The organism is Parasphingorhabdus sp. NYA22, from assembly GCF_976973735.1.
The window spans coordinates 627224-684176 of sequence record NZ_OZ333477.1 but is presented as its reverse complement, the minus strand read 5'-3'; the positions used below and the strand labels follow the sequence as shown (position 1 = coordinate 684176).

Annotated in this window: 54 protein-coding genes (2 of these 54 cut by a window edge); 24 read left to right on the top strand and 30 right to left on the bottom strand. The window is 57.8% G+C overall.

Annotation, left to right across the window (positions count from 1 at the left end; genetic code table 11):
- A protein-coding gene (locus ACWFTY_RS03300; RefSeq protein ID WP_447525974.1) for an adenine phosphoribosyltransferase crosses the window boundary here: on the top strand, positions 1–236 show its end. Its footprint begins 304 nt before the window's first position; 236 of the gene's 540 nt are visible here — the last part of the coding sequence; its start codon lies off the left edge, out of view; the stop codon is at positions 234–236.
- Positions 229–915: a 5'-methylthioadenosine/S-adenosylhomocysteine nucleosidase family protein gene (locus ACWFTY_RS03295; protein WP_447525973.1), complete on the top strand. Its 687-nt coding sequence runs from the start codon at positions 229–231 to the stop codon at positions 913–915. Before ACWFTY_RS03300 ends, ACWFTY_RS03295 begins: the two co-directional genes overlap by 8 nt.
- 100 nt (positions 916–1015) lie before the next feature.
- Here the strand turns inward: ACWFTY_RS03295 and ACWFTY_RS03290 are convergent, their stop codons facing one another.
- Positions 1016–2455 carry an 8'-apo-carotenoid 13,14-cleaving dioxygenase gene (locus tag ACWFTY_RS03290; RefSeq protein WP_447525972.1) on the bottom strand — a complete coding sequence of 480 codons (1440 nt, stop codon included), beginning with the start codon at positions 2453–2455 and terminating at the stop codon, positions 1016–1018.
- Between the two features lie 12 nt (positions 2456–2467).
- Positions 2468–2836 (bottom strand): hypothetical protein, encoded by a 369-nt coding sequence (locus ACWFTY_RS03285; RefSeq protein WP_447525971.1) that lies wholly within the window; start codon positions 2834–2836, stop codon positions 2468–2470.
- A gap of 123 nt (positions 2837–2959) precedes the next feature.
- Here ACWFTY_RS03285 and ACWFTY_RS03280 point away from each other — a divergent pair, with 123 nt between their 5' ends.
- The 4 genes from ACWFTY_RS03280 to rpoC all read left to right on the top strand — a co-directional run bounded on the left by ACWFTY_RS03280 (position 2960) and on the right by rpoC (position 14774).
- Entirely contained in the window at positions 2960–3547 is a 588-nt protein-coding gene (locus ACWFTY_RS03280; RefSeq protein ID WP_447525970.1) for a TetR/AcrR family transcriptional regulator, read from the top strand.
- A gap of 106 nt (positions 3548–3653) precedes the next feature.
- Positions 3654–5633, top strand: a complete 1980-nt coding sequence (locus tag ACWFTY_RS03275; protein ID WP_447525969.1) for a sulfatase-like hydrolase/transferase — start codon at positions 3654–3656, stop codon at positions 5631–5633.
- Positions 5634–5912: 279 nt separating this feature from the next.
- Entirely contained in the window at positions 5913–10307 is a 4395-nt protein-coding gene (gene rpoB, locus ACWFTY_RS03270; RefSeq protein WP_447525968.1) for a DNA-directed RNA polymerase subunit beta, read from the top strand.
- A gap of 63 nt (positions 10308–10370) precedes the next feature.
- Complete coding sequence (rpoC, locus tag ACWFTY_RS03265) at positions 10371–14774, top strand: DNA-directed RNA polymerase subunit beta' (RefSeq protein WP_447525967.1); 4404 nt, start codon at positions 10371–10373, stop codon at positions 14772–14774.
- Positions 14775–14869: 95 nt separating this feature from the next.
- Here rpoC and ACWFTY_RS03260 read toward each other — a convergent pair whose 3' ends face one another.
- The 3 genes from ACWFTY_RS03260 to ACWFTY_RS03250 all read right to left on the bottom strand — a co-directional run bounded on the left by ACWFTY_RS03260 (position 14870) and on the right by ACWFTY_RS03250 (position 17278).
- A complete protein-coding gene (locus tag ACWFTY_RS03260; RefSeq protein WP_447525966.1) occupies positions 14870–15748 on the bottom strand; it encodes a mannan-binding lectin in 879 nt (292 codons plus the stop codon).
- A gap of 138 nt (positions 15749–15886) precedes the next feature.
- Positions 15887–16468, bottom strand: coding sequence for an FMN-dependent NADH-azoreductase (locus ACWFTY_RS03255; RefSeq protein WP_447525965.1), 582 nt, complete (start codon positions 16466–16468; stop codon positions 15887–15889).
- Positions 16469–16561: 93 nt separating this feature from the next.
- Positions 16562–17278 carry a pirin family protein gene (locus tag ACWFTY_RS03250; protein ID WP_447525964.1) on the bottom strand — a complete coding sequence of 239 codons (717 nt, stop codon included), beginning with the start codon at positions 17276–17278 and terminating at the stop codon, positions 16562–16564.
- Between the two features lie 125 nt (positions 17279–17403).
- Here ACWFTY_RS03250 and ACWFTY_RS03245 point away from each other — a divergent pair, with 125 nt between their 5' ends.
- From ACWFTY_RS03245 to ACWFTY_RS03235, 3 genes are all read left to right on the top strand, one after another.
- A complete protein-coding gene (locus tag ACWFTY_RS03245; protein WP_447525963.1) occupies positions 17404–18294 on the top strand; it encodes a LysR substrate-binding domain-containing protein in 891 nt (296 codons plus the stop codon).
- Positions 18295–18572: 278 nt separating this feature from the next.
- A complete protein-coding gene (locus tag ACWFTY_RS03240) occupies positions 18573–19211 on the top strand; it encodes a LysE family translocator (protein ID WP_447525962.1) in 639 nt (212 codons plus the stop codon).
- A 6-nt stretch (positions 19212–19217) separates the two neighbouring features.
- Entirely contained in the window at positions 19218–20237 is a 1020-nt protein-coding gene (locus ACWFTY_RS03235; RefSeq protein WP_447525961.1) for a M48 family metalloprotease, read from the top strand.
- A gap of 1 nt (position 20238) precedes the next feature.
- On the opposite strand, the gene ACWFTY_RS03230 is transcribed toward ACWFTY_RS03235, so the two are convergent.
- From ACWFTY_RS03230 to ACWFTY_RS03200, 7 genes are all read right to left on the bottom strand, one after another.
- Positions 20239–20508 carry a DUF6726 family protein gene (locus ACWFTY_RS03230; protein WP_447525960.1) on the bottom strand — a complete coding sequence of 90 codons (270 nt, stop codon included), beginning with the start codon at positions 20506–20508 and terminating at the stop codon, positions 20239–20241.
- Between the two features lie 50 nt (positions 20509–20558).
- Entirely contained in the window at positions 20559–21428 is an 870-nt protein-coding gene (locus tag ACWFTY_RS03225; protein WP_447525959.1) for a UTP--glucose-1-phosphate uridylyltransferase, read from the bottom strand.
- 9 nt (positions 21429–21437) lie between these two features.
- Positions 21438–21971, bottom strand: coding sequence for a peptide-methionine (S)-S-oxide reductase MsrA (gene msrA, locus ACWFTY_RS03220; protein ID WP_447525958.1), 534 nt, complete (start codon positions 21969–21971; stop codon positions 21438–21440).
- Between the two features lie 10 nt (positions 21972–21981).
- Positions 21982–25059, bottom strand: coding sequence for an efflux RND transporter permease subunit (locus ACWFTY_RS03215; RefSeq protein ID WP_447525957.1), 3078 nt, complete (start codon positions 25057–25059; stop codon positions 21982–21984).
- Between the two features lie 36 nt (positions 25060–25095).
- A complete protein-coding gene (locus tag ACWFTY_RS03210) occupies positions 25096–26148 on the bottom strand; it encodes an efflux RND transporter periplasmic adaptor subunit (RefSeq protein WP_447525956.1) in 1053 nt (350 codons plus the stop codon).
- Between the two features lie 135 nt (positions 26149–26283).
- Entirely contained in the window at positions 26284–27006 is a 723-nt protein-coding gene (gene aqpZ / locus ACWFTY_RS03205; protein WP_447525955.1) for an aquaporin Z, read from the bottom strand.
- A 115-nt stretch (positions 27007–27121) separates the two neighbouring features.
- Positions 27122–28081: an L-threonylcarbamoyladenylate synthase gene (locus tag ACWFTY_RS03200; RefSeq protein WP_447525954.1), complete on the bottom strand. Its 960-nt coding sequence runs from the start codon at positions 28079–28081 to the stop codon at positions 27122–27124.
- A gap of 52 nt (positions 28082–28133) precedes the next feature.
- Here ACWFTY_RS03200 and ACWFTY_RS03195 point away from each other — a divergent pair, with 52 nt between their 5' ends.
- On the top strand, positions 28134–29885 hold the full coding sequence (locus ACWFTY_RS03195; protein WP_447525953.1) for an acyl-CoA dehydrogenase: 1752 nt from the start codon (positions 28134–28136) through the stop codon (positions 29883–29885).
- A gap of 2 nt (positions 29886–29887) precedes the next feature.
- On the top strand, positions 29888–30718 hold the full coding sequence (locus ACWFTY_RS03190) for an ATP-binding protein (RefSeq protein WP_447525952.1): 831 nt from the start codon (positions 29888–29890) through the stop codon (positions 30716–30718).
- Between the two features lie 2 nt (positions 30719–30720).
- On the opposite strand, the gene ACWFTY_RS03185 is transcribed toward ACWFTY_RS03190, so the two are convergent.
- Both ACWFTY_RS03185 and ACWFTY_RS03180 read right to left on the bottom strand, forming a co-directional pair.
- Positions 30721–32079, bottom strand: a complete 1359-nt coding sequence (locus ACWFTY_RS03185; protein WP_447525951.1) for a PQQ-dependent sugar dehydrogenase — start codon at positions 32077–32079, stop codon at positions 30721–30723.
- Between the two features lie 51 nt (positions 32080–32130).
- A complete protein-coding gene (locus ACWFTY_RS03180) occupies positions 32131–32334 on the bottom strand; it encodes a hypothetical protein (RefSeq protein WP_447525950.1) in 204 nt (67 codons plus the stop codon).
- Between the two features lie 162 nt (positions 32335–32496).
- On the opposite strand from ACWFTY_RS03180, the gene ACWFTY_RS03175 reads away from it, so the two are divergent.
- A complete protein-coding gene (locus ACWFTY_RS03175; RefSeq protein ID WP_447525949.1) occupies positions 32497–32706 on the top strand; it encodes a hypothetical protein in 210 nt (69 codons plus the stop codon).
- Between the two features lie 3 nt (positions 32707–32709).
- Here the strand turns inward: ACWFTY_RS03175 and ACWFTY_RS03170 are convergent, their stop codons facing one another.
- The 7 genes from ACWFTY_RS03170 to ACWFTY_RS03140 form a co-directional block, all read right to left on the bottom strand.
- On the bottom strand, positions 32710–33417 hold the full coding sequence (locus ACWFTY_RS03170) for a GIN domain-containing protein (protein WP_447525948.1): 708 nt from the start codon (positions 33415–33417) through the stop codon (positions 32710–32712).
- Entirely contained in the window at positions 33414–34055 is a 642-nt protein-coding gene (locus ACWFTY_RS03165) for a class I SAM-dependent methyltransferase (protein WP_447525947.1), read from the bottom strand. The genes ACWFTY_RS03170 and ACWFTY_RS03165 overlap by 4 nt, the downstream gene beginning before the upstream one ends.
- Positions 34056–34100: 45 nt before the next feature.
- Entirely contained in the window at positions 34101–34850 is a 750-nt protein-coding gene (locus tag ACWFTY_RS03160; RefSeq protein ID WP_447525946.1) for a head GIN domain-containing protein, read from the bottom strand.
- A 151-nt stretch (positions 34851–35001) separates the two neighbouring features.
- A complete protein-coding gene (locus ACWFTY_RS03155; protein ID WP_339825391.1) occupies positions 35002–35532 on the bottom strand; it encodes a CarD family transcriptional regulator in 531 nt (176 codons plus the stop codon).
- A gap of 298 nt (positions 35533–35830) precedes the next feature.
- A complete protein-coding gene (gene fdxA / locus ACWFTY_RS03150) occupies positions 35831–36169 on the bottom strand; it encodes a ferredoxin FdxA (RefSeq protein WP_447525945.1) in 339 nt (112 codons plus the stop codon).
- A gap of 102 nt (positions 36170–36271) precedes the next feature.
- Entirely contained in the window at positions 36272–36574 is a 303-nt protein-coding gene (locus tag ACWFTY_RS03145) for an RNA-binding S4 domain-containing protein (protein WP_447525944.1), read from the bottom strand.
- A gap of 9 nt (positions 36575–36583) precedes the next feature.
- A complete protein-coding gene (locus tag ACWFTY_RS03140; RefSeq protein ID WP_447525943.1) occupies positions 36584–39358 on the bottom strand; it encodes a helicase-related protein in 2775 nt (924 codons plus the stop codon).
- Between the two features lie 180 nt (positions 39359–39538).
- Between ACWFTY_RS03140 and ACWFTY_RS03135 the strand changes: the two genes are divergently transcribed.
- The 4 genes from ACWFTY_RS03135 (at position 39539) to ACWFTY_RS03120 (ending at position 43322) form a co-directional block, all read left to right on the top strand.
- Positions 39539–41134, top strand: coding sequence for a M23 family metallopeptidase (locus tag ACWFTY_RS03135; RefSeq protein ID WP_447525942.1), 1596 nt, complete (start codon positions 39539–39541; stop codon positions 41132–41134).
- Positions 41135–41207: 73 nt separating this feature from the next.
- Positions 41208–42209 (top strand): porphobilinogen synthase, encoded by a 1002-nt coding sequence (gene hemB, locus ACWFTY_RS03130; protein WP_447525941.1) that lies wholly within the window; start codon positions 41208–41210, stop codon positions 42207–42209.
- Complete coding sequence (locus ACWFTY_RS03125) at positions 42202–42771, top strand: GNAT family N-acetyltransferase (RefSeq protein ID WP_447525940.1); 570 nt, start codon at positions 42202–42204, stop codon at positions 42769–42771. Before hemB ends, ACWFTY_RS03125 begins: the two co-directional genes overlap by 8 nt.
- Positions 42768–43322, top strand: a complete 555-nt coding sequence (locus ACWFTY_RS03120) for a gamma carbonic anhydrase family protein (RefSeq protein WP_447525939.1) — start codon at positions 42768–42770, stop codon at positions 43320–43322. Before ACWFTY_RS03125 ends, ACWFTY_RS03120 begins: the two co-directional genes overlap by 4 nt.
- Here the strand turns inward: ACWFTY_RS03120 and ACWFTY_RS03115 are convergent.
- Positions 43319–43834 (bottom strand): hypothetical protein, encoded by a 516-nt coding sequence (locus ACWFTY_RS03115; protein WP_447525938.1) that lies wholly within the window; start codon positions 43832–43834, stop codon positions 43319–43321. The two genes, ACWFTY_RS03120 and ACWFTY_RS03115, sit on opposite strands and share 4 nt — an antisense overlap.
- 219 nt (positions 43835–44053) lie before the next feature.
- Here ACWFTY_RS03115 and rplU point away from each other — a divergent pair, with 219 nt between their 5' ends.
- The 3 genes from rplU to ACWFTY_RS03100 all read left to right on the top strand — a co-directional run bounded on the left by rplU (position 44054) and on the right by ACWFTY_RS03100 (position 45594).
- Complete coding sequence (rplU, locus tag ACWFTY_RS03110) at positions 44054–44569, top strand: 50S ribosomal protein L21 (protein ID WP_447525937.1); 516 nt, start codon at positions 44054–44056, stop codon at positions 44567–44569.
- 3 nt (positions 44570–44572) lie between these two features.
- Complete coding sequence (rpmA, locus tag ACWFTY_RS03105; RefSeq protein ID WP_067197476.1) at positions 44573–44842, top strand: 50S ribosomal protein L27; 270 nt, start codon at positions 44573–44575, stop codon at positions 44840–44842.
- A 197-nt stretch (positions 44843–45039) separates the two neighbouring features.
- The gene (locus ACWFTY_RS03100) at positions 45040–45594 is read left to right on the top strand and encodes a GNAT family N-acetyltransferase (RefSeq protein ID WP_447525936.1); all 555 of its coding nucleotides are present in this window, start codon (positions 45040–45042) and stop codon (positions 45592–45594) included.
- Positions 45595–45602: 8 nt separating this feature from the next.
- Here the strand turns inward: ACWFTY_RS03100 and ACWFTY_RS03095 are convergent, their stop codons facing one another.
- The 4 genes from ACWFTY_RS03095 to lnt all read right to left on the bottom strand — a co-directional run bounded on the left by ACWFTY_RS03095 (position 45603) and on the right by lnt (position 50291).
- Entirely contained in the window at positions 45603–46565 is a 963-nt protein-coding gene (locus ACWFTY_RS03095) for a metal-dependent hydrolase (protein WP_447525935.1), read from the bottom strand.
- 192 nt (positions 46566–46757) lie between these two features.
- Positions 46758–47453, bottom strand: coding sequence for a tRNA (guanine(46)-N(7))-methyltransferase TrmB (gene trmB / locus ACWFTY_RS03090; protein WP_447525934.1), 696 nt, complete (start codon positions 47451–47453; stop codon positions 46758–46760).
- Between the two features lie 31 nt (positions 47454–47484).
- Positions 47485–48696, bottom strand: a complete 1212-nt coding sequence (gene metK / locus ACWFTY_RS03085) for a methionine adenosyltransferase (protein ID WP_447525933.1) — start codon at positions 48694–48696, stop codon at positions 47485–47487.
- Positions 48697–48764: 68 nt separating this feature from the next.
- Positions 48765–50291, bottom strand: coding sequence for an apolipoprotein N-acyltransferase (lnt, locus tag ACWFTY_RS03080; protein ID WP_447526935.1), 1527 nt, complete (start codon positions 50289–50291; stop codon positions 48765–48767).
- 96 nt (positions 50292–50387) lie between these two features.
- On the opposite strand from lnt, the gene ACWFTY_RS03075 reads away from it, so the two are divergent.
- The gene (locus ACWFTY_RS03075) at positions 50388–51077 is read left to right on the top strand and encodes a hypothetical protein (RefSeq protein WP_447525932.1); all 690 of its coding nucleotides are present in this window, start codon (positions 50388–50390) and stop codon (positions 51075–51077) included.
- Positions 51067–51507: a VOC family protein gene (locus ACWFTY_RS03070; protein ID WP_447525931.1), complete on the top strand. Its 441-nt coding sequence runs from the start codon at positions 51067–51069 to the stop codon at positions 51505–51507. Before ACWFTY_RS03075 ends, ACWFTY_RS03070 begins: the two co-directional genes overlap by 11 nt.
- Before the next feature lie 13 nt (positions 51508–51520).
- On the opposite strand, the gene ACWFTY_RS03065 is transcribed toward ACWFTY_RS03070, so the two are convergent.
- A complete protein-coding gene (locus tag ACWFTY_RS03065) occupies positions 51521–52117 on the bottom strand; it encodes a TetR/AcrR family transcriptional regulator (RefSeq protein ID WP_447525930.1) in 597 nt (198 codons plus the stop codon).
- Positions 52118–52184: 67 nt separating this feature from the next.
- On the opposite strand from ACWFTY_RS03065, the gene ACWFTY_RS03060 reads away from it, so the two are divergent.
- Complete coding sequence (locus ACWFTY_RS03060) at positions 52185–53084, top strand: metal-dependent hydrolase (RefSeq protein WP_447525929.1); 900 nt, start codon at positions 52185–52187, stop codon at positions 53082–53084.
- Between the two features lie 22 nt (positions 53085–53106).
- On the opposite strand, the gene ACWFTY_RS03055 is transcribed toward ACWFTY_RS03060, so the two are convergent.
- Positions 53107–53658: a hypothetical protein gene (locus ACWFTY_RS03055; protein ID WP_447525928.1), complete on the bottom strand. Its 552-nt coding sequence runs from the start codon at positions 53656–53658 to the stop codon at positions 53107–53109.
- 234 nt (positions 53659–53892) lie between these two features.
- On the opposite strand from ACWFTY_RS03055, the gene ACWFTY_RS03050 reads away from it, so the two are divergent.
- Entirely contained in the window at positions 53893–55026 is a 1134-nt protein-coding gene (locus ACWFTY_RS03050) for a sensor histidine kinase (protein WP_447525927.1), read from the top strand.
- Complete coding sequence (locus ACWFTY_RS03045) at positions 55023–55772, top strand: LytR/AlgR family response regulator transcription factor (protein WP_447525926.1); 750 nt, start codon at positions 55023–55025, stop codon at positions 55770–55772. The genes ACWFTY_RS03050 and ACWFTY_RS03045 overlap by 4 nt, the downstream gene beginning before the upstream one ends.
- 23 nt (positions 55773–55795) lie before the next feature.
- Here ACWFTY_RS03045 and ACWFTY_RS03040 read toward each other — a convergent pair whose 3' ends face one another.
- Both ACWFTY_RS03040 and ACWFTY_RS03035 read right to left on the bottom strand, forming a co-directional pair.
- Positions 55796–56143, bottom strand: coding sequence for a hypothetical protein (locus ACWFTY_RS03040; RefSeq protein WP_447525925.1), 348 nt, complete (start codon positions 56141–56143; stop codon positions 55796–55798).
- Between the two features lie 82 nt (positions 56144–56225).
- Positions 56226–56953: the final stretch of a TonB-dependent receptor plug domain-containing protein gene (locus ACWFTY_RS03035; RefSeq protein WP_447525924.1), read on the bottom strand. 1255 nt of this gene lie beyond the right edge of the window; the window shows 728 of its 1983 coding nt (coding positions 1256–1983); its start codon lies beyond the right edge, outside the window; the stop codon is at positions 56226–56228.

The following is a 56953-nucleotide window of genomic DNA, read 5'->3' as shown; positions in this document are numbered from 1 at the left end:
CCGACCGGATAGAGATGCATGTCGATGCGATCCAGCCCGGCCAGCGCGTGCTGCTGGTCGATGACTTGATCGCTACCGGCGGCACAGCCATGGCCGGTGTGGAGCTATTGCGCGGACAGGGCGCCATTGTCGAACAGGCGCTGTTCATCGTCGACCTGCCCGATCTCGGCGGCGCGCAGAAACTCGCCGCCGCCGGAGTGAAACCAACCGCCCTGATGGCCTTTGCCGGTGATTGACCATATCGCGATCATCACCGGTGTACAGGACGAGGCGGATGCCTTCCAGCGCGACAGCTCGGTAACGCGCATCGACAGCCCGCTGGGCGCCATCCGCCAGCTCGAACATGCTGGAAAGCGGGTTTCGGTCCTCTGCTCCGGTATCGGCAAGGTCCACGCCGGTGCCGCCGCCCTCTATATGCACAGCCAGTTCCGGCCGGACCTGTTGCTGGTGATCGGCACCGCTGGCCATGTCAGCAGCAGCGAGGGCGACTGTTTCTATCTCAGCGAGTCGCTGCAGGCCGACTATGGCACGCTCGAAAAATTCGGCGAGCATGACGGCTTCACCCATTATAACGCCGGTGCCTGGCCGATTGGCCCGCCGGACTGGAAACCCTTCACCTCCCATCCGATGCCCGAAGCCCTCGCCCTGCCCCGGGCGCGGATCGCGACCGCCGACTGTTTTGTGAAATGCCCCGACCGCTCCGGCTATTTGCGCGATGTGCTCAAAGCCGATCTGGTCGACATGGAGACTGCCGCGGTAGCCCAGATTGCAGCTCTGCTCGACATCCCGTGGGCGGGGATCAAGGCAGTAACCGACGGCGCCAACAGCGACAGTTCCGGCGACTTTCACGCCAATCTCGAGCGGGCCGCCAACCGCGCCGCCAGTGAGGCAGCACGGTTTTTAGAATTGCTTTAGCCGGCCCCGCCGGTTCTGAGCTTGTCTATTCAGACCTCAACCCGTTCGTCCTGAGCTTGTCGAAGGACCGCCGCGGACGGATCTCCAGCAGCAGGAAAGTCTAGCTCGCCACCCAATTGCCGTGAAATCCCGGCGGAATGCGATGCGGCAGATGGATTACAGCTTGCGGTGCTCCAAGAAAATCATCCGCGTTGAGGATTTGCAGCTCGGTTGTGTCTTTCGCTGCATCGATCACCAGACCGATCAGCCAGCCTTCGTCTTCTGCCGCATCCGCTGAGCGCGGCACGAACACAAATTCACCTGGATGACGACCAGCACCGAAATCGCGCACCAGCTTGTCGCCGCTCTCCAGATCATGTTTGAACAACTCGGTGCCCGCCATATCGAGCTCGTCGGGGCGTCCCGCCAGCGCGATGTCATAGATATAGCGATAAGGCTGGGTCGCCGTCCGCTCGTCATAGCGCGGGAATTCCTGCGGCCGGTCGTCAAGAATCTTGCGGTCGACTTTCTTCGCCACCGGATCGACGGTCCAGCGTTCCAGCCGCGACCATTCGCCGCCGGGGCCAAAGGTCGTCCGTGCGTAGGTGCTTTCGTGCACCACGACATCGACGATCACCTTGCCGTCTTCGGTCTCGAACGCGCCAGCCGGATGATAGACATAGCAGGGTTCGACATCGCACCAGATGGTGTCAGCACCGGACCCGTTGCGCGGGCAAAGACCGACCCGGGCGCCGTGCTCGGGATTCCAGTCATAGGGAAATTCAAAACCGGCCAGCATCCGCTTCATCGAGAATACCGCAGGCAGATCGAACACCAGCACATATTTTTCCGTGATCTGGCAATCGTGGATCGATGGCCCTTCCTTGACCGCAATCGGTTCCTGCCGGGAGACTCTGCCATCGTTGTCCAAAACTACGTGCCAAACGGTATCAAATGTAGAAGCATTGTAGCAAATTGCATGCATTTCGCCGGTTTTGGGATCAAAATGGGGATGCGCGGAAAAGGCGTGGTCGAGCGTCCCGTCGAACGGATTATGCGCGATTGTGTCGAGTTCGTCGGTCAGTTCCACCGGAAAACCGCCCGCTTCGACAATTGCAAAGGTCCGACCGTTGAGACCGATGATATTGGTATTGGCAGTATCGGTCCGCGGATTGCGGGCACCGGGTTTGCGCTCTTCACCAAGCGCATCACTGACCTTGTTCGAGCGGATCCAGCGGTTGCGATACCACTCGGCCTTGCCCCCTGCGATCCGGACACCGTGAGCCATGCCGTCGCCGACAAACCAGTGGTAGCTGCCTTCATCAGGCGCGCTGGCCGGATTGGGCCCGATCCGCAGATAGCGTCCGTCGAGCTGCGCCGGAATTTCGCCTTCAACCTTCAGATCGGCCAGCGTCAGTTCCTCGGTCATCGGCTTGTGGACACCGGTCAGATAGGGATGCCCGCCCTCGGGCGTGGCCAGCCGCTTGCGGTTGAAATTCGTAACGGCGCCCATCACCGGGGTGACGGCGGCGCGGATGGTTTTTTCGATTACAGAAGCCATGGATAGTTCCTCCTAGTTGAAACGGATATCGGCGATAGTGGTGATTGCCATTGCCAGCAAAATGAGCCCGCCGGGATGCGGCCGGCGGAGCGCGGCGATGTTGGCGACTCCGGACAGCGCAAAAATAACGGCGGCGACGATCGGCAGCAGATCGCTGCCGGACTGCAGACGGTTGAGCAGCACCGCTATGCCGAGCCCCGCCCAGGCCAGCGACGGTATATGAAAGACCGCCCGGATAATGTCGCGCATCGCCTTGGCTGCCAGCAGACCGGTCGTCCGTTCTCTATAAAGCGGCCCGAGTATGACCCGTTCGCCAAGCACCGAATGGGCAATCGCGACGATCAGCCCAAGCAGCGCAACGATGGTTGCATAAATCGGCATTGATGAAGCTTCCTTCCGCCTTGGCAAATCGACTCGCGATGTTTATGCTGTTAACATGACGAGCAATGATAACAGTGTCAACATAAGAGTTCCAGCAAGCAAAACATGCTTCCAAATCTTCCAATGTCAGGCCTTCCGATGAACGCGCCCTATCATCACGGCGACCTGCGCGCAGCGGCGCTGCAAATGGGGATGGAGCGGCTGGAAAGTCAGGAACAGCCCGATCTCGGATTGCGCGCTCTCGCCCGCGATCTAGGGGTTTCGGCAACCGCGCTATACCGCCATTTTCCGAACAAGGATGCCTTGCTCGATGCCCTGGCGCTGGAGGGCCTCAACCGGCTCGGCAGGAACCAGGCGGAAGCTGCCGCGAAAGCCGGTGGTGGCCACGACGGCTTCGCCGAAGTGGGTATCACCTATGTCACATGGGCGGTCGAAAACCCCGCCCTGCTGCGGCTGATCTACAACCGCGTCGGTCAGGTCGATCTCGCCGCCGATGATCCCTCCGCCATGGGCGAAGCCTTCTTCCAGCTCCGCGCCGGCATCGCCGCGACCATGCCGGACGAAATGTCAAAGGACCAACGCGCCGCCGCTGCGCTCCACGCATGGTCGCTGGTCCACGGGCTCGCCATGCTGATCCTCGACGGCCAGGTGGCCTATGATCCGGTGATGGTCCGCAAAGTCGTGTTGATGACGGACTTCAGAGACTGCTGAATTATCTCTCGACCAGCTCCGACTATCCCATTGTACTTAACCTGCTTTTTACCTGCTTCTGCTAGCTCTCGAGTGCGAGCCACAAGCGGGAATCACAACAAAGCGAATGACAATTTTTTTCAACACAAACGATCGGCAGGGAAAGCTCCATTATGTGGTCGTTTTTGGCCTGATATGCGTTTTAGCGGCGCTGGAACTCGCGCTCGCCGACCGTAAATATGGCTTGTTCACCGGCGGTTTTGGCCAGTCTCAGGCGGTTGATACGCTGACCGAGCGCTGTCTCTTCCTTACGGGCTATATTTCTTCCATTGCGCTGCTGATCATCGGCATATGGTGGATCATCGTCCGGTTGTTTCGAAGCAATAAGTCCTGGCCACCATTGTTCTTTCTCGTGACGATCGTGGGTGGCGGCTATGTGCTGCTGCTCGCCCTGACCTTCCAGCTGCATCAATATTTCAGTGATACGATGAGCTTTGCGCTGATGACCAATCTCGGTGGCGGCAGCCTGACCGATGCGCTGCTTTTTGCGTCCAACGAAATATTCCTCGGTGTCGCCGCGCTGGTTCTGGGTCTGATCGCCTATATCTATATATTCCGGCTGTTAACCCGAAAGTCCCCGGTCCGCGCCAGTCATCTCAGATGGCCGGCCCATGGTCGCCTCTTCGTCGGTCTATTTGTCTCCACTTTGCTCCTCGCTATCGCTGTGCCCACGGCTTCTACCGACGTGCAAAATGGCCTGAACCGTACCCTCGCCTGGGGGCTGTTCACAGAAACCGCAAACAAATTGACCGATTTTGACCAGGACGGCTATGGCTGGATTTCCAGCATGCCGGATCGCCACCCGTTCAACAGTTCGCGCTATCCGCTGGCGCTGGATATTCCCGCCAACGGCATCGACGAGGATGGCTATGGCGGCGATCTGCAGCTGGCGCCGATTGCACCGCAACCGCCAATCACCTTGATATCCGGCAAGCGCCCTCACCTCGTCCTGATCATCATGGAGAGCGCGCGCTATGATGTGATCGGCAAGCGGATCAACGGCAAGCCGGTTGCGCCGAATCTGGAAGCCATCGCAAAATCAGGCAGCCTTGTCTCTCCGGCTTTCAGCCATGTCGGCTTTACCACCGCCTCGCTCAAATCGCTTTTTGGTGGAGCCCTGCAACCGGCAGACGGATCGCCCTCGCTGTTCCGCGAGCTCAAAGCCAGCGGCTATGAAATATCTGTTTTCTCCGGCCAGCCGGAAGATTTCGGCGGCATCTCCCAGACGGTCGGCATGCGAGAGAATGCCGATGTCTTTATCGACGGCGACAAATTGAAACATCTGCGCGCCTTCAGCAACGGCGCCCAAGGTTCGATCCTGATCGACGAGAAGCATCTGCTCAAAGCCTTTGCAGAACATTATCAGCAGCCATCAAAATGGGAGCAGCCGCAATTTCTCTATTTCAATTTCCAGTCTCCGCATTTTCCCTATTTTCACAAGGGCATGCCGCTCAACCTGACCGACAGGCCTTTGCCCCGGTCCGAGATCAGCGCCGGCAACCGGGATCAACTGCAGCAGACCTACTGGAACGCGGTCTATTATTCGGATCAGCAGTTGGGCGAGCTGGTTTCCCGGCTCAAGCGGGATGGCATATGGGACGATAGCGTCGTTGTCATAACCGGCGATCATGGCGAAGACCTGTTTGAAGACGGCTTTCTGGGCCATGGCCACAATATCAATATCCGCCAGAACGGCACATTTCTGGTCACCAACCGCCCGGGTGTCACCGTCGACGGCCCTATTGGCATGAGCGACTATCGCGCCATCATATTATCGCTGCTCAAGGACGAGAAACCGGATATCGCGGCAAAACCGGTGCTGATGACCGTCGGCGATCTCCAGCGAGCGACGCAAATCGGCATTGCGGAAGGCGCATCGAAGATTACATCGTTGCGGCTCGACACCGGCGAGGCCTGCATGGTCGAGAAGAAGCAATGCGCAAATGTCCGCAAGCTGAACGGCGCTTTCAACGAACGCGTCAATCGCCTGATCCGTACCTGGGGCTCGGCACGATGGCAAAACAGAGCGAACCAGCAGAGCGATTGATCGCGATTGTCGCAATATAACGTCTCCGGCGCAGACAATCTCCGATACGCCCCCTTGACCAAAAGCCCGCATCTCCCTATATCCCGCGCTCACCACAGATTTCGAGACAGGGCGTGCAGTCGCGCGGCGCGCCAGAAGAAATGAAATTTGCACGGTTTTCAGGACGCTAAAAAGCTGCAGTTTCCCACTTTGGGAGACATGCGGCTTTTGTTGTCTTGAAGCGCCTCCATAAATTGATTTTCCGCCGGTTTTCCGGCGATGGCGAGAAGGCAAAATTATATGGCTACCCAAGCAGCTTCGGTCAAAACGACGGCTCCGACCCCCACCCGCAAGAAACGCATTCGCAAAATCTTCGGCGATATTCACGAAGTCATCGAAATGCCGAATCTCATCGAAGTTCAGCGCGAATCATATGAACAGTTTCTGCGTTCTGATCCCTCGATCGGATATGTGTCTGGCCTCGAGAAGACGCTGCGCAGCGTTTTCCCGATCCGCGATTTTGCCGGTACCGCCGAAATGGACTTCGTCAACTATCAGCTCGAAGATCCCAAATATAATGTCGAAGAATGCCGTCAGCGGGGCATCACCTATGCTGCGCCGATGAAGGTCACCCTTCGCCTGATCGTATTTGAAGTCGATCCCGAAACAGAAGCACGCTCGGTTCTCGATATCAAAGAACAAGACGTTTATATGGGCGACATGCCTTTGATGACCAAGAACGGCACGTTCGTCATCAACGGCACAGAGCGCGTCATTGTCAGCCAGATGCACCGTTCGCCCGGTGTCTTGTTTGACCATGACCGCGGCAAGACCCACTCGTCCGGCAAATTCCTCTTCGCTGCCCGCGTTATTCCTTACCGCGGTTCATGGCTCGACTTTGAATTTGACGCCAAAGACATCGTCAACGTCCGTATTGACCGCAAGCGCAAGCTGCCGGTGACCGCATTGCTGCGTTCGCTTGGTGATGCCATTCTTGAAGTCAAAGAAAAGAAGCCTGATTTCAAAGTCGGTGAAATGGTTCGTGTCGGCGGCATGAAGCAGCCTGCCGAAATTCTTGAAATCGAAGGCAATCTGATCACGATCCGCGAACCCATGGGTGCGATCGAATTCAATGGCGGCAAAATCGAAGACGAAGGCCGCACCAAGAGCGCTGAAATCGTCAAGATCGTCAAGCAGGGCTATTCGGAAGAAGATATCCTCAACCTGTTCTACGAACGCATTGTCTACAAGCGCGCGAAAGACGGCTGGACCATTCCTTTCGTAGCCGAGCAATGGCGCGGACTGAAGCCAACCTTTGACATCGTCGACGCACAGAGCGGCGAAGTCGTTTTTGAAGCAACCACCAAGATCACGCCGCGCGCCGCGAAAAAGGCCGAATCCGATGGCATGAAAAACATCGTCATTCCGACCGAGGAAATTTTCGGCCGTTACAGTGCCTTTGATCTGATCAACGAGAAAACCGGCGAGATTTACATCGAAGCCGGCGACGAAGTAACCGCAGAAAATCTCGAGAAGATTGATAATGCCGGCATCGATGCGCTCGAACTGCTCGACATCGACCATGTCACAACCGGTCCGTGGATCCGCAACACGCTGAAGGTCGACAAGGCTGAAGACCGTGACGGCGCGCTGTCCGACATCTACCGCGTCATGCGCCCTGGTGAACCACCAACGCGCGAAACCGCAGAAGCTTTGTTCGAAGGCCTGTTCTTCGATCCGGAGCGCTATGACCTCTCCGCCGTTGGCCGCGTCAAACTCAACATGCGTCTCGAACTGGATGCGCCGGCTGATTATACCATCCTGCGCAAGGAAGACATTCTCGCAGTCGTCAAAACCCTCGTCGATCTGAAGGACGGCAAGGGCGAAGTCGATGACATCGATAACCTCGGCAACCGTCGTGTCCGTTCTGTTGGCGAATTGCTGGAAAACCAGTATCGCGTCGGCCTTCTCCGCATGGAGCGTGCCGTCAAGGAGCGCATGAGCAGCGTTGACGTATCCACCGTGATGCCGAACGATCTGATCAATGCGAAACCTGCGGTTGCTACCGTTCGCGAATTCTTCGGCTCCTCGCAGCTGTCGCAGTTCATGGATCAGACCAACCCGCTTTCGGAAGTCACCCATAAACGCCGCGTGTCAGCGTTGGGCCCCGGTGGTCTGACCCGCGAACGTGCCGGCTTTGAAGTCCGCGACGTTCACCCGACCCACTATGGCCGTATCTGCCCGATTGAAACGCCTGAAGGACCGAACATCGGTCTGATCAACTCGCTGGCATCGTTCAGTCGCGTCAACCAGTACGGTTTCATCGAAACGCCATATCGGAAAGTCGTCGACAACAAGGTTACCGACGATGTTGTCTATCTCTCCGCCATGGAAGAGCAGAAGCATACCGTGGCTCAGGCAAACGCCGAACTGACCGCAGACGGCAGCTTCGTTGAGGAAATCGTTTCCTCGCGTCAGGCTGGCGAATTCCTGATGGCGCCACGCGATATCATCACCCTGATGGACGTTAGCCCGAAACAGCTGGTGTCTGTTGCCGCCTCGCTCATTCCGTTCCTGGAAAACGATGACGCCAACCGCGCGCTCATGGGATCGAACATGCAACGTCAGGCTGTGCCGCTGGTGAAAGCCGAAGCACCGTTTGTCGGAACCGGCATGGAAGAAACCGTGGCCCGCGACTCTGGCGCTGCGATTGCCGCGAAACGCGCCGGTATCGTCGATCAGGTGGACGCCACCCGTATCGTCATCCGCGCATCGGGCGCTGTCGAAGCTGGACGGTCCGGCGTGGACATCTACACGCTGCAGAAATTCCAGCGTTCCAACCAGAACACCTGCATCAACCAGCGTCCGCTGGTGAAAGTTGGCGAAATCGTCCAGCAGGGCGACACGATTGCTGACGGTCCATCCACCGATATGGGCGAATTGGCACTGGGCAAGAACAGCCTCGTCGCCTTCATGCCTTGGAATGGCTACAATTATGAGGATAGTATCCTCATCTCCGAACGGATCGTGAAAGACGACGTCTTCACCTCGATCCATATCGAAGAATTTGAAGTCATGGCCCGCGACACCAAGCTTGGCCCAGAAGACATCACCCGTGACATTCCCAATGTCGGCGAGGAAGCGCTCCGCAACCTCGACGAAGCGGGCATTGTCTATATTGGTGCGGAAATCGAACCTGGCGATATTCTCGTCGGCAAGATCACGCCCAAGGGTGAATCGCCAATGACGCCGGAAGAAAAACTTCTCCGCGCCATCTTTGGTGAAAAAGCGTCTGATGTTCGCGACACCTCGCTGCGTCTGCCGCCCGGCGTTGCCGGCACGGTCGTCGAAGTCCGTGTGTTCAACCGCCACGGCATCGACAAGGACGAACGCGCTCTGGCGATCGAACGCGAAGAAATCTCGCGCTTCACCAAGGATCGTGACGACGAACGCGCTATCCTCAACCGTGCGACCTTCAACACGCTGAAAGACATGCTGATCGGCCAGACCGCGACTTCCGCGCCGAAGCCAATGAAGAAAGGCGCTGAAGTCACCGAGGAAAGCCTGTCCGAACTGGAACAGGTCGACTGGTGGAAGATTGCGGTCAAGGATGATCAGGTTCAGTCCGATTTCGAAGCCACCCGTCAACAATATGACGAAGCGATCAAGCTGATCAACGAACGGTTCGAAGACCGTCGCGAGAAGCTGGAACGTGGTGACGAACTGGCTCCTGGCGTATTGAAGATGGTCAAAGTCTTCGTCGCGGTGAAGCGCAAGCTGCAACCGGGCGACAAAATGGCCGGTCGTCACGGCAACAAGGGGGTTATCTCCCGCATCCTGCCACAGGAAGACATGCCATTCCTCGAAGACGGTACGCCGGTTGACATCGTGCTCAACCCGCTTGGTGTGCCTTCGCGAATGAACGTCGGACAGATTTTCGAAACCCACTTGGGCTGGGCCGCACGTGGTCTGGGTCAACAGGTTACCGAAGCTCTCGAAGAGTGGAAATTGGCTAACCCCGATCCACAGGCTGCGCCTCCACCAGACGCGGTCAAGGAACGGCTCAAGGTCATCTACGGCGAGCAATATCATGAAGATATCGATAGCCGTGATACAGCCGAGATCGTCGAAATGGTCGGCCATCTGCGTCACGGTGTCCCGATGGGAACGCCGGTATTTGATGGTGCCCATGAAAGCGATATTTCCGACATGCTCGAACTGGCAGGTCTGGATCGCAGCGGTCAGGTCAATCTTTATGATGGCCGTACCGGTGACAAGTTCGATCGCAAGGTGACCGTGGGCTATATCTACATGCTCAAACTGCACCATCTGGTCGACGACAAGATCCATGCTCGCTCGATTGGTCCATACAGCCTTGTCACGCAGCAGCCTCTTGGCGGTAAAGCGCAATTTGGCGGACAGCGTTTCGGGGAAATGGAAGTCTGGGCATTGCAGGCTTACGGCGCGGCTTACACGCTACAGGAAATGCTGACGGTCAAGTCCGATGACGTTATCGGCCGGACCAAGGTTTACGAAGCGATCGTCAAGGGTGACGATACGTTCGAAGCCGGCGTTCCGGAAAGCTTCAACGTTCTGGTCAAGGAAATGCGGTCGCTCGGCCTCAACATCCAACTCTCCAGCTTTGGTGACGATGATGATGAAGACGGCGACGGGATTGCGATAGCGGCGGAGTGAAGCGCTAGTTTCACGCCACGCAGCATTTCAAATTTGGGGCGTAAGCCCAAGAGGAATTAAGACATGAATCAAGTAACAAATTTTGCAAATCCGATCGCAAAACCGGAAACATTTGACCAGATCCAGATTGGTTTGGCCTCGCCAGAGCGTATCCGCAGCTGGTCCTTTGGTGAAATCAAGAAACCGGAAACCATCAACTACCGGACCTTCAAGCCAGAGCGCGACGGCCTGTTCTGTGCGCGTATCTTTGGTCCGGTAAAGGATTACGAATGCCTGTGCGGTAAATATAAGCGCATGAAATATAAGGGCATCGTCTGCGAAAAATGCGGTGTTGAAGTCACGGTGACCAAGGTTCGCCGGGAACGTATGGGTCATATCGACCTAGCCGCTCCGGTCGCGCATATCTGGTTCCTGAAATCGCTGCCATCGCGCATCGGCCTGCTGCTCGACATGCAGCTCAAGCAGTTGGAGCGTGTGCTCTATTTCGAAAGCTATGTCGTTATCGAGCCCGGCCTGACCGCTCTGGAAAAATTCCAGCTACTGACCGAAGACGAAATGCTCGAAGCACAGGATGAATATGGCGAAGACGCTTTCTCCGCCGGCATCGGTGCAGAAGCGGTCAAGATCATGCTGCAGGACCTGGATCTGAAGCAGGAACGCGACGATCTGATGGAAGATCTGCGGACGACCAAGTCGACGCTGAAACCAAAGAAGATCATCAAGCGCCTGAAAGTGGTCGAAAGCTTCATCGACTCCGGCAACAAGCCGGAATGGATGATCCTCGAAATCATTCCCGTGATCCCGCCCGAGTTGCGCCCGCTGGTGCCTCTCGATGGTGGCCGTTTCGCAACCTCCGATCTCAACGATCTCTATCGCCGCGTCATCAACCGGAACAACCGTTTGAAACGCCTGATGGAACTGCGCGCACCGGATATCATCGTCCGTAACGAGAAGCGCATGCTTCAGGAATCGGTCGATGCGTTGTTCGACAATGGCCGTCGTGGCCGTACCATCACCGGTGCCAACAAACGCCCGCTGAAATCCTTGTCCGACATGCTCAAGGGCAAACAGGGCCGTTTCCGTCAGAACCTTCTCGGCAAGCGCGTCGATTATTCCGGCCGTTCGGTTATTGTGACCGGTCCGGAACTGAAATTGCATCAATGTGGTCTGCCGAAGAAAATGGCCCTGGAACTGTTCAAGCCGTTCATCTACGCGCGCCTTGACGCCAAGGGCCTTTCGATGACGCTCAAGCAGGCCAAGAAATGGGTCGAAAAAGAGCGCAAGGAAGTCTGGGACATTCTGGAAGAAGTGATCCGCGAGCATCCGGTGATGCTGAACCGCGCACCAACGCTTCACCGTCTCGGCATCCAGGCGTTCGAACCGGTATTGATCGAGGGTAAAGCCATCCAGCTTCACCCGCTGGTCTGCTCCGCCTTCAACGCCGACTTTGACGGTGACCAAATGGCGGTCCACGTTCCACTGAGCCTCGAAGCGCAGCTGGAAGCACGTGTCCTGATGATGTCGACCAACAACATCCTGTCACCAGCAAACGGCAAGCCAATCATCGTTCCTTCGCAGGATATGGTTCTCGGTATCTATTATCTTACAATGGATCGTAAAGGCGAGCCGGGCGAAGGCATGTTGCTGGCTGATATGGCCGAAGTGCATCAGGCACTGGAAATTGGCGCGGTGACCTTGCACTCCAAGATCACCACCCGGGTTCCGCAAACCGATGAAGACGGCAAGCCGATTCTCAAGCGTTTCGACACCACTCCTGGTCGTCTGCTGATCGCTGAATGTCTGCCGAAATCGCATCTGGTTCCATTCGACATCGTCAACCGCTTGCTGACCAAGAAAGAAGTCGGCGACGTGATTGACCAAGTCTATCGTCACACCGGCCAGAAAGACACGGTCCTGTTCGCTGATGCGATCATGGGTCTGGGCTTCCGCCACGCCTGCCGTGCCGGTATCTCCTTCGGTAAGGATGACATGATCATTCCCGACTCCAAGGATGCTACCGTCGCCGAAACGCGTGAACTGGTGGCTGACTATGAGCAGCAATATCAAGACGGTCTGATCACCCAGCAGGAAAAATACAACAAAGTGATCGACGCCTGGTCCCGCTGTGGTGACACGGTTGCGAACGCGATGATGGACGAGCTGGCTGCGACGCCAGAGGACGAAAATGGCCGCGAGCGCGAGATCAACGCGATCTACATGATGAGCCACTCCGGCGCACGTGGTTCGCCAGCACAGATGAAACAGCTGGGCGGTATGCGCGGTCTGATGGCGAAACCTTCGGGCGAGATTATTGAAACACCGATTATCTCGAACTTTAAGGAAGGCCTGACGGTTCTCGAATATTTCAACTCCACCCACGGTGCCCGTAAGGGTCTTGCGGATACGGCGTTGAAAACGGCTAACTCGGGTTATCTGACTCGTCGTCTGGTTGACGTTTCTCAGGATTGTACGATTGTCGAAGAAGATTGCGGCACCGAAAATGCACTGGAGATGAAAGCCATCGTCCAGGGCGGTTCGGTTATCGCATCGCTCGGCGAACGTATCCTTGGCCGCACCATGGCTGAAGACATTATCGACAGCAAAGACGACAGCGTTGTGATCAAGTCGGGCACGTTGCTCGACGAAGCGGCCATCGTCGTGATCGAAGAGCTCGGTATCCAGTCGGCGCGCATTCGCTCGCCGCTGGTTTGCGAATCCAAAATGGGCGTCTGTGGCACCTGCTACGGTCGTGACCTTGCTCGCGGTACACCGGTGAACATCGGTGAAGCGGTTGGCGTTATCGCGGCACAGTCAATCGGTGAGCCAGGCACGCAGCTAACAATGCGTACCTTCCACATCGGCGGCGCGGCACAGCTCAACGAGCAGTCCAATCTGGAATCGGTTGCAGAAGGCCGTGTCGAATATCGCGACATGCCGGTCATCGAAGACAAGAACGGACGCTTCCTGTCCTTGGCGCGTAGCGGTATCATCGCCGTGATCGACAATGACGGTCGCGAGCGTTCTGCCGACAAGGTGCCTTATGGTACCAGCGTGCTGATCAAGGATGGCGCGGTGGTTCACCTGGGCGATCGTCTCGCCGAATGGGATCCGTTCACGATGCCGATGATCACCGAGAAACCGGGCGTCATCAAGTTCCAGGACGTCATCGAAGGCAAGACGATGACCGAACAGACCGATGAAGCCACCGGTATCGCACAGCGTGTGATCATGGAATATCGCGCCTCTGGCCGCGGTGCCAATAAAGAGGACTTGCGTCCCCGCCTCACCCTGTTGGATGAAAATAGCGGTGAATCGGGTCGTTATATGCTCGCCAATGGCGCAACCCTGTCCGTCGAAGATGGTGCCAAGGTTGCTGCTGGTGACGTACTGGCACGTGTCTCTCGCGAAGCTGCGAAGACCCGCGACATTACGGGTGGTCTGCCACGTGTGGCCGAACTGTTCGAAGCGCGTATTCCGAAAGACAATTCGATCATCGCAAAAATCGACGGGCGGATTGAATTTGTTCGGGATTACAAAGCGAAGCGCAAGATCGCGATTGTTCCGGAAGAGGGCGAACCAGTCGAATATCTGGTGCCGAAGACGAAAGTCATCGACGTTCAGGAAGGCGATTTCGTCAAGAAGGGCGACAACCTCGTTTCCGGTTCTCCGGATCCACATGACATTCTCGAAGTTCTCGGGGTTGAGGCGCTGGCCGAATATCTCGTTTCGGAAATTCAGGAAGTCTATCGTCTGCAGGGCGTGAAAATCAACGATAAGCACATTGAAACGATTGTTCGTCAGATGCTGCAGAAAGTTGAAATCACCAACGGCGGCGATACCACGCTTCTTCCGGGCGAGCAGATCGATCTCGAAGAGATGCTGGAATATAACGCCAAGCTGACCAAGAAGCAGGAACCTGCTGCCGGTAAGCCCGTTCTCCTCGGTATCACCAAGGCGAGCTTGCAGACCCGGAGCTTCATCTCTGCGGCTTCTTTCCAGGAAACCACCCGGGTGCTTACCCAGGCGGCTGTCGAGGGCAAGAAGGATCAGCTGATCGGTCTCAAGGAAAACGTGATCGTTGGTCGTTTGATCCCGGCCGGTACCGGAGCGGGCATGAACCGTGCGCGTATCGCCGCAACCAGCCGCGATGCGGCACTGCGGGCGCAACAGCAGAAAATGCTCGACGCGATGCAGGCTGCGGCTGATCTGAAAGCGGAAGAAGTGGCAAATGCCGCGGCTTCTGCTCCTGCTGCCGAAGCCGAGCCAACCGCTGCGGACGTGTTCGGCGAAACACCGGTCGAGGAAGCCTTGATTGCTGCGGATAGCTCCGAAGAACAGCATGCTGCCGAATTGGCACAAGGTGATGAAGCTGCAACAGGCGATTCACATATGGCAAAAACCATGGGTGAAGGCATCGAAGCAAGCGACACCGAAGCTGCTCAGACTGAAGACGACAAAGACGAATAGTCTTCCCGGTCCGAAACTGAATTGAAAAAGGCCCCGCTGGATACGATCCGGCGGGGCCTTTTTTCATCTTGATGCCACGAGAGCGATCATATCGGCTAGAACCGTATCTCGCAAACCGACATCTTTCCCTGCACCGTGGTCCGCCACTGACCGGTCCATTCACCGCCCTGCGATGCGGCTACCGCCGGACATTTTCTCTGCGCATCCTGCTGGTTCCAGATCGGACCGGCATTGATATCGCGGGTCCGGCTGGCCGGAGGACGGCCCGGGCGCGATCTCGGCCGGGACACTGTCCCCTGCCGCGAACTCGACGTGATCCGGTACAGATCGGACATGGCACCGCCGTTCTGGCCATAGCCGACCCATTTGCGATGCAGGTCCAGTTGCAATTGGATATTGCGTGATCGGTCATCCAGATAAACCGACCACTGGTCACGACCGGTTTCAATGAAACGGAACGTGGCCTGGCCACGGTCATTATATTCGGTCCACCGCCCCGGGCCGGTCTGCTTGAAGCTACCGCCGGAGAAGAACACCTGCTGGACATTGCGTCCATCTGTCACGGCGGGCGGCGCCGGAGACGGCGCACGCACCCGGCCTTCGTTGCGATACGCGCTGGCGATGCGGTAGAAGTCGCGCTTCGGTCCGCCATTGTCGCCAAGCAGAATCCATTTGCGATGGATGTCGATCTGCAACTGCACGTTGCGAGATGGATCGTTGAGATAGACCGACCAGTCATCCCGACCGGTCTCGTTAAATGTGAATTTCACCCGCCCGTCGGCGGCATATTCGGTCCACGTTCCCCTGCCGGTATTCCGAAAATGCCCGCCATTGAAGCGCACTTCCGAGACATTATATCCGTTCACGCCCTGTTGCTGCCTCTGGGCAAGCGCTGCGTCGGGAAAGGTCAGGGATGTCGCTCCCAATGCGGCAACGGTCAGGCCCATTGCCACCGCTCTGTTTAGAAACTGCATGGATTCTCCACTATTGTTGGCGCGACCCGGAAGCGGGTTGGCACAAAGCGGACATGCTTATCAAGATTCTTCGGATTTTATCTGGCAGTCCGCCAGCGCATGGTTGGCGGACTGTCTGCTTGCCGATGCCAGAGCGGATCAGGCCGATGTCACTTTCTGGAGCGCCTGGTCGAGCGCCGCTTCGCCCCTCATCATCTGCTGGTCCGCCGCGACAACCGTAACATCGGTGATCCCGACAAAGGCCAGAATATGGCGCAGATAACCGGAAGCAAAATCAATATCGCTGCCCACTTCCGTACCGCCCGATGCGATCAGCACATAGGCTTTCTTGTCCGTCAGCAGTCCCTCGGGGCCATTGGCGGTATAGTGAAACGTCTTGCGGGCGCGGGCGATCAGATCGATCCAGGCCTTGAGCGCCGCCGGCACCGCGAAATTATAGATTGGCGTGCCGATCACCAGCGTGTCGGCGGCAACCAGTTCATCGACCAGAGAATCCGACAAGGCCAGCTCTGCCTTCTGCGCGTCGGTTCGCTCGCTTTCGTCAGTGAAGTTCGCGCCCACCCAATCCTCCGTCACGAAGGGCAGGACCTCGGTAAGATCGCGGGTGACGATCTCGTCCGGTGCCAGCCTTGCGATCAAGGCGTCGGTCAGGGCGCGAGAAGATGAGTCGGCTTTGCGGGCGCTGGCGTCAACACGAAGGATATTGCTGGACTGGGTCATATTATTGGTACCTTTTGTTTGGATTTGAGACAAAAATGAGAGGGACGCTCCGGGGCAAGGGGGATAGGGAGCGTCCCTCCGGACGCGGGGGAGTTAGTCTTGGGGCTCCCACGCTTCGACAAAGACAAATTCGGCCTTGTCAATTGCTTCGATCTGCAGCGACGAGATGCCCCGGATCGCCAGGGAATCGCGAGGCCCCACCAGTTCACCATTGACCCGAACCTGACCGGTAGAGCCGACCAGATAGACATGGGCGCCAACGGCAACCCGATGATCGACAGTCTTTCCTGCGCTGAGCGTAGCGCCATAGAGACGCGCATCCGCACCGATCATCAGCGCACCGCCGTCGATATCCTCGTCAAAACCACTGGCGAGTATTTCCAGCTGACCGGAGCGTTCGCCCTTGGGAAAGGCTTTCGTATCCCAGCGGGGCTCACCGCCAGCGGCGCGGGGCTCTATCCAGATCTGGAACAGACGGGTCTGCTCGTCCTCAAGATTGTACTCACTGTGCATCACGCCGGTGCCGGCGCTCATCACCTGGACATCTCCAGCCTCGGTGCGGCCTTCATTGCCCATATTGTCACGGTGGGTAATCGCCCCTTCGCGGACATAAGTAATGATTTCCATATCCTTGTGGCCGTGCATCGGAAATCCGGTTCTCGGTTTGATCTCGTCATCATTCCAGACCCGGATCGGACCGAAACCCATGCGGGCGGGATCCCAATATTTGCCGAAGGAAAAATGATGCCGGGCCTGCAGCCAGTCGTGGTCAACATGCGCCAGCTCCTTAAATTCACGTTTCTCGATCATCGTCTTTCTCCTTTCCGGGCGGACTTCGTTCCGCTCGACTTGAGATGGAGATAGGATGATCCATTCGTTTCCAAAATAGACAAAATAGAATTTGATTGTTTCCATATATGATCTAATATTTGCCCATGGCCTTACCCGATTATGAAGCATGGGCGATTTTTGCGGCGGTTGCCCGGCTCGGCAGCTTTACCGCCGCCGCGCAGGAACTGGCGCTCTCCAAACCGACCATTTCGAAAGCTATATCCCGACTCGAACAGTCGCTCGGCACCGTCCTGTTCCACCGCACATCGCGCAAAATTTCGCTGTCCACCGCAGGCAAATCGCTTCTCCATCATGCCCAGCAGATTGCCACCGACGGCGAGGCTGCGATGGAGGCAGCTCGCGATACAACCCATCTATTGCAGGGACAGGTACGTCTGGCCGCACCCCTCAGCTACGGCCTCTCGCATCTGGCACCAGTCATCGCAGACTTCATGTGCGCTTATCCGGAGATCACCGTTGATCTGCAGCTCAACGATGCCCGGATCGACCTGATCGAGGAAGGATTCGATTGCGCAATCCGGATTGGCGCGCTGCCCGACAGCAGCCTGAGGGCGATCATGCTGCGCAAGATGGCGGGCTATTTCATAGCTGCACCGAGCTACGTGGAACGCAAGGGCGAACCCGAAACACCGGCGGACCTGAGCGATCATGATTGCTTCATCTATTCGAATACCTTGAGTCCCGAGCTGTGGCCGGTCACTGGCCCGGATAACCGGATAACCAATGTGCGCGCCAAATGCCGGTTCCGCAGCAACAACGGCGATGTCATGCTGCCAGCGCTGATTGCCGGACGGGGAATCGGATATTTGCCCGATTTTCTCTGTCGAAAGGCACTGGATGCCGGCGACCTGATCAACATTCTTCCGGGTTGCCATATAGGCGATATCGCCATTAACATAGTCATGCCCCCTTCCCGCTTGCGACCAGCCCGGGTGGACGCACTGGTGGACTTTCTGAAGGACAATTTGCGCTAGCCGAGAGTAACGGAACAGAGACCAGCTCATTTCGCTGTCCTACATCATCGGGATTTTGTATCTTGCCCTGATGACCAATGAAATACTGATCAGCCCAATGGCGACAAGCTTGTTGCCGGTGGACATTTCAAATGGTCCGGGTGGCGCGTTTTTTGGCTAAAATTGCAGGACAGCAATATTTTTCCTTAACACTGTAAAGTTTGTAAAGTTCATCAGGAAGACAGGCCCGAATATTAATGCCTCTGGAAACCATATTCCTTTTTGTCATCGCTGACCTGATGTTTTGTCTCACCCCGGGGCCGGCCACCATGGTCACCGTCAGCCACGCCTTGCCCCATGGTCCGGCAGGAGGCATGCGCGGCGCTCTCGGGCCGATTGTCGGCGTCAATGTCGGCAATTTCATCTGGTACGCCCTGACCGCTTTTGGCTTGATTGCCTTGATCAACACCGTTCCGACCGCTTACGCCCTACTCCGCTGGATCGGCGTCGCCTATCTGGCGTGGATGGCGTTTCAGATGCTGAGGGGAGGCACCAGCGCTCTCGCCAGACAATCGGCGAAAAGCGCCAGTTTCGGCAAGGGATTTGTCAATGGCCTGGCGGTGCACATGTCCAACCCCAAGGCGCTCCTATTCTATACCGCGTTCATCCCGCCATTCATCGATCCGACTGGCAATTTGCTGCTGCAATTCGCCATCCTCGCCGGCCTGACCGTGTTCACCGAAACCACTGGCCTGACCTTTTACGCCGCCCTCGCGTCAAAGGCGCGCAATCTCGGCAATGCCGATCAGGCGCAGCCGATGTTTCAGAAAATCGCAGCGGCAATATTGCTTGGCGCAGCGCTGATACTGGCCTGGTGGAACCTCACAGATAGCGCGCTCCAGAGCGCGTTCAACCTGCCGCAAGGCGCAACTGGTTAGACATATATGATGATCCGAATCTGGTTTTCTCTACTCGCTCTCGTCTCTGCTGCGCCATTGTCGGCACAGGAAGGGCCTGATGACGGGTTCGACGCCGAAACGATTTTAGCGCTCAAGGGCTTGCAACTGCTGGACCAGCGAATGAATGCGATCGGTTATCGACTGGTCGATGCCAATGCACCCTATTGCGATCAGAAAATTGCCAGGACCGGTTTGCTACTCAATGATGTCGCCCAATATGCCGATCAGGAAACCGCCCGTTTTGCGCTCGGGTTCAATGGTTCGATAGGAATCACTGCGGTCGCTCCGGACAGTCCTGCCGAATCCGCAGAATTATCTCCGGGTGACACCCTGCTGGCGATAAACGCGATGCCCATCGATGACATAGCAATCGACGATCCCGAGCTGTCCAACGAACAGCCGGTCTATCGCAGGGTTGCGGCGATCAATCGGCTGCTGGAACATGCCCTTGCCGACGCCAATGTCCAGTTGACCATCTCGCGAGGCGGTATCAGCAGGACTGTTCCGATCGAGCCCGTTTTGACATGCCCGGGACGATTCCAGATCCGGGTCAGTGCAGACAGGAGTGCAACCGCCGATGGGAAGATGGTCAGTGTTTCATCGCGCCTTGCCGATTATTTTCTAAGCGATGACGAATTTGCCGCGGTTGTCGCGCATGAACTGGCGCATAATCTGCTGAAACACCGAGACCAGCTCGATTCGCAGCAGGTCAATCGCGGCTTTTTCGGGCAATTGGGCAAGAGCGCCCAGCGGATCAAGGACACCGAGATCGAGGCAGACCGGTTGTCGGTCTGGCTGATGGCCAACGCCGGCTATGACCCGGAGGCTGCGGTCGGCTTCTGGACCCGTTATGGCAAGGAGCATGGCAAGGGGATTTTCTCTGCCTCGACTCATTATCGCTGGAAAAAGCGGGTGCAGTTATTCGAAGAAGAAATCGCGAAAATGGCGGCGATGGAACCTGTCGACGGCAAATATGCGCCGCCGCTGCTGACCGGGGCCGACTGACTCAGTCGTCGTCCTTGTAAGCGTCCTTGCAATTGCGGCGCTCCTGTTTGTTGCGCGCTTCATCGAGACAAAGGTCCCGCTGCTTCTTACGGTCGGCGAGCGCCTTGCGCCCCATATCCTCTTCCCTCTCGGACTGGGTCTGGGTGGTCGCATCCACCGCGGTTTCGACCACCGTCCCCGCAACCCGGAAAGGTGCGGTAACAATCTTGCTGACGCAGCCGGACAATATCAAGGGAATGAGAGCCGCCGAAAATATGGGTGATATGCGCATGATATACTCCTCAGCTACTTTGGTCCGGCGTCATGATAGCCCGGAAAGGTTCACGACTGAGCCAGCAATTTCTCCGCGATCACTCTTATGTCGCCACCAATTTCCGGATGGGCCAAGGCCATCGCCAGATTGGCTTCGACATAGCCCTGCTTGGATCCGCAATCGTAACGCTTACCGTCAAAGGTCATACCATGAAACGGCTGCTGGCCGATCATCTGCGCCATTGCATCGGTCAGCTGGATTTCACCGCCCGCACCCGCTGCCTGCGTTTCCAATATCCGCATCACTTCTGGCTGCAGGATATAGCGGCCGGGAAGGATCAGATTGGACGGCGCGGTTCCGGCCGCCGGTTTCTCGACCAGCCCCTTTACCTCGGTGATCGGACCATCGCGATAGCCCGGATCAATAACACCATAAGAAGGCGTGTCCTCGATCGGAATCTCGAGCGCGCAAACGATATTGCCGCCAAGCTTTTCATAAGCACTGACCATCTGCTTCATGCAACCGGGCGAGCCGACCATGAATTCGTCGGGCAGAAAAATGGCAAAAGGCTCATCGCCGATAATATCCCGCGCGCACCAGATCGCATGACCGAGCCCCAATGGCTCCTGCTGCCGGACAAAGACGCAGTCGCCGGGCTTGAGCCGGGTACCCTCGAGCACCGACCGGTCTTTTCCCCGATCAGCCATATTGCGCTCGAGTTCAAATGCCATATCGAAATGATCCTCGATCATCCCTTTGCCGCGGCCGTTGACGAAGATCATCTGCTCAATTCCGGCCTCCAGCGCTTCATCCACTGCATATTGCAGAAGCGGGCGGTCGACGATCGGGAACAGTTCCTTCGGCATCACTTTGGTCGCGGGCAGGAACCGGGTTCCCATTCCGGCAACAGGGAATACGGCTTTTCTGATCGGTTTCATAAGTCTGTCCTAGTCCTTCAACTTGTTGGCGAAACTGGTCCGCAATTTTTGCAGTTTTGGCGGGATGGTGGCGACACAATAAGGGTTGCTGCGTCCCTCGTCAGCCCAATATTGCTGATGATAATCTTCCGCCACATACCAGGGCGCAGGTCCCTCGATGGTGGTCACAATCGGTTCCGCGCGGCCTTCTGCAGCCCGCTTTATTCCGGCTTCTGCTTCGGCGCGCTGATCATCATCCAGCGGGAAAATCGCCGACCGGTATTGCGTACCGATATCGTTGCCCTGACGGTTGAGCTGGGTTGGGTCGTGGGTTGCGAAGAAAATGTCGAGCAGATCAGCGTAACTCACCACTTCACCGTCAAATCCTATCTTGATCGCTTCAGCGTGACCCGTGGTACCGGAACAGACCTCTCGATAAGTGGGATCGGGCTTGGCTCCGCCAATATAACCGCTTTCGACGGAACTCACCCCGGCAATGTCATTGAACACCGCCTCGGTGCACCAAAAACAGCCACCGGCAAAAATGGCTTCCTGCTTTGCCATAGAAACTCCTTTATGCGGTGGCAGCATCGCCCCCGCTATTTACGTTCTTATTTGCTTCATCGCGCCTGGCGACAAGAAGATACATGGCGGGTGTGACCACGCGAGACAAGAGGGTCGAACTGATCAGCCCGCCGATGATGATCGCCGCCAACGGTCCATATAATGCGCCGCCCCATAGCGCGAGCGGAGTCAATCCGCCGATTGCGGTGATGGAAGTGAGCAATACCGGCAGGAAACGGACTTCACCGGCCCGCTCGATTGCTTCGCGCAATCCCATGCCCTGGTCCCGCAATTGCGCCGTAAAGTCGACCAGCAATATCGAGTTTTTGATCTCGATGCCGATCAGCGCGATAAAGCCGATAATCGCCATGACACTCAGTGAGTTGCCGGTAATCAACAGCGCCAGAAGCCCGCCGAAGGTCCCGAGCGGGATAACACCGGCAACCACAATCGTTTCCCGAAACCGCCGGAATTCGGCGACCAGAACCGCCAGAATCAGCATCAGAGCGGTGATGATCAAGGGACCGAAATCTCCGAAAGTCTGGCCAATTTTCTCCGCCTCGCCGCCGACCGACCATGTATAGCCTTCGGGAAATTTGATCTGCTCCAGCCGCTCGACGGCGCGGTCATTCACGGTCGACGGGATTTCGCCGAAGTTGACTTGCGCCGTAACCAGCACCGTTCGTTGCAGCTGGTAGCGCTGGATTTGCGGCGTAACATTGGTGAGCTTGGGATCGGTTATCTGCGACAGGGGCACGGGATCTCCAGCCCGTGTGGCGAGATAGATCTTGTCCAGCACTGACATCGGTAGGCTGCCCTCGAACGGGAACCGGACGGTCACCGGATAATCATCCCCTTCCTGATCGCGAAAGGAAGCCGCCCGTTCGCCGCTGATCGCCAGCCGGATGGCACGGCGCGGCTCGCCAGACGGAATATTGAGCAGTGCTGCTTTCTTTTCGTTCAGACCAATGTCGAGATCGATCTTGTCGGTCTCCACCGGATTGACAATATCCCGCGCGCCAGGCGTTTCCCGCAAGACGTCGGCAATCGTGCCGGACAGTTGCTTGAGCTTGTCCAGTTCCGGTCCTGCCACCCGAATCACGATTGGCGCTTCCACCGGAGTGCCATTCTGGAAAAGTTCGATCTTCACGCGAGCGCCGGCGATCTGGTCGAGTTGCTTGCGCAACCGATCGATCATCTTCGGCCCTTCGCTTGTGTCCCATTTATCAAGTACGGCCAGCACTTCACCATAGTTGACGCGCTCGGCCTTGGGGCCGACGTTGTAAAATACCTGCGGATTGCCATTGCCGATATTCTCCGCCCGCACTTTTATGCTGGGTTCGGTTTCCAGGATATTCGTGACTTCGGCAACGATTTGATCTGTTCGATCCAGACTGCTCCCCTGCTCCGCTTCGACCGCGACCCGGAAATAGGGTGCATCGGCAAAGGGAAAAAGTGAAAAGCCCAATATCGGAACAAGCGCGAATGCCGACAGGCACAAAGTCAAAGCCAGCGCTACCGTCTTGACCGGCGCGCCCAGAGCGATGTGCAGAAAGGGCCGGTAGAACCGCTGGATTTTATCATTGACCCAGCGCAGCGCCCGATTGCCTTCCGGGTCTTCATCCCGCCGCAACATCCGGCTGGCCAGAAACGGAATCAGCGACAGGGAGATCAGCAGCGAGGCAATCACGGTCGCGATAATGGCGATGAAGAAGGACTTGGTATAGGCTCCGGCACCACCAGGCAGAAAGAGCAAGGGTACAAAGGCCAGCACAAGAACAGCAGTAGATCCGATCACCGCTGCGCGGATTTCCAGACTGGCATCAATCGCCGCCTGCGTACGCGTCTTGCCCATGCGCAAATGCCGCGCGATATTTTCTGTCACAACGATGCTGTCGTCTACCAGCAAGCCCAGAGATACAATGAAACCCGCTATGGAGAGCTGGCTGAGATTATATCCCATCGCATAAAGAACCAGCAGACCGGAGGCGAGCGACAGCGGGATCGATATCATGACGATCGCCGAGGATCGAAAGCCAAGCGGAAGCAGCGTGAATATGACCAAGGCAATGGCGATCGTGAAGTCGCGCGCCAATTCGCTCAATCGCCGTTTCACATCGCGGCTCTGGTCGAACTGCATGACCAGCTTGATGTCGGGCGGCAGAATTGAACGCTGGAGCTCCAGTTCGATGTCCAGCTCGTTCTTCAGCCGTGTGACGTCAACGCCGTCTTTTTGCGTCACCGTGAGAAACACGGCGCGCTGGCCATTATGCCGGGTCCGGTAAATCTGTTCCTCGGCACCCCAGCTTACTTCGGCGACATCGCCAACGGTCAACAGCGACCCGTCCGACGCCCGCAGTGGCAATCCCCGAATGGCATCGAGGCTTCGGAATGCACCGCCAGCTTCGACGTTTAATCTTCGTTCTCCGCTCTGTACGGCACCGCCAGGAATATCGGCACCGCCCTCACGCACAGCATCGGCAATTGCGCTGGAGGGAACGCGCAGTTCGGACAGGCGGTCCGGCCGGACTTCGACGCTGACTTCCGGCTGCGGCAGGCCAAAAATCCGCGATTCCCGAACGCCAGCATTACGCGTGAAGACATCCACCATATCGTCCGCATATTTTTCCATCCGTCGCCAGGAAGCGGTTTCACTGACCAAAGCCACTTGCATGACCGCAGCTTCGGTCGTCCGGATCTTGCGATATTCAAGCTTCTGCAATTCCGGGGGAAGCTGATCGCGGATCGCGGAGACTTCGCGTACGACGTCATCGAAATAGCCGTCAACGTCACCCGACCATTCGCTGAATTCAACGGATATGGAGGTGCCGCCGTCAGTGCTGGTCGACCGGACTTCGACAATATCGTCCAGCCCCTGAACGACTTCTTCAATCGGCTTGGCGACCGTTTCTTCCATTTCCTGCGCATCGGCGCCGGGCTGGATCGCGATGATCTTGACAGCGGGAATGGGAAAATGGGCATCAACAGCCCGGGGAATATTATTGAATGCAGTAAGGCCCAGCACAACCAGAAGGGTGAATAAAACAAGGCTGAGTTGCCAGCGGGAAATGACGAACCGGGCAAGCATATCAGGCCCGACGATCCTCCTGATTCAAAAGCGCCGTCATCGCGCTGCCCGGATGGGCTTGATCAAATCGCCATCCCGCAGCTTCTCGACACCGCGAGTCACAATGACTTCCCCTTCCGTCAGTCCAGACAGAATTTCGAGGTGTTTGTCGGCCAATTTGCCAATCTGGACATTGCGTTGCTTCACCCGGTTTTTATCATCCACCACGAACACCAGGCCTTCACCGGTGCGAACACCGAATATCGCATTGGCGGGGATCGCGAAGGTAGCCTCGGCCTCGCGGGACACTTGTACTTCGACCATACCCAATTGACCGGAACGCAAACGGTCGCCGGCCGGAAGCAGGAAATTCACTTCGAAGGTCCCGGTCCGCGCATCCGCCCGCCCGTCCTTTTCGCTGACCACGGCATCAAGCGGCGTTTTGGAGACGGCGGACAGCAGCACTTTAGCCGGCATACCGACGTTTATACGACCAGCGTCGGAGTCGGTCATCGGAACCCGCAGCACAAAGCCCTTGTCGATTTCGCCCAGCACCATCGCGGTCATGCCGGCGGTCACAATTTGACCTGCGTCAATATTCCGGGACAGGATGATGCCGCTGCTCGGTGCGCGGATATAGGAAGTGCGGCTGGCAAACTCCGTCGCCTCGATGCGGGCCCGAGCTGCGCGCGCGGCCGCTTCCGATTGTTCGAGCCGGGATTTTGTTACCCAGCCTTCTTTGAACAATTTCTCGATACGACCATATTCCGCTTCGGCACGATCGCGTTCGGCACGCGCGGCGCTAAGGTCCGCGGCAACCGTGCTGTTATCCAGAGCGGCGAGAATCGCACCGCGCTTCACTCTGTCGCCTTCTTCGTAACGGACCGACGCGACTTTTCCGCCGGTGGTAAAACCCAGCGCCGTTTCCCGGCGCAACCGGACGGTACCGGCGGCATTCAGGGTCTCGCTCTCGCTGGCTGGCTGGACCGTTGTCACGGCTGCCGGAATCGGATCGGTTGACTTGGGTTTTGCTTCTGGTTCGCTGACGCTGCATCCGGTCATAAAAACCAGACCGCCCAAAATCGATATTATCGTTCTGCCAAGCGTCATGTTGCGCACTACCACCCCTAATGAATTTGTCTTAAGTCGCTATCGGGCGCGGACCAATAGAAAATTGTGAATTCAAACCAAAAAGGGCCGGATTATTAAACCCAGCCCTCCAAATGTGTTATTAAAGAGTCAGTGTTAACTTTCTGTGCCGACGATCTCTTGGCCGGATCCACCCATGACCTTGTAGACGATACCTGCCAATATGGCCCCGGCAATGGGCGCCACCCAGAATACCCACAATTGGGTCAGTGCGATTCCGCCCTCGATCAACGCGGGACCTGAGCTTCTCGCAGGATTAACCGAAGTGTTGGTCACCGGAATGCTGATCAGATGGATCAGCGTCAGTCCCAGGCCGATTGCCAAGGGCGCGAAACCTGCCGGTGCCCGGCCATCGGTCGCACCGAGAATGATCATCAGGAAGAAAAAGGTCAGCAAGACCTCGATCGCGATCCCGGCTGCCATTGCATATCCACCGGGCGAATGCTCGCCGACGCCGTTGGACGCCAGACCGTTTACCGCAATATTATAATCCGCATTGCCCGAAGCAATCAGATAAAGCGCGGCGGAGGCAGCGACTGCGCCTGTAACCTGTGCGATAATATACACCGGAATTTCATGGGCCGGAAAGCGCCCGCCCATCCACAGGCCGATGGTGACAGCAGGGTTTAGATGGCACCCGCTGATATGGCCGATCGCATATGCCATTGTGACGACCGTCAGTCCGAAAGCGAGAGATACGCCAAGCAGACCAATCCCGACTTCCGGGAAAGCAGCGGATATCACTGCGCTACCGCACCCGCCAAAAACAAGCCAGAATGTCCCCAGAAATTCAGCCAAAGATTTTTGCAATGCTGTCATAATATCTTACCCCTCGCTCCGGTTTGCAGCGTCCTTCGCCGCCAACCATTTAGACTTTATCGCAAAGCGGCAGTTCCACCAAGGTGGCGACCTGTAATACTATGTAAACGCCACGCTATTCCGGGGTTGCCGCACGGCTCAGGCGATCATTCAACGCGATACCGATGCCCTCCTCGGGAACAGGGGCCACGGCAATTCGGGGCTTCCCGCTCGCGTCTGCATCGTGGAGCGCGGCGAACAAAAGGCTGGCGGCCTCTGCGAGGTCTGACAGCGGCGACAGGTTCCGGTGCCCCGATACCGGTCCAAAGCCGATATGATATTCATCCGGGGCGGCGGTTATCGCATTGAGGCGTAGCGGTTTCGACGGCGCATAATGCGACAACATCTGTCCCGGCGCCTCGATTTTTCCAATTTCTGCCAATATTGATGGTTTGCCAGCGATGGCTTCCAGTTGCGCCTGCGTAATCGGGCCAGGCCGCAAAATTCGGAAATTCCCGTTCGCAATTGCGATGATCGTCGACTCGATGCCCTGCTCGCACGGACCGCCATCCAATATTATCGGTGCTTTCCCGCCCAGACTGCGCGCGACATGGTCCGCTGTGGTCGGGCTGATCCCGCCGCTGCGGTTGGCCGAAGGGGCTGCGAGAAACAGTCCCGATTCTTTGAGCAATTCGCGCATCACCGGATGCGCAGGGCAACGCAGGGCAATCGTGTCCAGACCAGCAGTAACGGCAGCAGTGACCGGGCAGTTTGCAGCCTTCGGGACGACGATGGTCAACGGCCCGGGCCACAGGGCCTCAGCAAACAAGACCGAGAGATCATCGAATCGCCCCAGTTTTCTGGCCGCTGCCAGATCCGGAACATGGACGATCAGCGGGTTGAAATCCGGGCGGCCCTTGGTCCGGTAAATCTCCGCCACCGCCGCTGCGTTGGTCGAATCGGCGGCCAGACCGTAAACAGTTTCAGTGGGCACCGCGACCAGTCCGCCCTCGCGCAAGCGGGTGGCAGCTTCGCCAATCGTCGCTGTGCCGTAGCGGCGCGCTTCACCGTCAATATGATCATTTGAGCCGGACATGGCCCTGCGCTATAGCCCAGCGTAAATTCAGGCAACAACGGATAGCAAATTGATGACTTTTACAGCCCCCGGTCGCGAACAGAATTTTGTACTCAAACATATCGCCGATATCGGCGAACTGGCGAGCCATGATCGCTTTGCCGGTGCGAGCGAGGATATGGTCGAGGCGATTGTCGAAGGCATAGGTCAATTTGCCGCAGGCGAATTTGCGCCGCTCAACCGGATTGGCGACACCGTTGGTGCGCGCTGGAACGACGGCAGCGTGACCATGCCGGACGGTTATAAGGAAGCTTATGCGCAGTTCGTAGAAGGCGGCTGGGCATCGATCGACGGACCAGAAGATTTTGGCGGCCAAGGCCTGCCCTATTCATTGTCGGCGCTGATTCTCGAAACTTGCGGAGCGGCCAATTTTGCTTTCACCCTTTGCCCGATGCTGAGCTTCGGTGCGATCGAGGCAATCCACGTTCACGGATCGGACGAGCAGAAAGCCCAATATCTGCCCAATCTAATTTCAGGTGCATGGACGGGCACAATGAACCTCACCGAGCCGCAGGCTGGCTCCGATGTCGGCGCCCTGCGCTCTACCGCAGAGCCGATTACCGAGGGCGAACATGCTGGCAAATACCGGATCAAGGGTCAGAAAATCTATATCACCTTTGGCGAACATGATCTGACCGACAATATCGTCCATCTGGTGCTCGCCCGTACACCGGGAGCGCCGGAGGGAACGCGCGGCATTTCTCTGTTCATCGTCCCCAAATTTCATCTTGATGCGGACGGCAAGCCCGGCGCACCCAATGACGTGACCTGTGTCTCGATCGAGCACAAGATCGGTATCCACGCCTCACCAACCTGCGTCATGGCTTATGGCGAGCAGGGCGAGTGTATCGGCGAAATGATCGGCGGCGAATTTGGCGGCATGAAGGCGATGTTCACAATGATGAACAACGCTCGCATCAACGTCGGTTCGCAAGGCGTGCAGATCGCCGAACGGGCGACCCAGCAAGCCAGCCATTATGCCACGGAACGGGTCCAGTCGGCCCGTGCCGGAAGCGGCAACAAGGAACCGGTGGCGATTATCGAACATCCCGATGTGCGGCGGATGCTGTTGCGCTCGAAGGCCCTGACGCAAGCAGCCCGCGCCCTGCTCTATTATGCAACCTCGAGTGTCGACCGTGCCACCCTCGGCATCGAAGGGGCCAAGTCCCGCGCCGAAATCCTGACCCCACTGATCAAAGGCTATGGCACCGACATTGGCAATGAAGTCGCCTCGCTCGGCGTGCAGGTACATGGCGGCATGGGCTTCATCGAGGAGACCGGTGCCGGCCAGCATTTCCGCGATGCGCGGATCGCACCGATCTACGAAGGCACCAACGGCATTCAGGCCGCCGATCTGGTCGGCCGGAAATTGGGTCTGGATGGCGGCGAGGCGATGACAGCGCTGATCTCCGAAATCCGCGCGGAGGCCGAAGGCGAAGAAAACCTGCTAGCACTGGCCGACACCTGCGAACATATCAGGCAGTGGATGGCCAGCGGCGATGCGTCGATCGATGACCGGCTGGCTGGCAGCTATGCCTTCATGACGATGTTGGCGACCGCGACCTGCGGCATGCTGATGAAAAAGCAACACCGGATTGCGACCGCGGAACTGGCCGGAGGCGATGACAGGTTCCTCAAGGCCAAGCTGGTAACCACACGCTATTATCTCGACCATCTGGTACCGGAAGCGCTCGGCCTGAAAGCCGCAGCCATGGGCGGCGCCGATATATTATACAGCCTGAGCAGTGCCGAGCTGGCTGGCTGATCGTGACTGACGAAAACAATAAGGATGTGCTGGAACGCATAGCCAATGCGCTCGAACGTCTGGCCCCGCCAGCCGCCAACCCTGTTGATCTGTCATCGGGCGACGCGTTTCTGTGGGACGGGCGTACTCCCAAGAGGATTGCCCCGTTCCAGCCGACCGATATCGATCTGCTCACCGGCATTGATCCGCAAAAGAGCCGCTTGCTCGATAATACAAGCCGCCATGCACAGGGCCATGCAGCCCATGATGTGCTGCTCTGGGGGTCTCGCGGGATGGGTAAATCGGCGCTCGCCAAATCGGTGGTCCGGGCGTTGCAGGCGCAAGGCAAAGATATTGCGCTGATAGAGGCACCGTCGGATCATCTGGAGACGCTGCCGGCTCTATTCGAACTACTCGCTTCGACCAAGCGGAGCTTCATTATCTTCATCGACGACATCGGGTTTTCCGAAGGCAGCGGCGAACCGCGTACACTCCGCTCGATGCTGGAAGGCGGAGCGAGCCAGCGGCCCGCCAATGTCCGCCTATACATCACCTCTAACCGGCGCCACATCGTATCGCGCCAGATGAGCGAACAGGATGATCCGGTTAACCCGCGTGACGCGGTCGATGACCAACTGGCACTGTCCGATCGTTTCGGCTTGCGGCTGGGCTTTCACGCCGCATCGCAGGATGATTATCTTGCGATCATCGCCCGCTATGCCGAGACCCATGGCCTGGACTATGATCGCGACGATGCTCTGCTATGGGCGAAACAGCGCGGCAGCCGGTCGGGCCGGGTGGCATGGCAATATATTGTCGAACTGGCCGGTCGCGCCGACAAGTTTCTGGCCTAAGCCTATTTCTCTGCCGCTGCGGCCGGTTTGGCAGCGCCTTTGCGCGAGACCCGCCAGATAATTCCGCCGACATCGTCACTAACCAGCAATGCACCGGTCTGGTCAAAGGCGACCATTGCCGGACGACCGCGAGCCATTTTTTCATCGTCGACAAATCCACTCAGGATCGTTGAAGGCTTGCCTTCCGGCTCGCCGCGCTGGTTGAAATTGACATAGACGACATCATAGCCGGAGAGCGGCTGACGGTTCCACGAACCATGGCGCGCGACGATCGCACCGGAGGCAAATGGCTTGCCCAGCGCCTGGCCATGGGAGAAAGCTAGGCCCAGCGGCGCGACATGCGCGCCCAGGGCATAATCCGGCCGACGTTCATATTGCCGGTGGTCGAGGTTTTTCGGATCGACACGCGGGTCGACATTGCCGCCCCAGAAATGCCAAGGCCAGCCGTAATGCGCACCCCAGCGTACTTCGGTGAGATAGTCCGGCACCATGTCGCTGCCGAGCATGTCGCGCTCGTTGACCACGGCATAGAATTTGTCGGTGCCCGGCAAATAGGCCATGCCCACCGGATTGCGCATGCCATCGGCATAGATGGTCTTCTTGTTGGTCGCGAGTTCAACCCGCAAGATGGCAGCACGCTGTTTTTCGATGTCCATGCCGTTTTCGCCGATATTGCTGTTCGAACCGACGGAGATATAGAGATATTTGCCGTCATCGCTGGCGAGAAGATCGCGGGTCCAGTGATTATTCGGTGCCCTGGCATTCAGATTGGCAACCTTGCGGCCCTCGGCGGTGATTTTCGTATCGCCTTCAACATAGGGATAGGCATAGACTGCGTCGGTATTGGCGACATAGAGCGTGCCATCGATCAGCGCCATGCCGAACGGCGAGTTGAGATTTTCCAGAAAGGCGAATGTCTCGTCAACCTTGCCGTCCTTGTTGCTGTCGCGCAGCAGGCTGATCCGGTTCGCCGATTCGGTTCCCGCTCCGGCCTTGCTCATCAGATTGCGCATGACCCAGCCTTCGATGCCCTTGTTGGTGCGCGGCGGGCTGTTGGTTTCCGCTACCAGCAGATCTCCGTTGGGCAGGCGGAACATGCTGCGCGGGTGATCCAGTCCCTCGGCGAAGCGCTCTACCACAAGGCCTTCGGCTGCAACCGGGCCCTCGCCCTCGCCCCAGGGCTCTGCTTTTGCAATATTGATGGTCGGGAATTTTTCCGTACGGACACTGGTCAGATCCGGTTCCACGCCGGTGGTCGCCTCGAGTGGCAAGCGGGCGGTATCGCCACGGGTGAAATAATATCCTGCGCCGACCCCGAGGACGATAAGCAGAATTGCGATATTTCTAATATGTTTCAGCATGAACCGATAATAGGTGGCGTGAATCGTCCTGACAAGCGCGGTCTGAAATGCTCAGCGGCCTTTCCACCAGATCAGCAGCGCCGCCAGCACGCCAAGCGCCAGCCCGGCCAGTAAACCGGCAGACGGCTGCCCCATATAGCCGCCAACAAAAGCGCCGACAATCGCGCCAATCGCAATGAAGACACCGCCGCCATTGCGATTTTTCGAACCATCGCCGGAAGAATTGGAAGCATGTTCTGAGTTTTCAGGATTCATGACCGGAGCCCTAAACCACAACAGAGCGCATGACCAGAGCTTCCCAACGAACTTATGATTAACATTCTGGTAACCCTAGCTTTTGAAGATATTTCCACCGGTCCACAGTAGAAGTCACGGTCAGGTTGGAGGCGAAGAAGCCTCCGGCAACAGGAGCCATTAATGCAATTACCCGTATTCATTGACTCCACCCATTACAGCGATGCCGAACGGCTGATCACCAACTATGGCGAGGAAGCCGGTCTGGAAGCAGCCAATCGCGCCGACAAGAGCCGGTCGCTGGGCAACCATCTTCATTATTGCAAATGGCGGCAAGTCGAACGGCTGTGCATCTTGCTGTCAATCGACCAGTCGGTCGGCACCGTGCACTAGGCGCTATCGATCGGGGTTGCAGACGATACTGGCAGCCCCGTCTGTTCTGACCGTGCAATTGGGCCTTCCGGCAATATTGATTCGGCCGGTGCCATTATTGGTTATAATCGCCTCCCGCGTCACCTCCATCTGGCTGCTTGCCGGGCCGCGCTGGATGAGCGTGAGTTTTTCGACAGTCAGCTCCGGGCTTTCAAACATGCTGGCCCCTTGCAGTTCGACCCGCGCGTCACGAACCTTGCCAGCCATGGTTACCTGACCACCGCCGGTCATTGCCAAATCCAGCCGGTCCGCATCAACCGCATCAATTTGCAATGTGCCAAAGCCGCCGAGCCGAACGCGCGGGGTGCGGCCGGATAATTTGTCGAGCGTCACCCGGCCTGATCCGAGATGCGAGATATTGCTGATGGCGTAGCTGCTGAGATATAGGGTGACCGGCCCGTCACCATCATAATTATCACCGTTCAGCGACTTGGGCCGCACCGACACGATCAACTGCTTGCCGTTTTTTTGCAGCGAAACCCGGTCCAGAAGTTCGCGGGTCTCGCCTTCCGCCCGGGCCGACGGGCCTTTGCCCGACGTCAGTATCACGTTAACGCCATTGCCGATCCGGATATCGTCAAAGCCGAACAGGGAGAATTGTCGTTCCGCAGCCTCTGCCACCGCTGGCAGCAGCAAGGCAGCGGCCAGCAGCACTATCGAGAGGAACCTCATGTTGGCCGCGCCTCGCCAAATTCCATCCAGCCGAGCCAGCGCGGCGTCTTCGGTGCATAATGGCCTTCATTTGCCGTTAGCGTATAGCCATTGGCTTCGATCAATTTCGCCACCGGCCGGTGCAGGTGACAACCGCCAGCGATATGTTTCCAGACCGGCTCAATACGCCGCTGCCATTTTTCCGGCCCCTTGTCGGGCGCTCTGCCATGTTCGAGGAACAGGATCTTGCCGCCCGGTTTCAAGACCCGCCGCATTTCCGAAAGCACCTGCTGCCCGTCCTGCACCGAGCAGAGCGTGAAAGTGGTCAGCACCGTGTCGAAGCTGGCATCGGCAAAGGGCATGGCTTCACCGATGCCGTCGCATATCTCCATGTCGAGGCCGCGTTCGCTTGCTTCCTGATGAGTATAGTCTAGCAATTCTGCCGACGGATCGAGACCGGTCAGCTTATTGACCTTCGAACGGTCATAAAATTGCAGATTGATCCCGCCGCCGCAGCCGAGCTCCAGCACATCGCCGTCGGCTTTTGGAACGATCTGGCTGCGGTCTTTCATCACCTCAGGCTGTGAACAAGCATAGCGGATCAGCTTTGGAACCGCATATTTTTCCCATAGATTCGGCATCACCAGCGAATCTGCCACATGTGTGACAGATCGCCAAGCGATTTCAGCCTGATGGCTCCGTGATCAGTCGCAGATAATGTCGCCAGAGCCCATAGACCGCGACTTGCACTGTGCATCGCCGTGGATCCGGACATCACCGGAACCCATGACCTTCGCATCAACCGATCCATCCGAAGACAGCTCGACATCGCCGCTACCGGCGACCGATATGCTGGCGCTGCCGGCGTTGAGATCCTTGCCACTAATATCACCGGAACCGGCGATCGAGATATCGATCGATTCAGCCTTGCCGGCCAGAATCAGATTGCCCGATCCGGCGACCTTGGAATTCAGCGAAGCCGTTTCTACTCTGGCGACGCGGATATTGCCCGAACCGGCTATGCTCAATTTCGTGGACTCGGTGGTCATCGCGTCAATTTCCATATCACCCGAACCAGCCAGCTTGGCACTCCGCAAAGCGGGTGCGCTGATGTAAATCGTCGCGGCACCGCTATCGCCCCAGGACAGACCGTTAGTTTCGCGACCAATCTTGATCTCGTCGCCGGAAATCTTGAAGCGCAATTGCTCGACCGCCTCGTCATCACCCTCGGCCCGGATCGAATAGCCGCTACCGGTGGTGAAGATGATATTGTCGGGACCGGCAAGGGTTATGCCCTCGAACGCACCCGGATCGCTATCGCTTTTACCGATAGGACTACCGTCGGCAAAGCTGCTGCCACCGGTGCTGGACGCGGCATCACCGACGGCGTTGGCGATCGAGCCTTCGCAAGCCGCGAGCGCCAGTAGCGGTACCAAAAACAATATTTTCTTCATCCGTGCCTCCGTTGCTGTATTAACATACTAATACGCCTATGGCCGAAAGAGATCAAATTAAAAATTCGCTTTGTTCCGGACATGAAAAAGGGGCTCGCACATCGCTGTGCCAGCCCCTTTTGAATTTCGACGAACGCCGGAACGTTATCGATTAATCTTCTTTGACTTCATAATATTGCGGCGCAGCAATATTGAGGATTTCGAGAATCTTCGTCAGAGCCGTCGGCTCGTCGGTTTCTTCCATAGCTGCCAGTTCGCGAGCCAGGCGGCTGGATGCCGCTTCGAAAATCTGCCGTTCGGAATAGCTTTGCTCCGGCTGGTCATCGGCGCGGAACAGATCGCGGGTCACTTCGGCAATCGATACCAGATCGCCCGAATTGATCTTCGCTTCATATTCCTGTGCCCGGCGCGACCACATCGACCGCTTGACCTTGGGCTTCGCTTTCAGTGTTTCCATAGCTTCGCGCAACGTTTTGTCCGAGGACAATTTGCGCATTCCGACGCCTTCTGCCTTGTTGGTCGGAACCCGCAAGGTCATCCGTTCTTTTTCAAAACGCAAAACATAAAGCTCGAGTTGCATGCCTGCAATTTCTTCATTTTGCAGTTCGACAACCCGGCCAACGCCATGTTTTGGATAAACAACATAATCGCCCACATCAAAGGACAGCACATTCGCAGCCATAAAAAGCCTTTCTTGGATCAATGGAAAAGAACGCTGCTAACGTTCGAATTTCGTACAACTTGACGAAAAAACCCTTCCGTACATATATTTAACGACCGAACACCACCCGCTTCCTCAGGTGTCCAGCCGCCAAGTGATGTACCTGTAGCAGATTCGTCACAAAAAAGCAATTTATCGTTGCATTGTACAACTGATCTTGTCCGAAAATGCCGGTTTCAGGCATTCGGTGCTTGGCATTTCTTCGTCGCAGTGCAGCAAATTAACTATGACCGAAGGAAAGGCCAGCTAGAGTCCGAAATTAATCGCCCTGCCCAGGTTTCTCGGAGAAGAAGGCTTCGAACTTGCCTTCCATGCCCTTATACTCTTCAGCATCGGCCGGTGGATCGCGGCTAACCGTGATATTCGGCCATTCTTCGGAAAATTTGGTGTTTACCTCGAGCCATTTTTCCAGACCGTCTTCGGTGTCGGGCAGAATCGCCTCGGCCGGGCATTCGGGTTCACAAACACCGCAATCGATGCACTCGCTGGGGTTGATGACCAGCATGTTGTCGCCTTCGTAAAAGCAGTCCACCGGACAAACTTCTACGCAGTCCATATATTTGCATTTGATACAGTCTTCGGTAACAACGTAGGTCATCTGGTCTTAAACTCCCCAATACCAGCCCGCCATTCAGGGCGGCAGATTTGTCCTAGCTATTGCGCAATTTCTGACACGTCAACAGTTGGTTTGGCCGCTATTTCAATTACCAGTCTGTAATATCTCATAACAGGATTGCGCCTGCAAAGCGCTGCTGCGGCGTTGCGGCAGCGCGATGATGCGAATCACATGCACGTCATTGCCCTGCGGGACCGTGAGAATGTCGTCCTGCCGAACCTTGACATGCCCTCTTTCGATCCGCCTGCCGTTCAGCCGGACATGTCCTTTTTCTGCAAGCTTGCGCGCCATCATCCGGTTATGGGCAAAGCGCAGATACCAGAGCAGCTTGTCGATCCGCAGCGCGGGAGGCGCTGCGGGGATGCGATCCGATGCTCTGCCGTTCAAGCCTGCATCCTATTTTTTCATGCTGTCCCGAAGCGCAGCCAGTTCGGCAAAGGCTCCACCTGCGGTAGCGAGCACAGGCTCCGCTTTGCGTTTGACCGGCGCACCTGTACCCTTTTTCTGGTGCTTTTCACGGGGTTTGAACTGGCTCTGGTTCTTCTTGCGCGCCATGCCCTTCCAGCGCCAATATTGCACAGCCGCGTCCGGTTCTTCCGCATCGGGTGTGGCTTCAGCGGGAGCTTTCTCTGCCTCTGCCACTACAGTCTCGCTCGGCTCAGCTTCTGGCGAAACGGACTTTTCCGCAACCGCTTCCGTCTCGGCAGTAGCAGCCTCGGGTGACGCGCTGTCGGTGGCAACTGGCGGCACGACCGGCGCCGGCTGGTCGGTGGTTTTGACAAATCCTGCCAGATCGAGCAGCGCTTCATGGCAGGCCTTCGACAGGCCCAATGATGTCGCCAAAGCCGGGTCTACGGCAAAAACCGCGCCCTGCTTGCGGGCTTCATGGGCCTGTTTCACCAGCCGTTCGACCATGTCTACCCGCACATATTCATCGGTAATCTTGCGAAAACCGAGCCGGGCGGCGTGATCGACAGCCGCGAAATTCCCTTCCTTGAGATGCACGGCATTATCCGGCGCCTGCTCTATCATCGGCTGTGCGTCATAGGCTGAGAACAGGGCAGTCCGCCAGAGCACCGCACCCGGCTTCATCAGCGCGTGATGGAAAATATCGAGCGCGCCAAATACCAGGCCAGCGCGCCGAGCATGGCCGCGCATATCATTGTCCAGGGCGCGGACAGCCTGATCTATTTCGCGCCGCGAGAGAATCCCGCCCGCATCGACAATTTGCGCAAACAGCGCGCGCACCGCCGGCGGGGTTTCCGGCTCGTTGGCCAGCGCGTCAATTTTTACCAGTCCCTGCAGATGCTTGGCCTTCATCGCATCGACCCAGGCCTTGACCCGGTCCATCACCTTCTGGCTGTCCTCGGAGGTCATGTCCTTGATCGAGCGGTCGAACTTGATCTCGGGTTGCAAGAGAGTCTTGCCCTTGGCGAGGACCGCTAGCCGGCTATCGCCCCAGAGAATCGCCGGTTGCCCGGCGGCGTCGGGAACCAGCTCCAGAACGGTGTCCGGTGCCTTGGCAAGAGCGTCTGCATTATCCGTCATAATCCGTCCCAAATATCTTTCTGCCGCGGCCAGCAGCATTTTTCGATCTTCTCTCCGGCTATCGGATGGCACGACAAATTGAAAGCCCTTGAGTGTTCCTATTTCCTGTCCCTCGACCAGGACCTTGCCATCATCATCGACGACGACATCCTGATGCAACATATCTTTGAGCAGACCGCGCATCAACACCCGTGTCCGTTTGTCGACGAAACGCTGGGTCAACTGGCTGTGCATCGCATCGCTCAGCTTGGACTCCAGCGCGCGGGTGCGGTCGATCATTGCTTCCGGCTGCTCCACCCAGCGGGATTTCTGCGCGATATAGCTCCAGCTGCGGGCGGCCGCGATCCGTGCGCCCAGTGTCGCAATATCGCCCTGAACATTTTCGAGTCGCGATATTTCTTGAGCCATTCTGGCGTGGGGAATGCGACCCGATCCGCTGGCGAGATGCGGCCAGAGCGAAGCGACAAAGCGCGCCTGATGATCGGCGCCGACCTTGCGAAAATCGGGAATGCAGGCCGCCTCCCAGAGCAGGCGTATCTTGTCCGGTGACAGGGCATGACCGGCCACGGCCTGATCCTGCGCTAACCGTTTCAACACCGCCAGATCGACCGCTTCCGGTGCCGCGTGCAATCGCCGGCCTTGCGGCGCTTCCTCCAGCGACCGGATCAGCCGGTTGACCGAACCGAAATCCGGTTCGGCATTGCGCCAGTAGAGCCATTCCAGCTTCGGGAAGCGATGCGATTCGAGATTTTCGATATCTTCCGGCTGCAGTTCGTCCGACGTGGCGAGCCCGGTCAGCACCCCGAAACTGCCGTCTTTCTGGTGACGTCCAGCGCGCCCGGCAATCTGCCCGATTTCGGCGAGGGTGAGCTGCCGGCGGCGGCGGCCGTCAAATTTCTTCAGCGCGGCAAAAGCAACATGGGTGACATCGAGATTCAGCCCCATGCCGATCGCATCGGTGGCGACGAGATAGTCGACCTCGCCATCCTGATACATTTTTACCTGTGCATTGCGGGTCTGTGGCGACAAGGACCCCATGACGATCGCCGCGCCGCCATGCTGGCGCCGCAGCATTTCGGCGATCGCGTAGACATCTTCCAGCGAGAAGGCGACAATCGCCGACCGGCGTGGCAGTCGGGATAGCTTGCGCGGTCCGGCATAGCTCAGGGTGGAAAAACGCGGCCGGGTGACAATCTCCGCATCGGGCAGCAATGCCTCGATCAGCGGCCGCAGGCTTTCCGATCCGAGGATCATGGTTTCTTCACGGCCCCGCACGTGCAGCATCCGGTCGGTAAATATATGGCCGCGCTCGGGATCGATGCCGATTTGAGCCTCGTCGATTGCGACAAAGGCAAATTCGCGGTCCATCGGCATGGCTTCTGCGGTGCACAGATACCACTGCGCGTCTTTCGGGATGATTTTTTCTTCGCCGGTGACCAAGGCCACGCGGTTCGCCCCTTTCAGCGCCACCACGCGGTCATAGACTTCCCGTGCCAGCAAGCGCAGCGGAAATCCGATCATCCCGCTGGAATGGGCACACATGCGTTCGATGGCAAGATGGGTTTTGCCGGTGTTGGTCGGGCCGAGGACGGCGACAAGAGACGACTGAGAGAACCGGGACATTATCTGTACAACAGCCGATCAGGCGCGCAGTTGCAAGGGGCTTGAATCAAAAAGCGCAGGTGCGGACCGGATAGCCGTGCTTTTACACGTTTCACCGCATGTAAACCGCCTGCACGGCGGCTTAATTTGACTTTAACCAAGTTCCTGCACAGAGGTTGCTCATATACAGGATGCAAAGTCATGAATTTGCATCACCAAGGGGTTGGTTTGTTCAAGAGTATCGACGATATCGACATGCAAGTTCAGGGGTCTGCAGCCATCGCAGCCAATCCCCTGCCGTCGGCGATCCCCGAAACGATATTTTCCAGGAAAAACCTGGCCGAATGGCGTGAATATCTGTCCGAACTCGACTGGGTGCCCGATCTTGGCGTGGATATCGGCAGCCCGACCTGGTTTCGCGGTCTGGTAACCCTGACCGCCCTGTGCGGCTTTGCAATCAGCTGCCTTCCCGATTTTGGTCCGATTGCCGGACATCGCGCCGATCCGCTGAGCGGCTTTCGCGCCGATCAGGCCCGTTCGCAAATGATCGCGCCGCTGGCTTATGGTTCAGACACCGGCATACGGATGGCGGCAACCGACGCGGTGCGCCCACTGGCAGAAAGCCCGGAACGACCATCAATCGAACTGGTCGCCACGCTCGGTCGCGGCGACAGTCTCCGCCGGGTGCTGCAACGCGCCGGGGTCGCCAGCGACGAAGCCGCGCAGGCCAATGACCTGATCAGCGGTGCGGTTTCGCTCGGCGATATCAAGCCCGGCACCAAGATCGATGTCGTCCTCGGCCGTCGCCCGGCGAAGAACCAGGCGCGACCGCTCGACCAGCTGGCGTTCCGCGCGCGCTTTGACCTCAATCTCGAAATATTGCGCGACGGCAGCCAGCTGAAGCTCAACCGCAAGCCGATCCTGGTCGACGACACGCCGCTGCGGATCAAGGGCACGGTCGGCTCGAGCCTCTATCGCTCTGCTCGCGCCGCGGGTGCTCCGGCCGATGCGGTACAGAAATATCTGCAGGTCATCGGATCCAAAATGTCCGTATCGCGCGATATTCGCAGCACCGACGAATTTGATATCATCCTGTCCTATCGCCGCGCCGAAACCGGCGAGGTCGAAGTCGGCGACTTGATCTATGCCGGCCTCGAACGTGGCGGCAAGGCTCAGGCACAAATGTTGAGATGGCAGAGCGGCGGACGCACCAACTGGTTCGAAGCATCGGGCGTCGGCCAGTCGAACGGCGAACTCGCCCGGCCGACCAACGGACGCATCACCTCCAACTATGGCATGCGCCGCCATCCGATCCTGCGCTACAAGCGCATGCACAGCGGCATGGACTTTGGCGGCGGCTATGGCGCGCCAATTTATGCGGTTACCGACGGCAAGGTGGTTCATGCCGGTCGCAAGGGCGGCTTTGGCAATTATGTCAGATTGCAACATAGCGGCGGCCTGGCTTCCGGCTATGGCCATATGAGCCGGATCGCGGTGAGCAACGGACGCCGCGTGCGCAAGGGCCAGATTATCGGCTATATCGGCTCGACCGGCCTGTCGACCGGCCCCCATCTCCACTACGAACTCTATCGCGGCGGACGCACGATCAATCCCCGTTCGGTGAAATTTGTCGAGCGCGCCCAACTGGGCGGACGGGAGCTGCGCAACTTCAAGGGCGAGCTGCAGAAATTGCAGCGCGTCGAACCGGGCGCTGCTCTAACCACGCTGAAAAGCGCTTCTGCGCACGCCGAACCCGAACGCGAGATCAACCGGCTCAACAAGCCGCTCAAGAGCTAGGCCCGGACCACCCGCCACCAAACAGTTTCACAGAAGAGTTGAGCGCCGCTGCCTGCTCGGCTAAGCCTTTTCCATGACACAACACGCTTCATTCCCGCACACCCGCCTGCGCCGCACGCGCACCCATTCATGGAGCCGGGACATGGTCCGGGAGACGCGTCTGACGCCCTCCGACCTGATCTGGCCGCTGTTCATTACCGAAGGCACAGGCGTGGAAGAGCCGATCGCATCGCTGCCGGGCGTTTCGCGCTGGTCGGTCGACGGTATCGTTGAACGGGCAAAGGAAGCCCGCGATCTCGGCATCCCCTGCCTCGCGCTATTTCCCAACACACCGGCCGAAAAGCGCAGCGATGACGGCAGGGAGGCGCTCAATCCCGACAATCTGATGTGCCGCGCCACCAAAGCGGTGAAAGACGCGCTGGGCGACGAGATCGGCATTCTCACCGATGTCGCGCTCGATCCGTACACCAGCCATGGCCAGGACGGGCTGCTCGATGACAAGGGCTATGTCGCCAATGACCGCACGCTCGACATGCTGACCAAGCAGGCGCTGAATCAGGCCAATGCTGGCGCCGATATCATCGCACCATCCGATATGATGGATGGCCGGGTCGGCGCGATCCGTGATGTGCTCGAACTGGCGCATCACCATAATGTCCAGATCATGGCTTATTCCGCCAAATATGCCAGCGCCTTTTACGGCCCCTTCCGCGACGCCGTGGGATCGGGCGGGCTGCTGAAGGGCGACAAGAAAACCTATCAAATGGATCCGGCCAACAGCGATGAAGCGATTCGCGAGATTGCCTTCGATATTGCCGAGGGCGCCGACAGCGTGATGGTCAAACCCGGCCTAGCCTATCTCGACATCATTTACCGTGCCAAGTCGGAATTCAACATACCGGTCTTCGCCTATCAGGTGTCCGGCGAATATGCGCTGATCAAGGTCGGAGCCGCAGCCGGCGTCGGCGACCATGACGCGTTGATGATGGAAAAGCTGCTCGCGTTCAAGCGGGCAGGATGCTCCGGTATCCTCACCTATTTCGCCGCCGATGCAGCGCGTTTGCTCCATGGCTGATAAAGCCACCGATATTGTTCTGGAAACCGAACGGCTGCTCCTGCGCAAATGGCGCAAAAGCGATATCGAGCCGTTTATGGAGCATCTCAATACCCGCAATGTGATGCGCTGGCTGGGCGGCGTGCAGAGCCGCGAGAAATTCGACGCCGCGATGGCGCGGCTCGAAGGCTATGACCGCGATTTCGGTCACACATTCTGGATTGTCGAGCGCAAGTCTGACGGAGAAATTCTGGGATTTTGCGGCCTCAAGCGAGTCAATGCGCCGCAGCCGAAACTGACCGGTGCCCATGAAATCGGCTGGCGCTTGCGCGAAGATGCCTGGGGCCATGGCTATGCCAAGGAAGCCGCAACGGCCTGCATGGACGCAGCGTTCAGCCGCTGGAACGCGCCCTATGTCGTAGCGCTGACCGTCGCCGGCAACGAACCAAGCTGGGGCCTGATGAAACGACTCGGTATGCGCCACCATCCCGAGCTGGATTTTCACGACCCCAATTATAGCGAAGATCTGAACCCGACCATTGTTTATAAAATCGAAGCTGATGTCTGGAATTCCAAAGCATGACCAATCCTCTCATTCTGCCGTTCAACGGCAAAAGCCCTAAAATCCATCCCAGCGCCTTTATCGCGCCCGGCTGCAAGATCATCGGCGATGTCGAAATCGGCCCCGAATCGAGCGTCTGGTATAATTGCGTGATTCGCGCCGATGTGAATTTCATCCGGATCGGCGCGCGCAGCAATATCCAGGATGGCACCACCATCCATTGCGACAGCGCCACACCGGCGACGCCCAATGGCAATCCGACAATCATCGGCGATGATGTGCTGGTCGGTCATATGGTGATGCTGCACGGCGCAACGCTGGAAGACCGGGCCTTTGTCGGCCTGAGCACGACGGTCATGGACGGCTGCGTGATCGAGGGCGATGCGATGCTCGCCGCCGGCGCGACCCTGACCCCGAACAAGCGCATTCCGTCCGGGCAGCTATGGGCGGGTTCGCCAGCCAAATATATGCGCGACCTGACCGAACCGGCAATCGCCGGCATGCGGATGGGCGTGGCCCATTATGTCGAAAATGCCAAGGCGCACAAAGCAGCGATCGACGCGCTAGCCTAGCGCAGCCGGTTCTTCATCGCCTCGATATCAGCCTGCTGCCGGTCGACTTGCGCCTGGACCGAGTCGCGCTGCGTGGCGATGATGGTGGTGCCTCCTGATTCGTCTTCGGCCGTCTCGCGTTCGAGCTGCTCTCGGTAAAGCGAATCGATATCGGCCAGCGCCTCGACCGAAGGACTGCGCTGTATCTCGAGCGCCGCCAGTTCCATATGCGCCACAACCCAGGCTTCGCTCGACTCCGCCGAGCCGCGGGCCGCATCCACCAGCTTTTTGACGGCCGGAAGTCTGGCCCGGTATTTTGCATCCGCAGCGCTGCTGCTCGCCACCGCGGCGCCCAGCCTGGACTGCAAATCCGCTGGCAGCGAAGAAATGGCGGTAGCGGGGGCAGCCGCGTCGTCCGTCACCGATTCGCGTTCATAGGGACGCTCGAGAAGCGACGGAAAATCGCCTTGCTGCATCGCGCAACCGGACAGTGTAACTGTGATAATCGTCACCAAAGCGGAGAGTTTTTTCATTGCCCTGTCTTTACGAGAGGGTTATCCGGTCTGCAACGGCGAATCTCCAAACTGGAAGCGGGGCATTGTCGGACCGCCTTGAATAGCCCAAAATTGCCTTAAGCTGGTTGACAGTGCCAGTTCCATCGGTTAGCTGCCCACTCTTTCCAGCGTGAGCCGAAAGACTCGCGTTAACGGCCTTGTGCGCTGGAACCATAAATTTGAAACGGAAAAATAGCCATGTTCGCAATTGTGCGCACCGGCGGCAAACAATATCGGGTTGCCGCAGGAGATATTATCGCAGTCGAAAAACTAGCTGGTGAAGCTGGTGATTCGATAACCTTGGATGACGTTTTGCTTGCCGGTGACGGCGACGACATAAAGGACGTCAAGGGTCTGACCGTTGCGGCCGAGATCATCGCCCAGGAAAAAGGCGAGAAGGTCATCATCTTCAAAAAGCGCCGCCGGCATAACTATCGTCGGAAAAACGGCCATCGCCAGCAACACACGGTGCTGAAGATCAGCGCCGTTGGTTCTGACAAGGCGCCAAAGAAAGCCGCTCCCAAGAAGGAAGCTGCTCCAGCCGAAGAAAAGCCGGCCGCGAAAGCCAAGGCTGCTCCAGCTGAAAAGGCTCCGGCCGAAAAAGCGCCAGCGAAAAAAGCTGCTGCGAAAACCGAAACCAAGCCAGCTGCTGCCAAGAAGGCTCCAGCTAAGAAGCCAGCAGCCAAAAAGCCGGCTGCGAAGAAAGAGGACTAAACCATGGCACATAAAAAAGCAGGTGGTTCATCCCGCAACGGACGCGACTCAGCAGGTCGTCGTCTGGGCGTAAAGAAATTTGGCAGCGAAGCTGTTGTCGCCGGTAACATTATCATCCGCCAGCGCGGAACGCAGACTCATGCGGGTCGCAATGTCGGTATGGGCAAGGACCACACATTGTTCGCGCTCGTCGACGGCAAGGTGGAATTCCACAAGGGCAAGCTCGGCCGCAAATATGTGTCCGTCGACCTCATGGCAGAAGCCGCAGAATAACCGGATAATCGATAAAGGGTTATCCTCCAGCAGGATGACCCGGTAGGTTCGACAGAACCACCAATTTCAGGGAGAGGGTCATCCTCTCCCTTTTTTTGTCTCTCCCTGTCATAACGTCACGATCTTGTAACGGGTCCGCTCTAGCGGACTAATCATTCAAGTCGGGGGCGTCGCGAATATGATGATGGAGAGTCCCGATGTTTGCCATAACACCAAGATTGCTTCTACGGCCCGGCTGGCCCGAGGATGCCGACGCCTTATTCAATGCAATCAATGATGAAGCGATCATCCGCAACCTTGCGAGCGCTCCATGGCCCTATAGACGCGATGACGCCGAACAATTTCTCGTCAGTCCGCGCCCCGTGGTTCATCCCAATTTTCTGATCTTTCGCCGCAATGGCCAGACTCCCCTGTTGCTGGGCTGCATGGGGTTTGACGACAAAGGCGAAGGGGTTCTGGAACTGGGCTACTGGATTGCCCGCGGTCACTGGGGCCACGGTTACGCGACCGAGGCTGGTCGGGCGGTGCTCGACATTGCCCGGACGCTGGGCCACCCGGAAATCAGGGCCGAGCATTTCGCCGACAATCCCGCTTCGGGTAAAGTGTTGAGGAAACTGGGCTTCAGGCCGACCGGCCGGTCCGCTCCCCGCTTTTCAAAGGGCAGAGGGGGGAAAACCGACGCGGTTCAGTTCACCCTTTCCCTGTCGGAAGATGATTCGGCAGATGGAATCATGCGAGACCTCGCCGCGTAAAGATAGCCTCAGGCGACTTTCTTCAGACGGCCTGCGCGGGGTCGGCCCTTGATCGGCGTGACCTTCGCCGAGCCTGCCGCTTCATCCATGATCGCCGCTTCATATTCGCTCTCGGCCAGCCGGATGAGAGGCCGGTCGTCGATATCCCACGGGTGGAAACCCGGTTTGAAAAACTGCAGCAGCGGCCACAAGGTCCGCCGGAACGGCGCATCGCCGAGAAATGCATAATGGACCAGCCCGAACCATGCGCGTGGTCCCGAAATACCGTCCTGGCGCAGCAGATCCAGAACGCCTTTGGCCCGGTTCTTGGTAAAACCCAGCGTGATTTTGGCCATGAAGCTGCAGCGGACAAGCCAGCATTTCAGAGGATTCCAGTCCCTGGTCACATGCAGCCAGGTATCAAAGGCGACACCCTTATGCTCAACTTCTTCCGAAGCATGCCATAGCCAGAGTTTGCGCTGGTGCTCGTCGGCATGTTCAAAATGTTTCGGGTTGGCAATCACTTCTGCGGCCAGAATCGCGGTAATATGCTCGATACACATGGTCGCGACGAGATGCGCGATTTCCGGCTTGGTCCGAATCGTGTTGACCACTCCGCAAATCGCCTGTTCCAGCCGGGTAATATCGAAATCACAGTCTTTCAGATGCTCGTTGAAGCAATGATGTTCACGGCTGTGGATCGCTTCCTGCTGGATGAAGGCACGGATTTCCTGCTGCAATTTCGGCGGCACGCGCTTACGAAATTTTTTGATCGATTCGATGAAAAATGTCTCACCTTCCGGAAAGGTCACCGACAGCGCATTGAAAAAGGCGGACGCATAAGGATCGCCACCGACCCAGCGGCGCCGGCGGATCACGGCGCTGGAAAAATTCCGGTTGCGGGGGTGGATATGAAGATCGGAGGGCGTCGCGCTTTTCTTCTGCGCCTTAAATTTGGCCGCTGCATGAGCGAGTGGTGGAGCGATGTCCATATCTGGCTATGTACCTCCCAGTACCCTGATAAAAGTGTGCGATCAACTTTTGGTTAAGCGCTGCTTAGACAAGGAAGGTTAAGGTTCGGCATCCCAGGATGCTTTACAGACGTGGTTAATTATCGGTTTATCTCACCGAAATCCGCAGAAAAGCTGGATATTGAAATATGAACGGGCTTGACGCCCTATGGTTTATTTACGCCGGTAGCGGAAATACCATACATCATGACCCTGACGGCGCGCCTTGGCTTCATAGCGCGTTTCCGGCCAGCCACCGGGACGGATCATCCAGTCCTTCGGACTTTCGCACAGCCAGTCAAATTCGTCGCGCTGGTTCATGATCATGCAGGCCCATTCCAGATAGACCGGATGGTCGGTGCCGAAACGAAACTCGCCGCCCGGTTTCAGCTTCTGCGCGATCAGGCCGATCGGCCCATGATTCATGAAGCGCCGCTTGGCGTGGCGCGCCTTCGGCCAGGGATCGGGATGCAGCAGATAGACAAAGCTCAGCGCGCCATCCGGGATCCGCTCCAGCACGTCGAGCGCATTGCCCATATGAAGGCGGACGTTGGCCAGATGGCCGTCGCGGATATGCTGCAGCGCTCCGACCACGCCGTTGAGATAGGGTTCGCAGCCGATGAAACCGTGATCGGGCAGCATGTCGGCGCGCGCGGCAAGATGTTCCCCGGCGCCGAAGCCGATTTCGAAATGCAGTGGACGGTCGCCGCCAAACAACGACTTAGACGACACAGGACCTTCTACCGGCACAGCGATTTGCGGCAGCAGCTTTTCAACCAATCCGACCTGCTGATCACGCAAGGCATGACCCTGCCGCCGGCCGTATAGCTGGCGAATGGTGGTAGGATCACCTTCTTTAAATGCGGTCATCGCTCGGAAACTTCTACGGGCAAGATCGTCTCTAGATAGCGGCTTTCAGCGCATCCACCAGATCGGTCTTTTCCCAAGTGAAGAAATCACCCTCAGCCTTGCGCCCGAAATGGCCATAAGCGGCGGTCGCGCCATAAATAGGCTTGTTCAGGCCGAGATGGGTGCGAATGCCCTTCGGTGTCAGACGCACCAGCTCCGGCAATATTTCTTCCAGTCGCTCTTCGCTCACTTTGCCGGTGCCATGCAGGTCGACATTGATCGACAATGGCTCGGCGACACCGATCGCATAAGATAGCTGGATCGCGCAGCGCTTGGCGAGACCGGCGGCGACGATATTCTTCGCCAGATAACGGGTGATATAGGCTGCCGAGCGATCGACCTTGGTCGGATCCTTGCCGGAGAAGGCGCCGCCGCCATGGGGGCTCGCGCCGCCATAAGTGTCGACGATGATCTTGCGTCCGGTAAGACCGGCGTCGCCGTCCGGACCGCCAATTTCAAAGCGGCCGGTCGGGTTGACGTGAATCACCGTCTTGTCGGTGATAAAGCCTTCGGGCAGCACCGAGTGGAACACGCCCATCACATAGTCGCGCAATTCCTCGTAAAGCGCCGGATTGTCGCTGTCCTTGTAATAGCCCGGCGCGTGCTGCGTCGAGACCACCAGAGCAACGGCCTCTACCGGTACTTCATTGACATAGCGCAGGGTCACCTGGCTCTTGCTGTCAGGCTCCAGGAACGGGGCTGCGCCACTGTGACGATCCTTGGCCATCTGCTTTAAAATCTCGTGCGAATATTGCAGCGTTGCCGGCATCAGGTCCGGCGTTTCGTCGCTGGCATAGCCGAACATGATGCCCTGATCGCCAGCGCCTTCGTCCTTGTTGCCGCTTTCGTCGACGCCCTGCGCGATATGCGCCGATTGCGGGTGCAGATAATTTTCAAATGTCAGATTCTGCCAGTGGAACCCGTCCTGCTCATAGCCGATTTTCTTGACGGTTTCGCGGACAACGGTCTGGATTTCCTCCTGCGCGCCCGGCGCCCAATTGCCGTCCGTATCGATCATGCCCGAACCGCGAACTTCCCCTGCAAGAATCACCCGATCTGTTGTGGTCATGGTTTCGCAAGCAACCCGCGCTTCCGGATCCTTCGAAAGAAACAGATCGACGATGGCATCCGAAATCTGGTCCGATACTTTATCGGGATGGCCTTCAGAGACCGATTCGGAAGTGAATATAAATTCTGAACGCATGGCAAAATCCTGATTTTGGGCCGAAACGACATCAGCCACAGGGACATAAGGAAAAGTTTATATCTACTTTAACGGGCACGCACGCGGATGGCAATGGCAGATAGAAGCAAAATCAGCGCCAGAGCGAGCGGCAGGATATTGCCATAGCTCGCGAACAGCGTGGGTGCCTTCGCTTGCGGCAGACGGCTATCAATCCGGCCCGCCTCACCCATCGGCACATGGGCTCTGACCGTTCCGTTCGCGTCGATCACCGCCGATATGCCGGTCGGAGTCGAACGGATCACCGGCAGCCCCTCTTCGATCGCCCGCAAACGCGCCTGAGCCAGATGCTGCGGTGGCCCCCAACTGCCGAACCAGGCGTCATTGGACGGGTTGAAAATAAATTCCGGACGGTTTTCGCGGTCCACGACCTGGCCTGAAAAAATAATCTCGTAGCAAACCTGAACCCCCGCCTTGCCAAACCGGCCAAGATCAATCGAACTAGCGCCAGGACCGGGCCAGAAATCAAAATCACCCGGTGCCAGACGGGACAGGCCGATAGCCGACAAAAGCGGCCGCATCGGCAGATATTCACCATAAGGCACCAAATGGGACTTGTCGTAGCGTCCGATCAACTGATGCCCGGAATCCATAGCGAAGACACTGTTGCGGGCACCGACCGCACGTCCTTCCGCTTCGTCAAATTCGAGCTTGAGCGCGCCCAGCACCAGCACATCACCGGGCTTCATCAGTCCGCCGAGCTGCTGACGGACAAATTCCGGCGGGCGACCATAATAATAGCGCGCCGGATAACCGGTCTCGAGATAATCGGGAATCGCCGCTTCGGGCCAGAAGATGATGCGCGGACTGTCATCTTCGCGGAGTGTCAGTTCGGCCAGCTTGGAGAGATTCTGCTCTTCATAACCGGCCTGCCATTTATCCTGCTGCCCGATATTGGGTTGGACCACGGTGATCAGCGGCTGGTCCGATAAAATTTGCTGCTGGCCATGCGGGACCACCGAAAGCCCGGCAAAAACTACCAGCGGGAGAATCGCGGCTTGCCATCTTTTCTCGGCTAATAGCCAAAGACCACCGGCTCCTGCAAACAGCAGAGCGGATAGACCATAGGTTCCGATAAACATGCTGAGACTGGCCATCTGGCCGAGCGGGAGGGCGATCACCCCCAACGGATTCCAGATAAAACCACTGAACACCCAGCTTCTCAGCCATTCTGTGATGATCCACATCGCTGCCATTGCCAGTACGAACGTGCCCGGCCTGTCCTTGCCAACCCAAAACGCGCCCAAAGCAGCCAGTGCCGGAAATACCGCCAGATAAAGCGACAGCAGAACCACAGCGACATAGCCCAGCCATTCCGGCATCGCCGCCTGGAAGGTAAAAGCCTTTGCAATCCAGTTCAGGCCAATGATGAAATGGCCTACCCCGAACAGCCAGCCAGTGAAAAAGGCCGCTTTGCGGCTCTGCGCCTGCATCACGATCGCCATCCACAAGGCCAGCATCAAGATCGTCAGCGGCCCCAGGTTCAGCGGCGCGAAGCCGGTTGCGCTCAAGCCACCCGCGAACAGCGAGATTGCGTAGGGATGGCGGGCGATCATTTCATGGAGTTTTGACACCAGCGGCTTTTGCCGTGTTCGCGATCACCATTCAATTGCTAATTGCCCGAACCAGCATTTGCTTGCTATCGTCCGGACATGAAGATCATCACCCTCCTGACGCTTGCGCTGGCGCAGCCGGCGGCAAGCCAGCCAGAACCGCTGAGCGAAATCCAGCAGCGCGACCTATCCTGTGTCGCCGTGCTGGCGATCATCGCCTCGGAACAGGAACGCGGTGTAAGCAGCGCGCTCGACTATCCCCTGCTCTCGGAGCGCGGGGCAACTTACGCCGGACTGGTCGGGGAACGGATCATCACCGAAACCGGAAAGACCCGAGAACAAGTGCGGCTGGATTTTCTGGCGGCCGTCTCCGCCAAACAACAAACGGCCGTCGACGCAGCGGACCCGAATGCGGTGGTAGAAGCGGAGATGGCCAAATGCCTGCCATTGCTGGATGCTGCAGTCCCGCCAAAGCCCAAGCCCGACCTGGCCCAGTGCGCCGGAATGCTGCAACTGGCCTATGACGAGGTCCACGACCGCGAGGGTCTGTCCAAGACCGCGCAGGATCTGAAAACGCTGGCTGCTGTGCTCGACAGCCGTGCCCGCGACCAGATGCGCGCCGAGGGACTCAGCGGTTCGGAGAGCGACATATTATTGACCCGGAGCCGCGAATCGATGCTGGCCGAAGCCAAAGAGCGGGAATCAGCAGGACTGGGTTCCAATCTGGATTTCGAACATTGTTTCACTCTTGCCGCTCCCGAAGATAAGCAGAGAAAATATGAACATTGAGTCCCAAACGGCCTTGCGGCCCTTCCATCTGGCCTTCCCGGTAAATGATCTCGACGCTGCGCGGACATTTTATGGCGAACTGCTGGGTTGCGAAGAAGGTCGCAGCGACCCGTGCTGGATAGATTTCAATCTGTTCGGGCATCAGATCGTCACCCATCTCGACGAGAATTTTGCCGCTCGACCGATGGTCAATCCGGTCGATGGCGAGCAAGTCCCGGTACCGCATTTCGGCGTCGTGCTGACCATGTCTTCATGGCAGTCTCTCGCGGACCGGCTATCCGCAGCGGCAATCGACTTCGTTATTCCGCCGACGATCCGCTTCGAGGGACAGGTCGGCGAGCAGGCGACGATGTTCTTTCATGATCCGAGCGGCAATGCGCTCGAGTTCAAGGCCTTTGCCAGCGACGATCAACTGTTCGCCACGGATTGAGAGTCAGGGAAGCCTAGGCTTCATGATCGCATTTCCAGCGTTCCAGAGCATCTTCCAGTTGCCGTTCTGCCATGTCGCGAGCGGAATCTCTGGGTAGGCCGAGCGAGCCGGAAAGACGATCGCCGATCAGCGCGTCACCCAGAGCCATCAGCACCAGAGCCAGCGTGTCGTCATGCTTTTCCCGGTCTTCATGTCCGCCTGCGCCAATATCATCTACCAGCACATGAATGGCATCGACAATCGGGTCGAGCGCGTCTTCGTTGCCGGTCAACATCATCCAGGACCAGAGCGCTGCTCCGCCCTGTTTGTCAAACGCGTCGAAAGTGAGGTCGACAATGTCGCGCACTGTGCCTTCGCCGGTACGCGATTTCAGGATCGCCTGCGCAATCATCCCGCAAACTTCGTCGGACAAATAGACGGCAAGCGCCTTTTGCAGGCCGGAGGCCGAACCGAAATGGTGCAATAGATTGGCGTGGGTCCGGCCGATCCGGCCGGCGACAGCCTTCAATGTAACCGACTGCGGGCCGGTTTCGATCAGCAGATCGCGGGCCGCTGCCAGCGCCATGCCACGGCTTTCTTCGGGCGAGAGACGTCTCTTTGCTATTGACATTTATGTAAGTAGCCTTATTATCATCGCTGTTAGCTATAGGCCGCATTTCGCATAATGGAAACATCTGATGAATATGCCTAATTCCCTCAGCGCCGAACCGGAATCCATTTACACCCCTACACCTGCGGATCATGAGATCACGCCCCGCGACCGCCGTTTCGGGCGGGAAGAAGGCTATGACCCCGGGAAATACTGGCAAAATGGTGATCCGGTCGCGACCGCTTTCTACAATTGCCTGTCGCTCACTTTCCCGCGCGGCGAGGCTTTCTTCATCGAGAGTGTGCGAGAATTTCGCAATCACACGCCGCAAAAATTGCAGAAAGAAATCCGCGCCTTCGTTCAGCAGGAAGTGATCCACAGCCGCGAACATCTGGCGCTGAACCGCCGGGTCGAGGAAAACGGCTATGACACCAGCCGGATCGAACAGCGGATTACCGAATCGCTCGCCATGACCAAGGGCCGGCCCAAGATCACCAATCTGGCAGCGACGATGATCCTCGAACATTTTACCGCGATCATGGCGCAGCAGTTTATCGCCAACCCGCTGCACTGGAAAGATTCCGATGAGGAAACCGCCGACCTGTGGCGCTGGCATGCACTGGAAGAGATCGAGCATAAGGGCGTCGCCTATGACACCTGGCTCTACGCGACCCGGGACTGGAGCCGCTGGCAACGCTGGAAAGTGAAGGCGCTGATGATGCTCGTCATCACCAAAAATTTCTGGGGCAACCGCTGGAACGACACGCTCGATCTGCTGGCGCAAGACGGCATGACCGGATGGCGGGTGAAGCTCCGGCTGCTGAAATTCCTGCTCGTCGCGCCGGGCATAGCGCGGGCGATCATCGTCCCGTGGTGCAAATTCTTCCTGCCCGGATTTCATCCGTGGAATGAAGACGACCGGCATCTGATCCAGCGCGCCGAAAGCGAATATGAAGCGGCGATCACAGGACGGCCCGCGGCCGCCTGACGTCAGGATCAGACCACAGCGGTCAATGCGCCGCTTTGCTCATATCCACTTTTTCGACCCATTCCGGAAAGAAGCTGGGTTCGCGGTTGGACCAGCCGGGCGCGGTCGCTGCAGCTTCGCTGATCGATTGCAACAGGCCCTTGCGGGTTTTCGGGTGCAGATGCGGGAGCGATGCTGCCGCGCAAAAAGCGCCGGGAAGCCAAGGACGCGAATCCGGGCCCAGCAGACGCTCGTAGAGAAAACGAAAGGCGGGGAAACTGTGAATGCGGCCCTGCCCCAGATCATAGGCAGCGAGCGAAATCAGCGAAGGCATGAACGCCTCGATACTGTCGATAGCGCAATCTTCGGGAATCGCTTTGCGAATGTCGCGGATGCGCCGGTATAGAGACATCTGGACCTGGATTCCGGCTTCTTCGACCTTGTCGCGCGACCATGTCTCCACCGCATCGGAACGCTCGAGCCCGACATCCAGCGACCGGCGGATATAGCGCTGGGTCGCGGAACTGAAGCTCGCAAATTCCTTCATCTCGGCCAGCGTCATGGCGCCGGGGACGGATCGTGTTTCCTTGGTCATGTCGTCACAACTCCTCGTGGACTTATCCCACGAAGACATTTGGCCCAAACATGGTTAGTAATTGGTTAAATCAGGCCTGACTAATTCTCCGTTGACCATCCAAAGTCTGAAAATTGCGCGCCAGGCTTATAAAGTTTCGACCAACCGCAAGCATGGTTCGACCGGTCACGATTCCCCTAGAGACAATTGATACCATATTGGCCTAAGCTGCTGCGCAACCATGATTGAACGCATATGAGAAAATTTGAACTGGGAAACCGCAGGCCGTCGGTCGGACATCAGGTAGCCATCCTGTCGATCCTCGGATTCTGGTTTTTCTACATGATTGTCCTGACGCTGCGGGCGTCGATCGGTGACTGGCCGGCGCAAGGCGAAATGGTGATGCGACGGACTGTCGTAACCGTTTTCGGCATCGGCGCCACCTATCTGCTCTATCTGTTTCTCCGGCAGTTCGAGGACAAGGCCCTCTCCACCCGGATCATCACGGCCTTTGCCGCCGCTATTCCGTGCGCCATCCTCATTGCCTCGTTCAACCATTATATCTTCAACGTCTATTATCCGGAAAATCTGTGGGACGAAGCGCATGTCGAGGAAATGCGTAAATATATGGAGCAGGATAATCTGGCGTTTAAGGCAATTTTCGAAGATGCCACTTCCCGCTTTTTCTTCATCGTCAGCTGGACATCCCTATATCTGACGCTGAGCTATGCCGGCAGGGTCCGGCAGGTCGAGCGCAAGGCCGCCCGCTTCGCGCAGGCCGCGCAGGATGCCGAACTGCGGTCGCTGCGCTATCAGGTCAATCCGCATTTCCTGTTCAACACGCTCAACAGCCTCAGCACCCTGGTGATGCGTAGCCAGCCGGAAGAAGCCGAAGAGATGATCCTCAACCTCTCGAAATTCTATCGCACCAGCCTGTCGGGCGATCCATTGGAAGATGTGCCCTTGTCGGAAGAGGTGCATCTGCAAAATCTCTATCTTGATATCGAGGCGGTGCGCTTCCCCGAACGGCTCCGGACAAAGGTCAATATTCCCGACGATTTGCTCGGCGTGCTGGTGCCCGGCCTGATCCTGCAACCGCTGGTCGAGAACGCGATCAAGCATAGCGTCGCGCATAGCAAACGCCCGGTGACCATTGCGATAAGCGCCCGGTCAGATGGCGACAATCTGATCCTGACGGTGGCGGATGACGGCGATCCGCGACCGGTCGATCTGGACGATGACGGCACGAGCAGCGGCATTGGTCTGGCCAATGTCCGGGACCGGCTGGAAACCCGCTTTGGCCAGCAAGCCGGTCTGCAGACTGTACGTCCGGCAGAAGGTGGCTATATTGCGCAGCTGACCCTACCGTTGATGCTGGATAATCCATGATCGAAGATATCGAACTCAAACCGCTGACAACGCTGATTGTCGATGATGAACCGCTGGCGATCGAACGTCTGCAGCTGCTTTGCGCCCGGCAGCCGGAAATAAACCTGATCGGCACTGCCAGCGATGGCGAAGCGGCGCTGCGCTTGACCGAACAGTTGAAACCCGACCTGCTGCTTCTCGACATCGCGATGCCCGGCAAGGACGGGCTGGATGTCGCGCGGGCCCTGTCCGGCAAGGCCGACGCGCCGGCGATCATATTTGTCACCGCTTTTGACCGTTTTGCAGTCGAGGCCTTTGACGTGGCAGCCATCGATTATGTGCTGAAGCCGGTCGAGAATGCGCGGCTGACATTGGCTATCTCGCGGGTCCGGGAACGCACGGCGGAACCGCGCGGCGACGGGGCGGAAGATTCGCCCTGGGCGGAAGAATTCTGGGTGCCCTATAAATCCGAACTGCGCCGCATCGTCGCTTCCGAAATCGACCGGGTCGAGGCCGAACGCGACTATATGCGTCTGCACGTCGGTCCCGTCAGCTATCTGCTGCACCAGACCATCACCGGCCTGGAAGAGCGGCTCGATCCGGAAGAGTTTATCCGGCTGCACCGCTCGCATCTGGTCCGGCGCGACTGGATCGCCGGCCTGCGCCATGACGGCGGCGGCGTATGGATGGCCTGCCTGAAATGCGGCACCGAAATCCGTATCGGCCGGACCCATCTGGCGGAAGCGAAAAAGCTGGCTGGCAAATAGCCGGGCCCGAATAGCCCGGACGCCTAGAAGCTGTAGCGCACCGAAGCGGTCGCGCTGCTTTCATCTTCGTCGACCACCGCTATGCCGTCACGGGCAATCTGCGCCTTGCGGGCGTTGACGCCCAGATTGGTCGACAAACCGCGGGCGATATCATAGCGCACACCGAGAGACGCCGCGCTTTCCGACGTTCCGTCCAGCTGGCCATAATGGCCGGCAGCGAACAGGCTGTTGCCCCATCGATGGATCCGGTCGTAGAAATCGTCAAAAGCAAGTCTCGAATTGCCGACACCGCGCCGCCGTCTCGTCGCTTCGCGCACCAGACCGTCGACATTGCCGAAAGCAAGGCGACACGAGATAGGCGCAAGATACACCGCCGCCACAACAGCACCGCTCTAAGTCTGCTGTTCACCGGATTCAGTAAGAGCGAGCGAGGCAAAGCATCCGATTATGCCATCAGTGCCCGCCAAAGCGCAGGCGTATGCCGCCGTTGAGGATGAACCCTTCCAGCGGTCCCCAGGCATCCACCGTCCACTGACCGCTCGCGGCGCGCTGCGGAAGGACCAGCGGATCGTAACGCGACTGCCGCACATCGAGCAGGTTTTCGGCATTGGCAAACAGGCTGATCTTGCCGACCACAATCTCTCCCAACAGCCCCAGATGGACATAGGCACGCGAGCGGGTGCGGAACGGATCGTCCTCCAGTTCCTGCCGGCCGGTATAATAAGCCTCGATACCGATCCGGCCCTTGCCATGTTCCTCCCACATGCCGACCAGGCCGCCGGTGTGCCGCGGTGTCAGCGGCACACGCTGGCGTCCTGCACCGGTCGGGTCGGGCTCGGTCGCATCGACGAAGACATAGCTTCCGGTGACCGTGAAGCCGTTCTGCTTGAACCGCAGCAACAGTTCGGAGCCGCGAATCCGGGTGGTCCCGCTGCCGTTGACCAGACGAACCCGGTCAGCAGCGACGTCTTCAAGTCTGGTCGGGTTTTTGATGTTCGCGCCGAACAAGGTCACATTGGCTTCCCACGGCCCGTCGGCATAGCCCATGTCGAGCGAAGCGGTCTGCGCGGTTTCCGCTTCCAGATCACCAAGCGGCTCCAGCCGCGACAGGCCGGCGGCCTCGATCTCGTCGACAAAGGGTGTCGGCGCGAAGAAACCCCCGCCGATCGATCCCCTTACGG

Excerpts from the sequence above, each read along its gene's own strand:
- msrA (WP_447525958.1), bottom strand. The coding sequence starts at position 21,971 with ATGGCAAAGCAGGAAGCCATTTTTGCCGGTGGCTGTTTTTGGTGCACC.
- ACWFTY_RS03095 (WP_447525935.1), bottom strand. The coding sequence starts at position 46,565 with ATGGACATCGCTCCACCACTCGCTCATGCAGCGGCCAAATTTAAGGCG.
- ACWFTY_RS03285 (WP_447525971.1), bottom strand. The coding sequence starts at position 2,836 with ATGCCGATTTATGCAACCATCGTTGCGCTGCTTGGGCTGATCGTCGCG.
- hemB (WP_447525941.1), top strand. The coding sequence starts at position 41,208 with ATGACACAACACGCTTCATTCCCGCACACCCGCCTGCGCCGCACGCGC.
- ACWFTY_RS03245 (WP_447525963.1), top strand. The coding sequence starts at position 17,404 with ATGGCCTTACCCGATTATGAAGCATGGGCGATTTTTGCGGCGGTTGCC.
- ACWFTY_RS03235 (WP_447525961.1), top strand. The coding sequence starts at position 19,218 with ATGATGATCCGAATCTGGTTTTCTCTACTCGCTCTCGTCTCTGCTGCG.
- trmB (WP_447525934.1), bottom strand. The coding sequence starts at position 47,453 with ATGACCGCATTTAAAGAAGGTGATCCTACCACCATTCGCCAGCTATAC.
- ACWFTY_RS03255 (WP_447525965.1), bottom strand. The coding sequence starts at position 16,468 with ATGACCCAGTCCAGCAATATCCTTCGTGTTGACGCCAGCGCCCGCAAA.
- rpoC (WP_447525967.1), top strand. The coding sequence starts at position 10,371 with ATGAATCAAGTAACAAATTTTGCAAATCCGATCGCAAAACCGGAAACA.
- ACWFTY_RS03280 (WP_447525970.1), top strand. The coding sequence starts at position 2,960 with ATGTCAGGCCTTCCGATGAACGCGCCCTATCATCACGGCGACCTGCGC.
- ACWFTY_RS03180 (WP_447525950.1), bottom strand. The coding sequence starts at position 32,334 with ATGAATCCTGAAAACTCAGAACATGCTTCCAATTCTTCCGGCGATGGT.
- ACWFTY_RS03275 (WP_447525969.1), top strand. The coding sequence starts at position 3,654 with ATGACAATTTTTTTCAACACAAACGATCGGCAGGGAAAGCTCCATTAT.
- ACWFTY_RS03215 (WP_447525957.1), bottom strand. The coding sequence starts at position 25,059 with ATGCTTGCCCGGTTCGTCATTTCCCGCTGGCAACTCAGCCTTGTTTTA.
- ACWFTY_RS03175 (WP_447525949.1), top strand. The coding sequence starts at position 32,497 with ATGCAATTACCCGTATTCATTGACTCCACCCATTACAGCGATGCCGAA.
- ACWFTY_RS03070 (WP_447525931.1), top strand. The coding sequence starts at position 51,067 with ATGAACATTGAGTCCCAAACGGCCTTGCGGCCCTTCCATCTGGCCTTC.
- ACWFTY_RS03050 (WP_447525927.1), top strand. The coding sequence starts at position 53,893 with ATGAGAAAATTTGAACTGGGAAACCGCAGGCCGTCGGTCGGACATCAG.
- ACWFTY_RS03230 (WP_447525960.1), bottom strand. The coding sequence starts at position 20,508 with ATGCGCATATCACCCATATTTTCGGCGGCTCTCATTCCCTTGATATTG.
- ACWFTY_RS03135 (WP_447525942.1), top strand. The coding sequence starts at position 39,539 with ATGAATTTGCATCACCAAGGGGTTGGTTTGTTCAAGAGTATCGACGAT.
- ACWFTY_RS03155 (WP_339825391.1), bottom strand. The coding sequence starts at position 35,532 with ATGGCTGCGAATGTGCTGTCCTTTGATGTGGGCGATTATGTTGTTTAT.
- ACWFTY_RS03195 (WP_447525953.1), top strand. The coding sequence starts at position 28,134 with ATGACTTTTACAGCCCCCGGTCGCGAACAGAATTTTGTACTCAAACAT.
- ACWFTY_RS03065 (WP_447525930.1), bottom strand. The coding sequence starts at position 52,117 with ATGTCAATAGCAAAGAGACGTCTCTCGCCCGAAGAAAGCCGTGGCATG.
- ACWFTY_RS03140 (WP_447525943.1), bottom strand. The coding sequence starts at position 39,358 with ATGTCCCGGTTCTCTCAGTCGTCTCTTGTCGCCGTCCTCGGCCCGACC.
- ACWFTY_RS03250 (WP_447525964.1), bottom strand. The coding sequence starts at position 17,278 with ATGATCGAGAAACGTGAATTTAAGGAGCTGGCGCATGTTGACCACGAC.
- ACWFTY_RS03260 (WP_447525966.1), bottom strand. The coding sequence starts at position 15,748 with ATGCAGTTTCTAAACAGAGCGGTGGCAATGGGCCTGACCGTTGCCGCA.
- ACWFTY_RS03055 (WP_447525928.1), bottom strand. The coding sequence starts at position 53,658 with ATGACCAAGGAAACACGATCCGTCCCCGGCGCCATGACGCTGGCCGAG.
- ACWFTY_RS03160 (WP_447525946.1), bottom strand. The coding sequence starts at position 34,850 with ATGAAGAAAATATTGTTTTTGGTACCGCTACTGGCGCTCGCGGCTTGC.
- aqpZ (WP_447525955.1), bottom strand. The coding sequence starts at position 27,006 with ATGACAGCATTGCAAAAATCTTTGGCTGAATTTCTGGGGACATTCTGG.
- ACWFTY_RS03200 (WP_447525954.1), bottom strand. The coding sequence starts at position 28,081 with ATGTCCGGCTCAAATGATCATATTGACGGTGAAGCGCGCCGCTACGGC.
- ACWFTY_RS03075 (WP_447525932.1), top strand. The coding sequence starts at position 50,388 with ATGAAGATCATCACCCTCCTGACGCTTGCGCTGGCGCAGCCGGCGGCA.
- rplU (WP_447525937.1), top strand. The coding sequence starts at position 44,054 with ATGTTCGCAATTGTGCGCACCGGCGGCAAACAATATCGGGTTGCCGCA.
- ACWFTY_RS03060 (WP_447525929.1), top strand. The coding sequence starts at position 52,185 with ATGAATATGCCTAATTCCCTCAGCGCCGAACCGGAATCCATTTACACC.
- rpmA (WP_067197476.1), top strand. The coding sequence starts at position 44,573 with ATGGCACATAAAAAAGCAGGTGGTTCATCCCGCAACGGACGCGACTCA.
- ACWFTY_RS03290 (WP_447525972.1), bottom strand. The coding sequence starts at position 2,455 with ATGGCTTCTGTAATCGAAAAAACCATCCGCGCCGCCGTCACCCCGGTG.
- fdxA (WP_447525945.1), bottom strand. The coding sequence starts at position 36,169 with ATGACCTACGTTGTTACCGAAGACTGTATCAAATGCAAATATATGGAC.
- lnt (WP_447526935.1), bottom strand. The coding sequence starts at position 50,291 with ATGATCGCCCGCCATCCCTACGCAATCTCGCTGTTCGCGGGTGGCTTG.
- ACWFTY_RS03170 (WP_447525948.1), bottom strand. The coding sequence starts at position 33,417 with ATGAGGTTCCTCTCGATAGTGCTGCTGGCCGCTGCCTTGCTGCTGCCA.
- ACWFTY_RS03240 (WP_447525962.1), top strand. The coding sequence starts at position 18,573 with ATGTTTTGTCTCACCCCGGGGCCGGCCACCATGGTCACCGTCAGCCAC.
- ACWFTY_RS03210 (WP_447525956.1), bottom strand. The coding sequence starts at position 26,148 with ATGACGCTTGGCAGAACGATAATATCGATTTTGGGCGGTCTGGTTTTT.
- metK (WP_447525933.1), bottom strand. The coding sequence starts at position 48,696 with ATGCGTTCAGAATTTATATTCACTTCCGAATCGGTCTCTGAAGGCCAT.
- ACWFTY_RS03100 (WP_447525936.1), top strand. The coding sequence starts at position 45,040 with ATGTTTGCCATAACACCAAGATTGCTTCTACGGCCCGGCTGGCCCGAG.
- ACWFTY_RS03185 (WP_447525951.1), bottom strand. The coding sequence starts at position 32,079 with ATGCTGAAACATATTAGAAATATCGCAATTCTGCTTATCGTCCTCGGG.
- rpoB (WP_447525968.1), top strand. The coding sequence starts at position 5,913 with ATGGCTACCCAAGCAGCTTCGGTCAAAACGACGGCTCCGACCCCCACC.
- ACWFTY_RS03225 (WP_447525959.1), bottom strand. The coding sequence starts at position 21,428 with ATGAAACCGATCAGAAAAGCCGTATTCCCTGTTGCCGGAATGGGAACC.
- ACWFTY_RS03125 (WP_447525940.1), top strand. The coding sequence starts at position 42,202 with ATGGCTGATAAAGCCACCGATATTGTTCTGGAAACCGAACGGCTGCTC.
- ACWFTY_RS03115 (WP_447525938.1), bottom strand. The coding sequence starts at position 43,834 with ATGAAAAAACTCTCCGCTTTGGTGACGATTATCACAGTTACACTGTCC.
- ACWFTY_RS03045 (WP_447525926.1), top strand. The coding sequence starts at position 55,023 with ATGATCGAAGATATCGAACTCAAACCGCTGACAACGCTGATTGTCGAT.
- ACWFTY_RS03120 (WP_447525939.1), top strand. The coding sequence starts at position 42,768 with ATGACCAATCCTCTCATTCTGCCGTTCAACGGCAAAAGCCCTAAAATC.